This window comes from Ciceribacter sp. RN22 (assembly GCF_024054295.1).
GTDB lineage: Bacteria > Pseudomonadota > Alphaproteobacteria > Rhizobiales > Rhizobiaceae > Allorhizobium > Allorhizobium lividum.
In genome coordinates, this window is the sequence record NZ_JAMXLD010000002.1 from 707,386 (window position 1) to 750,653 (window position 43,268).

Annotated in this window: 38 protein-coding genes (1 of these 38 running past the window's edge); 19 read left to right on the forward strand and 19 right to left on the reverse strand. The window is 64.7% G+C overall.

What is annotated here, in order from left to right; genetic code table 11:
* Nucleotides 1–657 carry the 3' end of an arsenical pump-driving ATPase gene (gene arsA / locus NHF53_RS18360; protein ID WP_252835499.1) on the forward strand. Its footprint begins 1,098 nt before the window's first position, so only the last 657 of its 1,755 coding nucleotides appear in the window; the start codon falls outside the window, past its left edge; its stop codon occupies nucleotides 655–657.
* Between the two features lie 20 nt (nucleotides 658–677).
* Here arsA and NHF53_RS18365 read toward each other — a convergent pair whose 3' ends face one another.
* Nucleotides 678–1,577, reverse strand: coding sequence for a DMT family transporter (locus tag NHF53_RS18365; RefSeq protein WP_252835500.1), 900 nt, complete (start codon nucleotides 1,575–1,577; stop codon nucleotides 678–680).
* Nucleotides 1,578–1,767: 190 nt separating this feature from the next.
* Between NHF53_RS18365 and NHF53_RS18370 the strand changes: the two genes are divergently transcribed.
* The 8 genes from NHF53_RS18370 (at nucleotide 1,768) to NHF53_RS18405 (ending at nucleotide 9,932) form a co-directional block, all read left to right on the forward strand.
* Nucleotides 1,768–2,676 (forward strand): LysR substrate-binding domain-containing protein, encoded by a 909-nt coding sequence (locus NHF53_RS18370; RefSeq protein WP_114364328.1) that lies wholly within the window; start codon nucleotides 1,768–1,770, stop codon nucleotides 2,674–2,676.
* A gap of 282 nt (nucleotides 2,677–2,958) precedes the next feature.
* Entirely contained in the window at nucleotides 2,959–4,119 is a 1,161-nt protein-coding gene (locus tag NHF53_RS18375; RefSeq protein ID WP_252835501.1) for an ABC transporter substrate-binding protein, read from the forward strand.
* Between the two features lie 213 nt (nucleotides 4,120–4,332).
* Nucleotides 4,333–5,322, forward strand: a complete 990-nt coding sequence (locus NHF53_RS18380; RefSeq protein ID WP_252835502.1) for an ABC transporter ATP-binding protein — start codon at nucleotides 4,333–4,335, stop codon at nucleotides 5,320–5,322.
* Nucleotides 5,319–6,269 carry an ABC transporter permease gene (locus NHF53_RS18385; RefSeq protein ID WP_252835503.1) on the forward strand — a complete coding sequence of 317 codons (951 nt, stop codon included), beginning with the start codon at nucleotides 5,319–5,321 and terminating at the stop codon, nucleotides 6,267–6,269. The genes NHF53_RS18380 and NHF53_RS18385 overlap by 4 nt, the downstream gene beginning before the upstream one ends.
* Nucleotides 6,259–7,071, forward strand: a complete 813-nt coding sequence (locus NHF53_RS18390; protein WP_252835504.1) for an ABC transporter permease — start codon at nucleotides 6,259–6,261, stop codon at nucleotides 7,069–7,071. The genes NHF53_RS18385 and NHF53_RS18390 overlap by 11 nt, the downstream gene beginning before the upstream one ends.
* A 28-nt stretch (nucleotides 7,072–7,099) precedes the next feature.
* A complete protein-coding gene (locus NHF53_RS18395) occupies nucleotides 7,100–8,524 on the forward strand; it encodes a gamma-aminobutyraldehyde dehydrogenase (RefSeq protein ID WP_252835505.1) in 1,425 nt (474 codons plus the stop codon).
* Between the two features lie 243 nt (nucleotides 8,525–8,767).
* Nucleotides 8,768–9,085 (forward strand): antibiotic biosynthesis monooxygenase, encoded by a 318-nt coding sequence (locus NHF53_RS18400; RefSeq protein ID WP_252835506.1) that lies wholly within the window; start codon nucleotides 8,768–8,770, stop codon nucleotides 9,083–9,085.
* 139 nt (nucleotides 9,086–9,224) lie between these two features.
* On the forward strand, nucleotides 9,225–9,932 hold the full coding sequence (locus tag NHF53_RS18405; protein WP_252835507.1) for an SH3 domain-containing protein: 708 nt from the start codon (nucleotides 9,225–9,227) through the stop codon (nucleotides 9,930–9,932).
* 264 nt (nucleotides 9,933–10,196) lie between these two features.
* Here the strand turns inward: NHF53_RS18405 and tal are convergent, their stop codons facing one another.
* From tal to NHF53_RS18420, 3 genes are all read right to left on the reverse strand, one after another.
* Nucleotides 10,197–11,153, reverse strand: coding sequence for a transaldolase (gene tal / locus NHF53_RS18410; RefSeq protein WP_252835508.1), 957 nt, complete (start codon nucleotides 11,151–11,153; stop codon nucleotides 10,197–10,199).
* A gap of 124 nt (nucleotides 11,154–11,277) precedes the next feature.
* Nucleotides 11,278–12,180, reverse strand: coding sequence for a bifunctional helix-turn-helix domain-containing protein/methylated-DNA--[protein]-cysteine S-methyltransferase (locus NHF53_RS18415; protein ID WP_252835509.1), 903 nt, complete (start codon nucleotides 12,178–12,180; stop codon nucleotides 11,278–11,280).
* Between the two features lie 69 nt (nucleotides 12,181–12,249).
* On the reverse strand, nucleotides 12,250–12,723 hold the full coding sequence (locus NHF53_RS18420) for a DUF2244 domain-containing protein (protein WP_252835510.1): 474 nt from the start codon (nucleotides 12,721–12,723) through the stop codon (nucleotides 12,250–12,252).
* 19 nt (nucleotides 12,724–12,742) lie between these two features.
* Here NHF53_RS18420 and nth point away from each other — a divergent pair, with 19 nt between their 5' ends.
* Nucleotides 12,743–13,543, forward strand: coding sequence for an endonuclease III (nth, locus tag NHF53_RS18425; RefSeq protein WP_252836000.1), 801 nt, complete (start codon nucleotides 12,743–12,745; stop codon nucleotides 13,541–13,543).
* Nucleotides 13,544–13,592: 49 nt separating this feature from the next.
* On the opposite strand, the gene NHF53_RS18430 is transcribed toward nth, so the two are convergent.
* The 5 genes from NHF53_RS18430 to NHF53_RS18450 all read right to left on the reverse strand — a co-directional run bounded on the left by NHF53_RS18430 (nucleotide 13,593) and on the right by NHF53_RS18450 (nucleotide 19,105).
* Nucleotides 13,593–14,306 carry a sulfate transporter family protein gene (locus NHF53_RS18430; RefSeq protein ID WP_252835511.1) on the reverse strand — a complete coding sequence of 238 codons (714 nt, stop codon included), beginning with the start codon at nucleotides 14,304–14,306 and terminating at the stop codon, nucleotides 13,593–13,595.
* A gap of 77 nt (nucleotides 14,307–14,383) precedes the next feature.
* Entirely contained in the window at nucleotides 14,384–15,175 is a 792-nt protein-coding gene (locus NHF53_RS18435) for a carbon-nitrogen hydrolase family protein (protein ID WP_252835512.1), read from the reverse strand.
* 94 nt (nucleotides 15,176–15,269) lie between these two features.
* Complete coding sequence (locus NHF53_RS18440) at nucleotides 15,270–15,929, reverse strand: exopolysaccharide biosynthesis protein (protein WP_252835513.1); 660 nt, start codon at nucleotides 15,927–15,929, stop codon at nucleotides 15,270–15,272.
* A gap of 118 nt (nucleotides 15,930–16,047) precedes the next feature.
* Complete coding sequence (locus tag NHF53_RS18445) at nucleotides 16,048–17,889, reverse strand: ABC transporter ATP-binding protein (RefSeq protein WP_252835514.1); 1,842 nt, start codon at nucleotides 17,887–17,889, stop codon at nucleotides 16,048–16,050.
* 52 nt (nucleotides 17,890–17,941) lie between these two features.
* Nucleotides 17,942–19,105: a M20 aminoacylase family protein gene (locus NHF53_RS18450; RefSeq protein WP_252835515.1), complete on the reverse strand. Its 1,164-nt coding sequence runs from the start codon at nucleotides 19,103–19,105 to the stop codon at nucleotides 17,942–17,944.
* A 322-nt stretch (nucleotides 19,106–19,427) separates the two neighbouring features.
* Here NHF53_RS18450 and NHF53_RS18455 point away from each other — a divergent pair, with 322 nt between their 5' ends.
* The 3 genes from NHF53_RS18455 (at nucleotide 19,428) to NHF53_RS18465 (ending at nucleotide 23,128) form a co-directional block, all read left to right on the forward strand.
* Entirely contained in the window at nucleotides 19,428–21,134 is a 1,707-nt protein-coding gene (locus tag NHF53_RS18455; RefSeq protein WP_252835516.1) for a peptide ABC transporter substrate-binding protein, read from the forward strand.
* Nucleotides 21,135–21,213: 79 nt separating this feature from the next.
* The gene (locus NHF53_RS18460) at nucleotides 21,214–22,224 is read left to right on the forward strand and encodes an ABC transporter permease (RefSeq protein WP_114364344.1); all 1,011 of its coding nucleotides are present in this window, start codon (nucleotides 21,214–21,216) and stop codon (nucleotides 22,222–22,224) included.
* Complete coding sequence (locus NHF53_RS18465; RefSeq protein WP_252835517.1) at nucleotides 22,217–23,128, forward strand: ABC transporter permease; 912 nt, start codon at nucleotides 22,217–22,219, stop codon at nucleotides 23,126–23,128. Before NHF53_RS18460 ends, NHF53_RS18465 begins: the two co-directional genes overlap by 8 nt.
* A gap of 47 nt (nucleotides 23,129–23,175) precedes the next feature.
* Here NHF53_RS18465 and NHF53_RS18470 read toward each other — a convergent pair whose 3' ends face one another.
* The 4 genes from NHF53_RS18470 to NHF53_RS18485 form a co-directional block, all read right to left on the reverse strand.
* Nucleotides 23,176–24,507 carry an FAD-binding oxidoreductase gene (locus NHF53_RS18470; protein ID WP_252835518.1) on the reverse strand — a complete coding sequence of 444 codons (1,332 nt, stop codon included), beginning with the start codon at nucleotides 24,505–24,507 and terminating at the stop codon, nucleotides 23,176–23,178.
* Between the two features lie 134 nt (nucleotides 24,508–24,641).
* Nucleotides 24,642–25,769: an ABC transporter permease gene (locus NHF53_RS18475; RefSeq protein WP_252835519.1), complete on the reverse strand. Its 1,128-nt coding sequence runs from the start codon at nucleotides 25,767–25,769 to the stop codon at nucleotides 24,642–24,644.
* Between the two features lie 2 nt (nucleotides 25,770–25,771).
* Entirely contained in the window at nucleotides 25,772–28,513 is a 2,742-nt protein-coding gene (gene rbbA / locus NHF53_RS18480) for a ribosome-associated ATPase/putative transporter RbbA (protein ID WP_252835520.1), read from the reverse strand.
* A complete protein-coding gene (locus tag NHF53_RS18485) occupies nucleotides 28,500–29,513 on the reverse strand; it encodes an HlyD family secretion protein (RefSeq protein ID WP_252835521.1) in 1,014 nt (337 codons plus the stop codon). Before NHF53_RS18485 ends, rbbA begins: the two co-directional genes overlap by 14 nt.
* 219 nt (nucleotides 29,514–29,732) lie before the next feature.
* Between NHF53_RS18485 and NHF53_RS18490 the strand changes: the two genes are divergently transcribed.
* The 4 genes from NHF53_RS18490 (at nucleotide 29,733) to NHF53_RS18505 (ending at nucleotide 35,238) form a co-directional block, all read left to right on the forward strand.
* Nucleotides 29,733–30,731, forward strand: coding sequence for a P1 family peptidase (locus NHF53_RS18490; RefSeq protein ID WP_114364350.1), 999 nt, complete (start codon nucleotides 29,733–29,735; stop codon nucleotides 30,729–30,731).
* A gap of 127 nt (nucleotides 30,732–30,858) precedes the next feature.
* A complete protein-coding gene (locus NHF53_RS18495) occupies nucleotides 30,859–32,658 on the forward strand; it encodes a PHA/PHB synthase family protein (RefSeq protein ID WP_374591273.1) in 1,800 nt (599 codons plus the stop codon).
* A 7-nt stretch (nucleotides 32,659–32,665) separates the two neighbouring features.
* Nucleotides 32,666–34,039, forward strand: coding sequence for a bifunctional enoyl-CoA hydratase/phosphate acetyltransferase (locus NHF53_RS18500; protein ID WP_252835522.1), 1,374 nt, complete (start codon nucleotides 32,666–32,668; stop codon nucleotides 34,037–34,039).
* Nucleotides 34,036–35,238, forward strand: a complete 1,203-nt coding sequence (locus NHF53_RS18505) for an acetate/propionate family kinase (RefSeq protein ID WP_252835523.1) — start codon at nucleotides 34,036–34,038, stop codon at nucleotides 35,236–35,238. The genes NHF53_RS18500 and NHF53_RS18505 overlap by 4 nt, the downstream gene beginning before the upstream one ends.
* Before the next feature lie 12 nt (nucleotides 35,239–35,250).
* On the opposite strand, the gene NHF53_RS18510 is transcribed toward NHF53_RS18505, so the two are convergent.
* Genes NHF53_RS18510 through NHF53_RS18535 form a run of 6 tightly spaced genes read right to left on the reverse strand, consistent with a single transcriptional unit; the run spans nucleotide 35,251 to nucleotide 41,571 of the window.
* Nucleotides 35,251–36,003, reverse strand: coding sequence for an ABC transporter ATP-binding protein (locus NHF53_RS18510; protein WP_252835524.1), 753 nt, complete (start codon nucleotides 36,001–36,003; stop codon nucleotides 35,251–35,253).
* Nucleotides 36,000–36,833 (reverse strand): ABC transporter ATP-binding protein, encoded by an 834-nt coding sequence (locus NHF53_RS18515; protein WP_114364354.1) that lies wholly within the window; start codon nucleotides 36,831–36,833, stop codon nucleotides 36,000–36,002. Before NHF53_RS18515 ends, NHF53_RS18510 begins: the two co-directional genes overlap by 4 nt.
* Entirely contained in the window at nucleotides 36,830–37,762 is a 933-nt protein-coding gene (locus NHF53_RS18520; protein ID WP_252835525.1) for an ABC transporter permease, read from the reverse strand. The genes NHF53_RS18515 and NHF53_RS18520 overlap by 4 nt, the downstream gene beginning before the upstream one ends.
* Complete coding sequence (locus NHF53_RS18525; RefSeq protein ID WP_374591276.1) at nucleotides 37,759–38,817, reverse strand: ABC transporter permease; 1,059 nt, start codon at nucleotides 38,815–38,817, stop codon at nucleotides 37,759–37,761. The genes NHF53_RS18520 and NHF53_RS18525 overlap by 4 nt, the downstream gene beginning before the upstream one ends.
* A 15-nt stretch (nucleotides 38,818–38,832) precedes the next feature.
* Nucleotides 38,833–40,473, reverse strand: coding sequence for an ABC transporter substrate-binding protein (locus NHF53_RS18530; RefSeq protein ID WP_252835527.1), 1,641 nt, complete (start codon nucleotides 40,471–40,473; stop codon nucleotides 38,833–38,835).
* A 45-nt stretch (nucleotides 40,474–40,518) separates the two neighbouring features.
* Nucleotides 40,519–41,571, reverse strand: coding sequence for a dipeptidase (locus NHF53_RS18535; RefSeq protein ID WP_252835528.1), 1,053 nt, complete (start codon nucleotides 41,569–41,571; stop codon nucleotides 40,519–40,521).
* A 320-nt stretch (nucleotides 41,572–41,891) separates the two neighbouring features.
* Here NHF53_RS18535 and NHF53_RS18540 point away from each other — a divergent pair, with 320 nt between their 5' ends.
* Together NHF53_RS18540 and NHF53_RS18545 are read left to right on the forward strand one after the other, a co-directional pair.
* Entirely contained in the window at nucleotides 41,892–42,638 is a 747-nt protein-coding gene (locus tag NHF53_RS18540) for an SDR family oxidoreductase (RefSeq protein ID WP_252835529.1), read from the forward strand.
* 97 nt (nucleotides 42,639–42,735) lie between these two features.
* Nucleotides 42,736–43,268, forward strand: a 533-nt coding sequence (locus NHF53_RS18545; protein WP_252836002.1) for a fumarylacetoacetate hydrolase family protein, incomplete at its 3' end; no start/stop codon positions are given.

A 43,268-nucleotide genomic window follows, 5' to 3' on the forward strand; every position in this document is an offset into this window, starting at 1 on the left:
GCGCATCTCTCCTTCGTCGTCGCAGGCGAGATGCCGGGGCTCACGGTCGACCGCATCGATCCCGTCGTCGAGACGGAGCGCTACATCGAGAAGATCATGGCAACGCGCGGGCGTGATCTCGACGACGAGGGTAAGGCTCTCCTGCGCGAGGATCTCGCCTCTCCCTGCACCGAGGAAGTGGCCGTCTTTCACGCCTTTTCGCGCGTGGTCGCCGAGGCGCGCAGCGCCTTCGTCGTCATCGATACGGCACCGACCGGACACACGCTGCTGCTCCTCGATGCTACTGGCGCCTATCACAGGCAGATGACCCGCCATCTCGACCCCGACGCGCCCGGGCGAGTCGTGACGCCGCTGATGCGCCTGCAGGACGAGGGCTACACGCGGGTGGTCCTGGTGACGCTTCCGGAGACGACACCGGTGTCCGAAGCGGCCGCCTTGCAGGGCGACCTGAAGCGCGCCGGCATCGAACCGTATGGCTGGGTGATCAACAAGAGCATGGCCGCGAGCGGAACGCACGACCCCCTGCTGCGCTCGCGCCTGAAAGGCGAGCACGAACAGGTCGACCGCGTGCGGGAGAAGTATGCGAAGCGCGTCTATGCCCTGGAATTCCGCCCGGAACCGCCGGTCGGTCTGGACGAACTCCGCAGCCTGAGCTGACACGCCCGGGTTTCGAGGCCTCAAGCAGCCGGCGCATCCTGCGCCGCCTGCGCAGCCCTGCGGGCGAGCACATTCTCGCGCCAGACGGTGAAGAGGCCGGCGCCGACGACGATCAGCGACCCTATGATCATGTTCGGCCTCAGCGTCTCGCCGAAGACGCTGACGGCCAGGATCGAGCCGAGCACGAGCTGCAGATAGGAGATCGGCTGCACGGCGACGGCGGTGAGATTGTCATAGGCCCTGATGAGCAGGAAATGCGCGGTGATGCCGGTGAGGCAGAGAAGCAGCATCCATTTCCAGTCGCTGGCGGAGATTTCCGTCCAGAAGAAGGGGCCGGCGATCGTCAGCGCCACCGCGCCGACGGCACCAATATAGAAGAAGCTCGTCGTCGGCCCGTCCACCCGGCTGACGAGCCGCGTGCAGAGCCCGTAGAGCGCCCCGATCAGGGCGACGAGGAGCGGCAGGACAACCAGCGCGTTGAAGCCCGACGCGCTGGGTCCGAGGATCAGGAGGACACCGCAAAGCCCGACGATGATCGCCGTCCAGCGCCGCCAGCCGACCTTTTCGCCGAGGATCGGCACCGAGAGCATTGCGACAATCAGCGGGCCCGAGGCGAAGATCGCCTGCGACTGAGCAAGACCGACCCGCGTGAAGGCGGTGATCGCGATCGGGATCTGCACGGCGAGCAGAAGGCCGCGCAGGATCTGCAGCCATGGCCGTTGCGTCCGGATCGCCGCCGAAAGTCCGCCGCGGCCGCGCATGGCGAGAAGCACGGCAAAGAGCGCGAAGGCCCAGTAGCGGATCATCGCCACGAGCACCGGCGGATAGGCGCTACCGAGATGCTTGGAAACCCCGTCCTGCAGCGAGAAGATGGCAAAGGCGAGCAGCGCGAAGAGGTAGCCGAGAGGTGTGGATTTCATGAAGCGACTGACGGGACGGGCCCGCCGCGCGGCGCGAGGGCTTAGAGAAATGGAAGCATCGATAGTATACGTCTCTTGACGTTTGCAAAGAGCATCTCTGCGCAGGCCTGCCGTGCAGGACACGCGGGTCATCGCCCCGCGGAGGCGCGCCGCGCTTGCTCTCCAGCCCGCTGTCGTGCTCTAAACGGCCATGGCCTTCACCCTCCGCCAGTTGCAGTATTTCGTCGCCGTCGCCGAGCAGGGCTCGGTGACGCGGGCGGCGCAGAACCTCTCGATTTCGCAATCCTCGGTAACCGAAGCAATCAAGGAACTGGAAGGCGACCTCGGCGTGGAACTCTTCGATCGCCATCCGCGCGGACTTTCGATCACCCATAACGGCCACCAGTTCCTGCGCCACGCGACGAAGATTCTCGCGACCGTCTCGGACGCGCGCAACGCCTTTTCCGAGACCAAGGAAAACAGCGGTGGCACACTCAACATCGGCGTCACCTCGCTGGTCGCCGGCTACGTGCTCTCCGACCTCCTGGCGCGCTACCGCCGCGCCTGCCCCAATGTCGAGGTGAGTGCGATCGAGGACAACGGCTCTTATCTTGAGCATCTGCTGGTCGGCGGCGAGCTCGACGTCGCCGTCATGGTCATCTCGAACCTGCGCGACCGCATGGCGCTGCAGGCGGAAATCCTCGAAACCTCGCCCTACCGCCTCTGGCTTCCGATGGGCCACCCGCTGGTTTCCGCCGATATCATCTCGGCCGCGGACATCGCCCGCGAACCCCTTATCATGCTGACGGTGGACGAAATCGAGGAGAATACCGGCAAGCTGCTTTCTGCCCTCGGCGCCCGGCCTCAGGTCGCCTTCCGCACCCGCTCGGTCGAGGCGGTGCGAAGCCTGGTCGCGACCGGCGCCGGCGTGGCGCTGCTGCCCGATCTCGTCTACCGGCCGTGGTCGCTCGAAGGCGACCGCATCGAGAGCCGCGACGTCTCCGGCGCGCTTCCGGTCGTGCAGGTCGGCATGGTCTGGCGCAAGGGCTCCAGCCTGCCGCAGTCGGCCCGCGATTTCGTCGGCATCGCCGAGACACTCCGCAGCGGGCGTGGACGTTAAGGCTTCAATCCTTGGTGAACTCCCCCTCTGGCCTGCCGGCCATCTCTCCCACAAGGGGGAGAACACTTGCGGGAGCGCTTTGCCACAGACCTGCCGTAGCTTTCGAGGGAAAAACCCCTCCCCCTTGTGGCGAGGGGTTGGGGAGGGGCCTTGACCCACACGTCTCGGAAAAACCGATAACGACTTTCTGATAAATGAATTTGCGAATGCGGCCCTTTCGCGGCACGTTCTCAGGCGGGAACAAAGGCCGCGCGAGGCGCGCCGCGAACCGGGAGAAATCAGATGAAGCAAGTCCTGAAGTCCTGCACTGCTATCGCCGCCATTTTCAGTTTCGCCACCGCCACCCTCGCCCAGGAGCCCCTGAAGGAACTCGGCAAGGGTGAAGGCGCGCTTTCGATCGTCGCCTGGGCCGGCTACATCGAGCGCGGCGAGACCGACAAGAATTACGACTGGGTCACCAAGTTCGAGCAGGAGACGGGCTGCAAGGTCACGGTGAAGACCGCAGCTACCTCGGACGAAATGGTCGCGCTGATGAACGAGGGCGGCTTCGACCTCGTCACCGCCTCGGGCGACGCCTCGCTCCGCCTCGTCGCGGGAAAACGCGTACAGCCGATCAACACCGACCTCATCCCAAGCTGGAAAACTCTCGACGAGCGCCTGCAGAACGCACCCTGGCACACGGTCGGCGGCACCCATTACGGCACGCCCTATGTGTGGGGCCCGAACGTGCTGATGTACAACACGGAAGCCTTCAAGGACCAGCCGCCGAAGAGCTGGAACGTGGTCTTCGAGGAAATGACGCTTCCCGACGGCAAGTCCAACAAGGGCCGCGTCCAGGCCTATGACGGCCCGATCTACATCGCCGACGCCGCCCTTTACCTGATGGCTCACAAGCCGAAACTCGGCATCAAGGACCCCTATGAGCTGAACGAGGACCAGTACAAGGCTGCCCTCGACCTGCTTCGCGGACAGCGCCAGCTCGTCGGCCGCTACTGGCATGACGCAATGATCCAGATCGACGACTTCAAGAACGAAGGTGTCGTCGCGTCCGGTTCCTGGCCGTTCCAGGTGAACCTGATGAAGGCCGAGGGCGCCAAGATCGACTCGACCTTCCCCGAGGAAGGCACGACGGGCTGGGCCGATACCACCATGCTGCATGTCGACAGCGAGCATCCGAACTGCGCCTACATGTGGATGGAACATTCGCTTTCCGCCAAGGTCCAGGGTGATGTCGCCGCATGGTTCGGTGCCGTGCCCTCGGTTCCCGCCGCCTGCAAGGGCAACGAACTGCTGACCGACGAAGGCTGCGCCACCAACGGCTTCGACAACTTCGAAAAGATCAGCTTCTGGCGGACCCCGGTCAGCAAATGCGAGAGCCAGGGCGAATGCGTCCCCTATCACCGCTGGGTCTCCGACTATATCGGTGTCATCGGCGGGCGCTGACGATCCCTTTCTCCCCCTTGGTGGGGGAGAAAGCAAAATCAACGAATTAGCCGAGCGTAGCGAGTGCTAAACGTTAGATTTTTGCAAGTGAGGGGGTCCCCTCCGCACGCGACCCCCTCACTTGCGATTTCTAGCACTTAGCCAAGGCTAAGATGCTGAAATCGCTTTCTCTCCCACAAGGGGAGAGAAGTCCAGACCTCGACCGGAGTACCCATGACCGCAGCCGTTTCCTTCTCGCAGGTGTCGCGCCATTTCGGCCCGGTGAAAGCCGTCGACGCGGTCGACCTGAAGATCGCGCCGGGCGAGTTCTTCGCCATGCTCGGACCGTCCGGATCCGGCAAGACCACCTGCCTCAGGCTGATCGCCGGCTTCGAGCAGCCGACCTCCGGCCACATCGAGATCTTCGGCGAGACGGCCGAAGGCGTTCCGCCCTATCGCCGCCAGGTCAACACGGTCTTTCAGGACTACGCGCTCTTTCCGCACCTCAGCATTCTCGACAACGTGGCTTACGGCCTGATGGTCAAGGGCGTCGGCAAGGCGGAGCGCCACCGCCTCGCCGAGCAGGCGCTGGAGCTCGTGAAACTCCCCGGTTACGGCGCCCGCAAGCCCGGCCAGCTTTCCGGCGGCCAGCGCCAGCGCGTGGCCCTCGCCCGTGCGCTGGTCAACAAGCCGAAGGTGCTCCTGCTCGACGAGCCGCTCGGCGCGCTCGACCTCAAGCTCCGCGAACAGATGCAGGAGGAACTAAAGAGCCTGCAGCGCTCGCTCGGCATCACCTTCGTCTTCGTAACACACGATCAGGGCGAGGCCCTGTCGATGGCCGACCGCGTCGCCGTCTTCAACAATGGCGGCATCGTCCAGGCCGGAACGCCGCAGGAGATCTACAACCGTCCGCGGACCCGTTTCGTCGCCGATTTCGTCGGCTCCTCCAACGTCATCGCGCCGGCCGACATGCAACGCCTGGGCGGCGAGGCGCGCTGGGCGAGCCTGAGGCCCGAGGCGATCCGCCTCGTTTCCGAAGGCGGCATCGCCGCCACCGTGATATCCGAGAGCTTCCTCGGCAGTGCCACCCGGCTCCATCTGCGCACTGGAGAGACTGCCCTCAACGTCATGGTGCCGGCCGGCCAGGCCACGCCGAGGCCCGGCGAAGAGGCGAGAATCTCGTGGCTCGCCTCCGATCTCCACTACATGGACGGCGAGGCATGAGCGACGTATCGACCGCCTCCATCCTGCCCGGCAGGTCCGGCGCCTTCGGCCGCCTCTCCGACGTCTTCTGGCGCCGCCCGGCGCTGCTGCTCGCCGTGATGCTGATCCCGCCGCTTCTGTGGCTCGGCATCATCTATGTCGGGTCGCTCATGGCGCTGCTGCTGCAGAGCTTCTTCTCGATCGACGATTTCTCCGGACTCATCAACTACGAGCTGACGCTTTCCACCTATCGGCAACTGCTCATCCCGACCAATTTTGACATCATCCTGCGGACGGTCGTGATGGCCGCGGCGGTGACACTCACCTCGGCGGTGCTCGCCTTCCCGATCGCCTACTACGCCGCGCGCTATGCGACCGGCCGGTGGAAGGCCTTCTTCTATCTCGGCATCATGCTGCCGCTGTGGTCGAGCTATCTCGTCAAGGTCTATGCGTGGAAGCTGATCCTCGCCAAGGAGGGCATCCTCACCTGGACCTTCGACCGTCTCGGCCTTTCCTGGCTCCTCGACGGCATCCTTTCCCTGCCGGTGATCGGCGGCAACTCGCTGTCGATCAGCTATATCGGGACCTTCCTGGTCTTCGTCTATGTGTGGCTGCCCTTCATGATCCTGCCGGTTCAGGCCGCACTCGAGCGTGTTCCCGGCAACCTCATCGAGGCCTCTTCCGACCTCGGCGCGCATCCCGGCCAGACCTTCCGCAACGTGCTGCTTCCGCTTGCCATGCCCGGCATCGTCGCAGGCTCGATCTTCACCTTCTCGCTCACGCTCGGCGACTACATCATTCCGCAGATCGTCGGCTCCTCGCGGCTTTTCATCGGCCAGGCCGTCTACGCCCAGCAGGGAACGGCCGGCAACGTGCCGCTCGCCGCGGCCTTCTCCGTCGTGCCGATCGCCATCATGGGCGTCTATCTGTGGGCTGCCAAACGCATGGGGGCCTTCGATGCGCTCTGACCGCTCCTCGGCCGGATGGCCGCTCAAGATCGCTGCGGCCGGCGGGCTGCTTTTCCTGCACCTGCCGATCCTGTTGATCTTCGTCTACGCCTTCACGACGGAAGAAAAGAGCTTCCAGTGGCCGCCGCCGGGCTTCACCACCCAGTGGTTTGCCGTCGCCTGGAACCAGCCGGACGTATGGGAAGCGCTGACGCTCTCGGTCAGGGTGGCGAGCATCGCCACGCTGGTCGCCCTCGTGCTCGGCACGCTCGCCGCCGCCGCCGTCGCACGCTCGGCCTTCTTCGGCCGCGAGGCGATCTCGCTTCTCGTCATCCTGCCGATCGCGCTCCCGGGCATCGTCACCGGGATTGCGCTCCGCTCGGCCTTCTCACTGGCGGAGATCCCATACTCGATGTGGACGATCATCCTCGGCCACGGCACCTTCTGCATCGTCGTCGTCTACAACAACGCCGTCGCCCGCTTCCGCCGTACCTCGGGATCGCTGATCGAGGCGTCGATGGACCTCGGCGCCGACGGCTTCCAGACCTTCCGCTACGTGGTGCTGCCGAACATCGCGACCGCGCTGCTTGCCGGCGGCATGCTCGCCTTCGCGCTCTCTTTCGACGAGGTCATCGTCACCACCTTCACCGGCGGACAGCAGGCGACATTGCCGATCTGGATGCTGGAGGAACTCATTCGCCCGCGCCAGCGGCCGGTCACCAACGTCGTCGCCATGCTGGTGGTGATCGTGACCTTCCTGCCGATCCTGGCGGCCTATTATCTCACCCGCGACACCGACCGGATTTCGGGAAGCGGCAAATAACCCGACAAACCAGATGAGGGAGAACGACATGGACACCCAGATGCTGATCGACGGCCGCTTCGAAAAGGGCACCGAGATCGAGGAGAAGATCCTCAATCCGAAGACCGGCGAAACCATTCTGGAGCTTCCAGAGGCTTCGCTCGCGCAGGTCGACGCCGCCGTCGATGCCGCGGAAAAGGCATTTGACAGCTGGTCGGCGACAACGCCCTCGCAGCGTGCCGCCTACCTGCTGGCGATCGCAGACGCCATCGAAAAGGATGCGGCCGGCTTCGCCACGCTGGAATCATTGAACTGCGGCAAGCCGATCAACGCGGTCATCAATGATGAGATTCCGGCGATCGTCGATTGCTGGCGCTTCTTCGCCGGCGCCGTCCGCTCGCTGCACGCGCCCGTCGCCGGGGAATACCTGCCGGGCCACACCTCCATGGTCCGCCGCGATCCGATCGGCATCGTTGGCTCGATCGCGCCGTGGAACTATCCGCTGATGATGATGGCCTGGAAGCTGGCACCTGCGATCGCCGGCGGTAACACGGTCGTCTTCAAACCGTCGGAACAGACACCGCTCACAGCGCTCAAGATGGCGAAACTGCTTGCCGACATCCTGCCGGCGGGCGTCGTCAATGTCGTGCTCGGCCGCGGCGAAAGCGTCGGCAATTGCCTCATCAACAATCCGAAAATCGGCATGGTGTCGATCACCGGCGACATCGCCACCGGCAAGAAGGTGCTCGCCGCCGCCGCCAAGACCGTGAAGCGTACCCATCTCGAACTCGGCGGCAAGGCTCCGGTCATCGTTTATGACGACGCCGATCTCGAAGCGGTCGTCGCCGGCATCCGCACCTTCGGCTTCTACAATGCCGGTCAGGACTGCACCGCCGCCTGCCGCATCTATGCGAGCGACAAGGTCTACGACTGGTTCGTCGCCGACCTCGCCTCCGCCGTCTCGACGCTGAAGTTCAACCAGGCCGACGACACCGAAAACGAGATCGGCCCGCTGATCTCGAAGCGCCAGCGCGACCGGGTCGAAAGCTTCGTCACCCGCGCTTCCGAGCACAAGCACATGGAGATCGTCACCGGCGGCAAGGTCGCCGGCGAAAAGGGCTTCTTCTATACGCCGACCGTCGTTGCCGGCGCGCTGCAGGACGACGAGATCGTCCGCCGCGAGGTCTTCGGCCCCGTCGTCTCGGTCACGCGCTTCTCGGAAACCGACGACGCGATCGCATGGGCGAACGACAGCGACTACGGGCTTGCTTCCTCCGTTTGGACGAAGGACATCTCGCGCGCCATGAAGACGGCCGCACGGCTGCGCTACGGCTGCACCTGGATCAACACCCACTTCATGCTCTGCAACGAGATGCCCCATGGCGGCCTGAAGCAGTCGGGCTACGGCAAGGACATGTCGGTCTACGCGCTGGAGGACTACACCGCCGTCCGCCACGTGATGATCGCACACTGAGGTGCGCAGGGGCGTCGGCCGATGCTTGACGCCCTCTGCCTCGGCAGGCATGATCGCGTCGTCGAAAAGGACGTTGGCCGGCAGAGGTAACCCCGGCCACTTCTCCTCATGGGAAGCTCCGTATCGCTCTTCAGGCGAACCCGCGACAAGCAACCGGCCATGCCAGCCGGGAGGCTTGTCGTGACGCGTATGCGCACGCCTCGGCTCCCGTAGGGCATCGCCTCAAGTGTCGAGGAGAAACCAATGCCCATCATTCGCGCCAATTCAGGCATCGTCACCCAGATCAACGTCTTCACCGTACCCGATGGCAGACAGCAGCCGCTGATCGACCTGCTGACTGAATCTGCCGAGTTCGCCAGCCGAATTCCCGGATGGATATCCGCGAGCATCCATCGCAGTCTCGACGGCACCCGTGTCGTCAACTACGCCCAGAGCGAGAGCCTTGAGGCGGCGCAACGCATCATCGAACGGCTACGCCTCGAAGGCTTTCTCGAGCGCAACAAGCAGCTCGGGCAAGCCAGTCCGGGACTCTACGAGGTCGTATATGCGCTGGAGCGTTAGGCACAGCAGCCCGGCCGTCAGCGAACGGCAGAGTGCCGTGGCCGTTATGGCGCGGCCACAGACTTGCGTGTGAACCGCGCAATCCGGTGGCACGCCGCTGCGGCTCATACTATTGTCTGCCAAATCACGGAGACCATGTATGCGCCGTATCATCCCCGCCCTGGCCGCGATCACCTGCCTTGTCCTGCCGCCGCCCTCCTTCGCCCGGGATTCGTCTGTCACCCGTCCGCTGCCGCCCGGTCGCCACGATCCGCTCGTGGTCCCGGTGCAGCAGCCCGGCTACAACGATCCGGACGATCCTTATGTCTGGCACGTCTACGGCCTGCCGCCGGGCGGTCTCCTCGCGATCCGTTCGGGTGCCGGCCTGAATTTCCGGGTGATCGGCGAGCTGGCGGAGGGCATGCCGGTGAAGAACCTCGGCTGCCTCGAACAGGACACCGGCTACTGGTGCCGCATCGCCACCACCGACCGGCCGCGTGTGAGCGGCTGGGTGAACGGCCGCTTTCTCGTCGAGGATTGGGGCTCCAACCCGCCACCTTATCCGGATGACGGCTATCTGCTGCCGGGCAATCCCTACGACGCCACAGGGCGGATTCGCTGCCGACTGCCCGGCTTCGACGGCTTCACCTCCTGCGATTACGGCATCGTCCGCAACGGACCCATGGCGACGATCGAGATCACCGCGCCCGATGGTTCCCGCCGCCGTCTCGACTATCGCGCCGGCCGCTTTACCGGCAGCGAGGGGTCGGAGGTCCGCAGCCGCAAGCAGGGCGGCGACGCCGTGGTCACGGTGGATGGCGCCGAGACCTACTACGTCCCCGACACGGTCGTGATGGGGGACGACTGATCACCCACGCGGGAAGTGGCGGGCGCAAGGTACCCCCTCTGGCCTGCCGGCCATCTCCCCCACAAGGGGGGAGATCAGGTATCCGCAGCCGCTCGTCCAAACATCCAGCCTGGAAGATAAGCACAGCACCTCCGGTCAAGTCGGCTTAGGACGCACCACGAGTCGATCTCCCCCCTTGTGGGGGAGATGCCCGGCAGGGCAGAGGGGGTACCCTTCACACCTGCCTATGCCTCTTCGATGAGCGTGGACAGCCGGCTCCCCGCCTTACTCGGCCAGCGCCTTGGCGACTTTCTCGCGCAGCGCGACGAGGTCCTTGTAGAAGGCGCGAATGCCCTCGGCGAGCTTTTCCGTCGCCATGGCATCCTCGTTGAGCATCCAGCGGAAAGCCTTCTCGTCGAGCGAGATACGCGGCTCCGGAACGGTCGCCTCGGGGGCGAGCTTGCGTTCGAGGGTCCCCTTGTCGGCGTCGAGCTCGTCGAGCAGCGCGGGCGCGATCGTCAGCCGGTCGCAGCCGGCGAGCGCCTCGATTTCGCCTGCATTACGGAAGGAGGCGCCCATGACCACCGTCTTGATGCCGTTCGCCTTGTAATAGTTGTAGATCGAGCGGACCGAGAGAACGCCGGGATCGGTTTCGGCCGTGTAGGTATCGCCGGTCGATTTCTTGTACCAGTCGAGGATACGGCCGACGAAGGGCGAGATGAGAAAGGCATTGGCCTCGGCGCAGGCGATCGCCTGGGCCTTGGAGAAGAGCAGCGTCAGGTTGCAGTCGATGCCTTCGCTCTGCAGGACTTCTGCGGCGCGGATACCTTCCCAGGTGGAAGCGAGCTTGATCAGCACGCGCTCGCGCTCGATCCCGCGCTCCTTGTAGCCGGAGATGATTTCGTGCGCTTTGGCGATCGAGCCCTGCATGTCGAAGGAAAGATCGGCGTCGACTTCGGTCGAGACCCGGCCCGGCACGATCTTCGCCAGCGCCGCACCGACGGCGACGGCCAGCCGGTCCGCGACGGCGGCGGCCACGGCTTCGCTGGCGCCGCCCTTCGACCGACCCCAGGCGATCGCCTCCTTGAAGGTGTCGTCGAACATGTGCGTGCCGAGCGCCTTCAGGACGATGGTCGGGTTGGTCGTGCAGTCCACCGGTTTCAGACGGGCCACAGCCTCGATATCGCCGGTGTCGGCGACGACGGTGGTCATGGAACGAAGCTGTTCGAGTTTGGAAGTCATGATCCTATTCCCTGTTCTATCCGGCTTCCGGAAATGTGCCCGACTATCACCAGCCGAAGATGGCAAAGTCAAGAACGGGGCGGTCACGATTTCAATCGATTTACGGAATGAATTTCCGCCGGCCTCACCCGCTCAGTTGCCCGGCCTCCCAGCCGAGCATGGCCCGCTTGCGCGTCAGGCCCCAGTGATAGCCGGTGAGCGCTCCGCCCTTCCCGAGCGCGCGGTGGCAGGGCACCACGAAGGAGATCGGATTGCGTCCGACCGCCGCCCCGACGGCGCGGCTCGCCGACGGTTGGCCGATGTCGCGGGCGATGTCGGAATAGGTCACGGCCTTGCCGAGCGGGATACGCAACAGGCTCTGCCAGACACGGAGCTGGAAATCCGAACCGATCAGCACCACCCGCAGCGGCTGCTCGTCGCTCCAGCGACCTGGATCGAAGATCCGTGCGGCATAGGGCGCCGTCGCCGCCTGGTCGGCGACATAGCGCGCATTCGGCCAGCGCGATGCCATGTCCTCGAAACAGGCGGCCTCGTTGCCGCGCTCGGCAAAGGCGAGCCCGGAGAGACCTCTCTCCGTCGCCATCACCAGCGCCAACCCGAAGGGCGATGGGTGAAAGCCGTAGCGGATTGTCAGCCCCTCGCCCTTCTGTTTCCACTCGCCGGGCGACATCGCCTCGTGGGTCACGAAGAGATCATGCAGCCGTCCGGGACCGGAAAGCCCGAGTTCGAGCGAGGTCTCGAGGATCGGCATCTCCTCTTCGCGCAACAGGCGCTTGGCGTGGTCGAGCGTGACTGCCTGCAGGAAGGCCTTCGGCGACAGCCCCGCCCAGCGGCTGAATGTCTTCTGCAACTGCGTCGGCGACTGGTTCAGTCGGGCGGCGATCGTCTCCAGCGACGGCTGCTCACGATAGTCGAGCGTCAGCATCTCGATGACCCGGCGCACCGTTTCATAATCGCCGCCCTCGGGCGTGACATCGACGGGCGCAAGCTCACCGGCCGATCGGGAAATCATCTGTGCAATGGTCATGGCGAACTCCTTTTCGCATGACATCACCATATCGGACGGGTGCGAACCACCCGTTTCTTGCGCGATGGGTCAAAGCCTCTGCTTGACCGTCGCCAGCGCCGCATTGAACGCCTTGGCAAAGCTCTCCCGGTCCTCCGGGTTGAGGAAGGATCCGATGTCGGTCCGCCTGCCTTCGCCCGACACCTGCATCGAAACGATGCCGATCTCGCTGTGCCGGCGGACGAAGAAACGCGCCCAGAACGGATTGAAACGGTGCTCGGTCATGCGGCCCGACGGCGTGAACTTTCGGATCGCAAGCGCCGTGCGGGAGACGACGACCTCCTCGCGGGCGCGCCCCGAGCGATAGTTGAGCAGGAACGCGCCGTAAAGCAACAGGAAGTCGAGACCGAAGAAGAGACCAATCGGCCAGGCGCCGGTGGCGACGAAGAACACGGCGTGAACCGCGCAGACGGCACCGGTCAGCGCCAGAAGGACACGAAAGCCCCGCCGGCCCAGAGAACGGTACGGCGTCAGTTCCGCCGCGAAAACCGGGGGTTCCGTCATGCCCACATTGCCTTTCGTCATGGCGCCCGACTATAGATTGACAATGACCGATCCGAAGAAAAAATCCAGCACCCAAACTTCGCAAAAGTCAAACCGCGGCGGCGCGCGGCGCAAGGTTGCGCCGAGGTCTGCCTATACAAAGACGGAGCTTCTGGAGATGTTCCGTCGCTTCTCGGTGCAGCGGCCCGAACCGAGAGGCGAGCTCGAACATGTCAACGCCTTCACCCTTGTCGTCGCCGTCGCGCTCTCGGCGCAGGCGACGGATGTCGGCGTCAACAAGGCGACGCGGGCGCTGTTCAAGGTCGCCGACACGCCGCAGAAGATGCTCGATCTCGGCGAGGAGCGGCTGCGCGACTACATCAAGACGATCGGCCTCTATCGCAACAAGGCGAAGAACGTCATCGCTCTTTCCCGGAAGCTGATCGAGGATTTCGGTGGCGAAGTGCCGCGCACGCGCGAGGAACTGGTGACCTTGCCCGGCGTCGGGCGCAAGACCGCCAACGTCGTCATGTCGATGGCCTTCGGCATCCCGACCATCGCCGTCGACACCCACATCTTCCGCATCGCCAACCGGATCAGGCTGGCACCCGGCAAGACCCCGGACGAGGTCGAAGAGAAGCTGCTGCGGGTCATCCCGCCGGAATACCTCTACCACGCCCATCACTGGCTGATCCTGCACGGCCGCTATGTCTGCAAGGCGCGCCGGCCCGAATGCGAGCGCTGCGTCATCGCCGACCTCTGCAAGTCGCCGGAAAAGAGCTGCGACGTGCCCGCCCCGCTCGTCGAACTGCCGCCGCAGGTCATCGGGGCGGCCGAATAGCCATCGCTACGCGATATCCGCGTAACCAGCCCATGTCTGCCCGAAGCCGTCAGGCGCCGAACGCCGGATCGCGGGCGCTCAGCATCTTGTGCAGGTGGACCATCATACCGGCCGCAAACAGCGGCGTCAGCAGGTTCACGATCGGGACCGCCAGGAAGGCCGCGATCACCAGCCCGCCCATGAACACGGTCCCGCCGTGGCGCGAGCGGAACGCCCGTGCCTCGCTCGCGCTGCGGAAACGCATGGCCGCAAACTCGAAGAATTCGCGCCCGAGCAGATAACCGTTGACGAGGAAGAAGGCGGCGATGTTGACGCCCGGCACGAAGAGCAGCACCAGCGCCACGAGGTTACCGAGGACGACGACGCCGAAGAACTTCAACGAGGCGATAAGTGCTTCGCCGAGCGGCATGGGCGAGCCGGGCGTATCGGTCGGATAGTCGCGCCGTTCTATGACTTCCGCGACGTCGTCGAGGAAGAGACCAGCGATGATCGCCGTCACGGAGGACAACAGAAGCGCGAGCGCGAGTGCAAGGCCGATGCTGGCAAGCACGCCGAGCACGAATGTCAGCCAGCCGGCCCAATCCGGCATTCCGGGAAAGAGCGCATCGAACCACGGCAGCACATAGGCGATGAAGGCGCCGCGAAGCGCGAGCCACAGGGCGACGAGGACGAGGATAGTCAGCCCCAGCACTTTCCAGAACACCGAGCGGGTTTCGGGGGCGAAAAGGTTGCGAAGAGCAAGTCGCGCGGCGTCGAAGATCATCCGGGTCTCCATCAATATCGGAGCGGATGTAAGATGCCAGAGCCCAACGGACAAGATCGCCCGCGCGGCACTTCAGCCTAATCCAGCCGGTAGAGCCCCGGCCGCCTGTCGGCGAGATACGGATTTTGACGGCGGCAGTCGTCGTAGGCGGTCGGATCGAGTCTTGCGACCAGCAGTGCCTCGTGCATACCCGCACGGGCGATCTCGTCGCCGTCGGGACCGATGATCGCCGAGCGACCACCATAGGAAAACTTGCCCTCCTCGCCGCAGAGATCGGCATAGACCAGGAAGACGCCGTTCTCGAAGGCGCGAGTCGGCACCACCAGATCGGCGACCCGCCGGCTGATCTCGCCGCGCGGAAGCGCCGTCGGCACCAGCACCAGTTCGGCGCCGGCGAGCGCCAGCGTGCGCACATATTCCGGGAACTCGACATCGTAGCAGATCAGCATGCCGGTACGGATGCCGAAGAGATCGAAGACATGCGGCACATCTGCGCCGGGCGTGAACGATGCGCGTTCGCCGTCGCCGTAGAGATGGCCTTTACGGTAGAATTCGCAACTTCCGTCCGGCCGCGCCAGGACCGAGGAGTTGTAGACCACGGGACCGTCGCGTTCGGGAAACCCGGCGCAAACCGCCAGCTCGAATTCGGCCGCGATATCGCAGAGCGCACCGATGATCTCGCCGTCCCGTTCCGCGGCGATCTCGGAAAAGCGCTCCGGCGTCAGGCCGTAGCCGCTCACTCCGAGTTCCGGCGTGACGAGGAGTTCGGCGCCCATGCTGGATGCGGCTTCGGCGGCCTCGGCGATCTTCGCGAGATTGGCCGCGGCATCGCCCGAAACCGGCTGCATCTGGTAAAGCGAAATCAGCATGGCGTGTCCTGCGCTAACGATGAGGTGGGTGGACGATAGGACGACGCATGGGGCTTTGCAAAGCGCTTCGCGCGCCGGAAACAACTTTCGGACGTCAGAAAAGTGTCGCCTGGAGGAGCAGGAGGAAACCCTTGACGAGGGCGTAGACCACGCCCGCCACCACGACGCCGGCGATCCCCGCGACCGCCGTCCCGATCAGCACGCAGATGCCGTCGCGTTCGAGAATTCCGAAGGAAAAGAAGCAGATGGCGATCGCCGGCAGGATGTTGCCGAGCGGAACCGGAAGCGCGAGGATCACCGCAAGGACGAGACAGACGAAACCGATCAGATATTCCGCCGGGGGATAGACGAGGAAGCCGAGCCGCGGCCGCAGCATCCGCTCGGCCTTGGCGAGCCAGGGGGTCACGCGGGTCACGATACTCGCGAAATCCTGTCGCGTCATCGAACGGTCGGCGATGATCCTCGGCAACCACGGTTTCTGCCCGAGCATCAGTTGCGCCGCGAGAAAGACGAGCGGCGTGCCGGTGAGCGCCGACGTGCCGGGCGGTGTCGGTACGATGTTCGGCAGCGCGAAGATGAGGATCAGGGCGCCGAAGGCGCGGTCGCCCATCGCCTGGAAGATGTCGGCGACGGAAATCCGCGGCCGCCCTTCGTCCGTGGCAAGCCCGGAGAGTATCTCGGACAGCCTGCCGCCGTGCCGATGACGCCTCCCGGCTCCGTGCCGATCCCGATTGGCCTCCGCTTCGCCTGTCATCGTGACTCCTCGATTGATCGCGGCCCTGATGTAATGCCGATCGACCGCGGGACAATGACACGCCTCTGATTAAGTCGGCGTGACCATCGGTAGTGGTCACGCGGATCTGTCGACAGTCTCACACCTGTACGAGGTGGCCGGCCGAAATCTCCCTGTACTGGCGGCGGGGCGGCTCGTAGCCGACCGGCCGGACGGGGCTCTTGATTTCGTCGGTCGAGATCGCGCGCTTGATACTGCGGCGTGCCGGGTCCGGGATAGGCACCGCAGCCATCAGCTTCTTCGTATAGGGATGCTGGGGATTCTCGAACACCGCCTGGCGCGGGCCGATTTCGACGATCTCGCCGAGATACATGACCGCGACGCGATGGCTGACCCGCTCTACCACCGCCATGTCATGCGAAATGAAGAGATAGGCGAGATTGAAGCTCTGCTGCAGTTCCAGCAACAGGTTGCAGACCTGCGCCTTGATCGAGACGTCGAGGGCCGACACCGCCTCGTCGGCGACGATCACCCTCGGATCCAGCATCAGCGTGCGGGCGATGGCGATGCGCTGCCGCTGTCCGCCGGAAAACTCGTGCGGATAGCGCCGCATCATGTCGGCATCGAGCCCGACCCGCTTAAGGATATCGGCCGCCTTCTCGCGCGCCTGCGCCTTGGTGCCGAGCCCGTGTTCGATGAACGGCTCCATGACGGCATCGCCGATCTTCATGCGCGGATCGAGGCTGGCGAAGGGATCCTGGAAGACCATCTGGATGGTGCGTCGCATGTTGCGCAGCGCGCCGCGGTCGAGCCGGATCACGTCGCGCCCGTCGAGCGCGATCGAACCCGCCGTCGGCTCCACGAGACGGGTGATCGACCGCCCGGTGGTCGACTTGCCGCAACCCGATTCACCGACCAGCGACAGGGTCTCTCCCTCGCAGAGGTCGAAGGAAACGTTTTCGACCGCATGCACGGCCCCCGACTTGCGTCCGAGGAGGCCGCTGCGGATGTCGAAGCGGGTCGTCAGGTTCTTCACCTCGAGGATCGGAGGCCGCCGGGTCTCGATTGCACGGCCGACCTCCGTTTCGGGTGTCGTCATGACGCCGGACGCGATGTCGATGATCGGAAAGCGCATCGGCCGCCCATGCCCCGTCATCGAGCCGAGACGTGGTACCGCGGAAAGAAGCGCTCGCGTATAGGGGTGGCGACCGCGATGGAAGATGTCGTCGGTCGGGCCCGTCTCGACGGCATCGCCGCGAAACATGACGATGGTGCGGTCGGAGACCTCGGCGACCACCCCCATGTCGTGGGTGATGAAGAGGACGGACATCCCCTCCTCTTCCTGCAGCACCTTGATGAGATCGAGGATCTGACCCTGGATCGTAACGTCGAGCGCAGTCGTCGGTTCGTCGGCGATCAGCAGCCGCGGCTTCGAGGCGAGCGCCATGGCAATCATCACGCGCTGGCGCATACCGCCGGAAAACTGGTGCGGATAGTCGTTGAACCGGCCCTTGGCGTTCGGGATACGCACCTTTTCGAGAAGCTGGATCACCTCGGCTTTGGCTTCGGCCGCCGATACCTGCCTGTGGCAGGTGATCGCTTCGGCAATCTGCTTGCCGATCGGGAAGATCGGATTGAGGCTCGTCATCGGCTCCTGAAAGATCATCGAGATCTCGTTGCCGCGGACCTTGCGCATCTCCTCGCTGCCGAGCGCCAGCAGTTCGCGCCCGCCGAGCCTGATGCTGCCCTCGGTCTTGCTCGTGAACTTCGGCAGGAGACGCATGATCGAAAGCGACGTCACACTCTTGCCCGACCCCGACTCGCCGACGATCGCCACAGTCTCCCGAGGCGCGATGTCGAAGCTCACATTCTTGACGACCGGTCGCCAGTCGTCGCCGATCCGGAAAGAGGTCGTGAGCCCCTGGACGGAGAGGACCGGACCGTCTCCCATATTCTTGCTCGCCGCGTTCGGCAGTGTCATCTCAGGATTCCTTCCCACGCAAACTCTGGACAAACGGATGTCTCGGGAGCCCTCAGGCCGCGAGCGCCGTTTCGGCGAGCGTCACCCAGTAGCTGACGCCGTAGGGGATCGCCTCATCGTTGAAGTCGTAGGAGGAATGGTGAAGATTGGCGCTGTCGCCATTGCCGATGAAGACGAACGAACCCGGCCGGCTCTCCAGCATGTAGGAAAAATCCTCAGCCCCCATCAGCGGCGCGAGATCGGTCTCGACAGCCTTTGCCCCGGCCACCTTGCGCATGACGTCGATTGCAAAGTCCGTCTCGCCTTCGTGGTTGAAGGTGACGGGATAGCCACGGCGGTAGTTGACCTCCGCCCGCGCGCCGAAGGTGAGCGCGATGCCGTTGACGACTTCCGAAAGGCGCCGCTCGGCGTAGTCGCGGGTCTCCGGCAGCAGCGTGCGGATCGTGCCGGTGAGCTTCACCGTGTTCGGGATCACGTTCGAGGCGTCGCCGCCGTGAATCGTGGCGACCGTCACCACCACCGACTTCAACGGGTCGGTTTCGCGCGAGGCGATCGCCTGCAGCGCAATGATGGCATGCGCCGAGACCAGCACCGGGTCGATCGTCTTGTGCGGCTGGGCCGCATGCCCGCCGCGACCGTGGATCAGCACCTCGTATTCGTCCGCCGCCGCCATGATCGAACCCTTGCGGGTCGCGAAATAGCCGAGCGGCAGGCCGGGGGAGTTGTGCATGCCATAGACCTGGCTGATGCCGAAGCGCTCCATCATGCCGTCTTTGACCATCGCGAGGCCACCGCCGCCGCCTTCCTCCGCGGGCTGAAAGATCACCGCAACCGATCCCTTGAAGTTGCGCGTCTCGGCAAGGTGCTTTGCCGCACCGAGCAGCATGGCGGTGTGGCCGTCATGGCCGCAGGCATGCATCTTTCCGGGCGTCGTCGATGCCCATTCCTTGCCGCTGGTCTCCACAATCGGAAGTGCATCCATGTCGGCGCGAAGGCCGACCACGGGCCCCTCGCCGGCCCGACCCTTGATGATGCCGACGACACCCGTCCGGCCGATCCCGGTTTCGACGACGTCACAGCCGAAGGACATCAGTTTGTCGGCCACGAAAGCGGCCGTCTCGTGGACGTCGTAGAGGATCTCCGGATGCTGGTGAAGATGGCGGCGCCACGCGGCGACCTCCGCCTGCATTTCGCTTGCGCTGTTCAGGACGGGCATATTGCGACCTCTGTTTTTCTTGTCGGTTCCCACTCGTTGGCGACCATACTGCGACGGCTAAAAGCGCTTTTGCAAGCCGCAATTTTCCGCCTTGAACACAAAATAGCCCTATGCTTAGATAGCTCAAATTTTGATCAGGCTCGCACTTCCAGCACCGGATTTGCAGGCGGGCCGATTGTACTCGCGAGGGCCTATAAGTCAAAATTATCGAACAAGGCCAATCACATAAGTCTGATGGCTTTGCATCCGGGGCGCCGCTTGTTTCGCCCGTCGGATATCTTGCTCAGCAAAACTCAACGAAAATAAATAGGGGAACATTGCAATGCACAAAGCGCGTATTCTATTGGCAGCGTCAGTGGCCGCGACCGCCTTGTCCGGCACGCCTGCACTGGCGGAACGCGGCACCGACGGCGACCTGAAAATCATTTTCTGGCAAGCCGTATCCACGATGAATCCTTACCTCTCGGGCGGCACCAAGGAAGTGTACGGCTCCTCGATGGTAATCGAGCCGCTCGCCCGCTACGACGAAACCGGCAATCTCGTGCCGATGCTTGCCGCCGAAATACCGACCGTCGAAAACGGCGGCGTCGCCGCCGACCTCAAGAGCATCACGTGGAAGCTGAAGTCCGACCTCAAGTGGTCCGACGGCACACCGGTCACGGCCGACGACGCAATCTTTACCTGGAAATATTGCACGGCTCCGGACGGTGGTTGCGCCCAGGCGGCGTATTACGAAGGCGTCAGCAATGTCGAGGCCGTCGACGCCTCCACGATCAAGGTTTCCTTCGCTGAACCGAAGCCCTATCCCTACAGCGCCTTCGTAGGCGCCCAGTCGCCGATCATCCAGGCAGCGCAGTTCAAGGATTGCCTTGGTATCAAGGCTCCGGAATGCACCTCGGCCAACTTCGGCCCGATCGGTACCGGCCCGTTCGTCGTGAAAGAATTCAAGCCGAACGATGTCGTCACCTTTGTCGCCAATCCGAACTATCGCGACCCGGCGAAGCCGGCTTTCGCCTCGGTCACGCTGAAGGGTGGCGGCGACGCGGCATCTGCAGCCCGTTCGGTTCTGGAAACCGGCGAATTCGACTATGCGTGGAACATGCAGGTCGAACCGGAAGTGCTCGCCGCCATGATGCAGGCCGGCAAGGGCAAGATCGAGGTTGCCTTCGGCACGCAGGTCGAACGTATCGACCTCAACCCCTATGCCGTCGATCCCTCTCTCGGCGACAAGCGCTCCACCAAGGAGGCAGGTCCGCATCCGGCTCTCTCCGACCCGGCAGTGCGCAAGGCTCTCTCGCTCGCCATCGATCGCGACATCATCGATGAAGCCGGCTACGGCGACAACGGCAAGCCGACCTGCAACATTCTGCCGGCCCCGGATATCTACGTTTCGACGGCCGTCGACTGGTGCCTGAAGCAGGACCTCGACGCAGCCAACAAGCTGCTCGAAGACGCCGGCTGGAAGATGGGCCCGGACGGTATCCGTGAGAAGGACGGCGTCAAACTCTCCTTCCTCTATCAGACCTCGACCAACTCCGTCCGCCAGGGCACGCAGGCGCTGGTCAAGGACATGTGGGCCCAGATCGGCGTCTCCGTCGAACTGCGCAACATCTCCGCCAACGTCTTCTTCGGCGGCGACCCGGCCTCCCCGGACACCTTCCAGAAGTTCTATGCCGACATTCAGATGTACACCAACAACTTCGACGGCACCGACCCCGAGAAGTACATGGCTGGCTGGATGTGCGACAAGATCCCGAGCCCGGCGAATGGCTGGCAGGGCGAAAACATCGTCCGCTACTGCAATCCGGAATATGACGCCCTCGTCAAGGAACTGGGCAAGACCGGCAAGCTCGAGGACCGTGCGACCATCGCCAAGAAGCTCAACGACATGCTCTCCAACGACGTCGCCCAGATCCCGCTCATCCATCGCGGCCAGCCCTCGGCTGTTTCCGCCACGCTCGAAGGCGTCAAGATGAACGCCTGGGACAGCGAACTCTGGAACGTCGCAGACTGGTCCCGCAAGAAGTAAGTGCCGTTGCACCGGGTCCGCGCTACCCGCGCGGACCCGGTCGTCGCATTTCGCTTCGTGACAGTCTGGAGAGCCTCCGATGTTCACCTTCACGCTGCGGCGATTGCTCTTCGCAATCCCGACACTGTTGGCTATTAGCTTCATCATCTTCGCCCTGCTCGACCTCGCGCCGAGTGACCCCTTGAGCGACCTGCCGCTGACCATTCCTCCCGAGGTTCGCGAACAGATCCGCGCCGCCATGGGCGCCGACCAGCCCTTCATCATCCGCTACCTGCGCTGGCTGCAGCAATTCTTCGTCAATGAACCGCTCAATATCTTCGAACAGATGACCGGCCTCACCGTGGGCACGGGCGAGCGCATGCGCGTGCTGTCCTGGGCGACCCGCAGTCCGGTCGTCGATCTCATCGTGCAGAGATTGCCCCAGACCCTCTGGGTCGTCGGCTTGTCCTATCTCTTCGGCGTGCTGCTGGCGATCCCGATCGGGGTGATCTCGGCCTACAAGCAGTATTCGATCTTCGACCAGATCGGCACCTTCATCTCGATGGTCGGCTATTCCGTGCCGACCTTCTTCACCGGCGTGCTGCTGATCGTGATCTTCAGCTCCTACCTGCAGTGGTTTCCGTCGATCTACGACACCAATCTGAGCATCACCGACTGGTCGAGCTTCGTCGCGCAGGTGAAGCAGATGGTGCTGCCCGTCACCGTTCTCACCCTCTACAACACCTCGCAGATCAGCCGCTTCGTGCGCGCCTCTATGCTCGACAACCTGCACCAGGACTATGTCCGCACCGCCCGCGCGAAAGGGGTGAAGGAGAAGGTCGTGCTGCTCGTCCACGTGCTGCGCAACAGCCTGATCCCGGTGGTGACCGTCATCGCCCTCGGCGTTCCGACGATCTTTTCCGGCGCCATCATCACCGAACAGATCTTCCGGGTGAACGGGCTCGGGCAATTGCTGATCACCGCGATCCAGGGCGCCGACATGCCGCTCGTACAGACGCTGACCTTCATCTTCGCCTTTCTCATCGTGCTGTTCAACCTGATCGCCGATGTGCTCTACGGCCTCCTTGATCCGAGGATCCGCTATGACTGATGCCACCGCCGCCGCACCGGCAGTCTCCTCCGACGTCCAGAAAGGTGGCCTCTGGCGCCAGTTCAAGGCCCATCCCGGCGGTGTCGCCGGGCTGGCGGTCTTCCTGTTCATCGTGCTTGCCGTCTATGCCGGCCCGCTCATCCACACCGTCGAGCCGAACAAGATCGACATCCGGGCGAAGAACCAGGGACCTTCGCTGGCCCACCCCTTCGGCACCGACAACCTCGGCCACGACATGCTGGCCCAGGTTCTCGCCGGCGGGCAGATCTCGCTTGCCGTCGGCATCACGGCCATGCTGCTCGCCCTTTTTCTCGGCACGCTCGTCGGCGTTCTTTCGGGCTATATCCGGCGGATCGACGGCTTGTTGATGCGCCTGACCGATCTTTTCCTCGCGCTGCCGCTGCTGCCGCTGCTGCTCGTCATCATCATGCTGTTCCGCGACACGCTCCGCGCCGCCTTCGGTCCGGAGACGGGCATCTTCATCCTGATCGTCTTCGTGATCGGCATAACGAGCTGGATGCACACCGCCCGCATCGTCCGCGGCGATGTGCTGGCGGTCAAAAGCCAGGAATTCATCCTGGCGGCCAAGTCGAGCGGCATGCGCGAGCACAGGGTGATCCTGAAGCACATCCTTCCGAACGTCATGAGCTCGATCATGGTGTCCGCGACGCTCGGCATCGCCTCGGCGATCATCACGGAATCGGCGCTCTCCTTCCTCGGGCTCGGCTTCCCGTCGGACTTCCCGACCTGGGGACGCCTGCTCTACGACGGAGCCAACTTCCTGCAGATAACGCCCTCGCGGGTGCTCTGGCCGGGGCTCGCGATCTCGCTCACGGTCCTCAGCGTCAACTTCATCGGCGATGCGATCCGCGATGCACTCGATCCCCGGACGCTCAAGCGCTGACGCATAAAACCTGATGGCAAAGGGCGCCCCGGCGCCCTTTGCCTTTCTCAGACCCCGCTGATGATCTCGATCTTCGATCCGTCGAAGAAACGCGAAAGCCTGAAGGCCGTCGGATCGACGCAAGGCGTATGACCGGTGACGAGATCGGCCATCAATCGCCCGGCGCCCGGACCGATGCCGAACCCGTGGCCGGAGAAGCCGGTGGCGATGAAGAAGCCGGGAACCTTCTCGACCGGCGAGATGATCGGCACGGCGTCCGGCGACACGTCGATATAGCCGGCCCAACGCTGCGCGATCTCGGCCTTGGCGAAGACCGGATAGTCCTTCTTCAGCTCTGCCAGCGCGTGGTTGGTCCACTTGTCCGACGGTTTCGGGTCGAGCACGCGGCAACGTTCGAACGGCGTCTCCTCGTCCATCCGCCAGCGTTGCGCCATGCGACCCTCCTCGAGGAAGCGGCCGGAGACGCGGAAGCGCAGCGAACGCCACTCGCTCTTCAGTGCAGGGAGGAATTTCAGCATGAAGCGGAAGCTGTCGGGCACGATCTCGACGATGTTGTCGTACCGCGAAGCGATCGTATAGCCGCCGTCCTGACGCTTGCGGAAAGCGAAGTCGCGACCGTAGAGCGTCTGTTCCGGCCCACCCTCGATCGGCTTGGTGCGGATGACGGTGTTCATCACCTTCAGTTGTGGCAAGTCGACCCCGGCATTGCGGGCAAAGAGGCTCGACCAGGCGCCGCCGGCAAGCACGACCGAGGAGCAGGCGATCGTGCCGCGTTCGGTGACCACGCCGGAAATCTTCCCTCCCGAGGTTTCGATCCCACGCACCGCGCACGTCGTCAGGATATGCGCGCCCTTGTCGCGCGCCGCCTCGGCAATCGCCGGTGCCGCCTTCTGCGGCTCGGCGCGGCCGTCTGCGGGCGTGTAGAGCGCGCTCCTGAAATCATGCTTCATGCCCGGATAAAGCCCGCTGAGCTCCGGTCCGTCGATCATCCGTGACTTCATCTGGTATTTGGTCAGGATATCGGGCCATTCGGCGTTCTTGGCTTCGTACTTTTCATCGAACGAGGCGAAGACGATGCCGCATTGTTTGTAGCCGGTGTCGCGGCCGGTCCGGGCGTCGAGCCCCTGCCAGATGCGGATGGCCTCGGCCATCAGCGGGACTTCGCGTGGATCGCGCCAGGAAATGCGCACCCAGCCCCAGTTGCGGCTCGACTGTTCCTCCCCGATGCCACCCTTTTCGCAGAGCGCGACCGAAACGCCGCGCTCTGCGAGTTCGAGCGCCGTCGAAGCACCGATGATCCCGCCGCCAATGACGACCACGTCAACGTGTTTCGGCAGTTGCAGATCCCCCTCGACGGGGACCACCTGAGGACCGGGCATGCGAATAACTCCAGGCTTGAGAGAACGTCTCGCCCGCGCGAACGGCGGACCGGAAAGGAAGCATCCCGCTCTTACCAGATCGCGGCCGCACCGTCATCGCAGATGTCGGATTGCATCGGCACGAGAGTGCCCCGCTACCCCTGCTGTGCCGCGATGAAGCTGCGGAACCGCGCCATGCTGAACAGGAAGAAGAACAGACCGATCACCGCGGTTGCGAGGAACTGCGGCCAGATCACAGCGAAACCCGCGCCGCGGAAAAGGATTGCCTGCGCGAAGGAGACGAAGTGCGTCGTCGGCGAAACCTGCACGCCGATCTGCAGCCAGTCCGGCATGCTTTCGAGCGGCGTCATGCCGCCCGAGAGGATCGTCATCGGAAGGACCGTCAGGATGAAGAGCAGCGCCATCTGCGGCATCGACCGGGAGATCGTCCCGAGGAACAGGCCGAAGGAGGTGGCGAAGAAGAGATAGAGCAAGACGCCTGCGGCAAACAGCCAGAGCGAGCCCGAAATACGCATGCCGATCCAGAGGTCGAGCACGAAGACGACCGACAGCAGTGTCAGCACCAGCGTCACCAGGCCGTTCGCGAGAAGCTTGCTCAGCATGATCTCCGTCGCCCGCACCGGCATGACGAGCAAATGTTCGAGCGTGCCGTGCTCGCGTTCCCGCACCAGTGCCGCCCCGGCGAGCAGGACGGCGAGCATGGTGACGTTGTTGATGAGCCCGGACGTTCCGGTGAACCAGGCCGTGGTCAGCGTCTGATTGAAGGCCATGCGCACCTCGATCGCCACCGGCAGGCTGGTCGTCTTTTCGGTCCGGGTCACGAAGCGTGAGACCTCCTGACTGACAACCGACTGGATGTGACCCGCACCGATACCCGCCTGCATCAGCGCCGTCGCGTCGATCAGCAGCTGGACCGACGGGCTGCGGCCGGCAAGCACGTCGGCCTCGAAATTCGGCGGGATGTCGAGCACGAAGGTAAAGCGCGCCTGGTCCATGACGCGATCGACCTCGCCCGGCGAGAGCGATACGGGCGTCTGGAACTGCGGGGGACGCAGGGCGTCCAGGATCGCCGAGGAGAGTTGCGAGACATCCTGGTCGACGACCCCGACGGTGGCGCGGTTGAGCTCGTGGGTGATGCCCGTCGCCTGCATGTAGATCGCAAGCGTGAAGGCATAGATCACAAAGCCCATCAGCACCGTGTCCCGGCGGATACCGATCAGTTCCTTGACGAAGAGCGCGGCGATGTTGCGGAAATCGAGCATGGTCATACCTCCTGCTTGCGCAAGAGCAGCCAGGCCATGGCGATCAGGACCGGCCAGAACAGCACGAGCGGCAAGATGAAGGGCACGAGATCGGAAAAGCCGAGCGCCTTCGTGAACGCGCCGACGCTCGCTCGCAGGAAATAGGTGGTCGGGAACAGCGTTCCGATGATCCTGCCTGCCCCTTCGAGGGTCGCGACCGGCTGCAGCAGTCCGGCAAACTGCGTCGCCGGCATCATCGTGCCGATCGCCGTCGCGAACATCGCGGCGACCTGGGTCCGGGTCATGGTCGAGCTCAGGATGCCGATCGCCGTGGTGGCGAGGAGATAGAGAAAGGCCGCAAGCGAAAGACCAAGGAAGCTGCCCCTGATCGGCACGCCGAAGAGGGCGACCGCCATCACGACGAGAACGACATAGTTGACGCAGCCGACAAGGACATAGGGCGCCTGCTTGCCGAGCAGGAATTCGAGCTTGGTCACCGGCGTCACGTAGAGATTGCTGATCGAACCGAGTTCCTTTTCGGAAACCACGCCGAGCGCGGTCAGGATCGACGGGATGAAGAGCAGCAGGATGGCGACCACCGCCGGCACCATCGCATCGAGACTGCGGAACGCCTGATTGTAGCGATAGCGCATCTCGACGCTTGCCGCCGGGCTCGCCGAGATGCCGGCCGCCTGTGCCGCTTCGGTGAGGAAATGCGCATGCGCGCCCGAAATGTAGCCGAGCATCGTCTCCGCACGGAAGGGCATCGCCCCGTCCAGTGTCGCAAGGACCGTGGTCGTGTGCCCGGATCGCAGATCCGCGCCGAAGCGCTCCGGGATTTCGAGCGCGATCGCAATGTCGTTGGCCTTGAGCTTCTGCTCGAGTTCCCGCTGATCGGCCAGGGGACCTTCATAACGGAACGCCGTCGAGGCCGCGAAGCTGTCGATATAGGCCCTGCTTTCGGCCGTCTGGTCGCGGTCGAGCACGCCGAGTCGCAGATCGTCGACGTCGAGGGTGATCCCGTAGCCGAGGATCAGCATCAGGATGGCCGTCCCGAGAAGCGAGAAGGCGAGACGGATCGGGTCCCGCACGAGCTCCATCATCTCGCGCCGGGCATAAGCCACGGCCCGCCGCAGCGAGAAGATCTGTTTCACGGCGGTCGTCGCCCCGGTTGCGGCCGGCAGGGCCGCGTCGAAGGATGCCATCTCCTCGCGCCCGCCCTGCTTCATGTAGGCGATGAAGGCCTCGTCGAGCGTGGCTGATTGCGTCTCCGCCTTGAGTTTCTCCGGGGCACCACTCGCAATCACCTTGCCCGCATGCATGAAGGCAATGCGGTCGCACCGCTCCGCCTCGGACATGAAGTGGGTGGAGATGAAGATCGTCACGCCGTCCTCGCGTGAAACGCGCTGCAGGTCGTCCCAGAAGGCGTCGCGGGCGATCGGATCGACGCCGGAGGTCGGCTCGTCGAGAATGAGGACTTCCGGCCGGTGCAGAAGCGCGACCGCGAGCTGGAGACGCTGGCGCACGCCGAGCGGCAGGCGTTCCGACACCGTGTCGTGATACTCCGACAGTCCGAATGTTTCCGAAAGCTCGCGCACTCTCGCCGATGCGTCTGCGCCCTTGTAGTCGAAGATCGCCGCATGCAGCCGGAGGTTCTGGAGCACGGTGAGCTCCCCGTAGAGCGAAAAGCCCTGCGACATGTAGCCGACCCGCCGGCGCCCGGGGATGTCCGTGGCATCCACCGGCTCGCCGAACAGGAAAGCTTCCCCTTCGCTTGCCGGCAGAAGCCCGGTCAGCATCTTCATCGTCGTCGACTTGCCGCAGCCGTTCGAGCCGAGGAAGCCGAAGATCTCCCCGCGCGGGATGCGGAAGCTGACATGATCGACGGCAGTGAACGAACCGAAGCGCCGTGTCAGCCCCTTGGCCTCGATCGCGATGCTCTCGCTCTCGACCGGCCGCGTCGCCGGGACCTTGCCGTTGTCCGCCACGGCACCGTGTCCGCTCTCGTTGAGCAGGCTCACGAACGCCCGCTCCAGCGTGCTCGCACCTGTGCGGGCAAGGAGTTCCGCCGGCGTTCCGTCGGCCAGAATGCGGCCGTCGTTCTGCATCGCAACCCGGTCGAAGCGCATCGCCTCGTCGATGTCGGAGGTGGCCGTCAGGATCGTGAGGCGCGGACGCGCCCTGCGGATGCTCTCCACGAGGTCCCAGAACTGTTGCCGCGACAAGGGATCGACCCCCGTCGTCGGCTCGTCGAGCAGCAGGAGATCCGGGTCGTGCACAAGCGCGCAGCAGAGCCCGAGCTTCTGTTTCATCCCGCCGGAGAGCTTGCCCATCAGGCGGTCGCCGAACGGATCGAGGCCCGTCGCTTTCAGAAGCTCGGCGATGCGTCGCCGGCGCTCGTCCTCGCCGTGGCCGAAAAGCCGGGCGAAGAAGTCGACGTTCTCGCTGACGGAAAGGCTCGGGTAGAGGTTACGCCCGAGGCCCTGCGGCATATAGGCGATCCGCGGCAGCACGCCGGCCCGGGAGCGTTGCCCGCCCATGTCGCTTCCGAGCGAACGGACGCTGCCGGTCTGGATGCGCTTGGCGCCGGCGACGAGCCCGAGCAGGGTCGACTTGCCGACACCGTCGGGGCCGACGATCGCCATCTTCGACCCGGCGGTGACGGTGAGGTCGATGCCGTCGAGCGCGACGACACGGCCATAGCGATGGGAGACACCACGCAGCTCGACGCCCGGCTCCTGACGATCGGTATCAGGGTTTGGCATCGGTCGCGGCACCTGTTGTCAGGTCGGACTCCAGCCAGCTCGGCCAGACGACCGCGGGATCGAGCTTCACGTATCCGACGCCGGTGACACCCGTCTTCACCTGCTGCAGGTACTGCGCCACCAGCGGCTTGGGCGCGCTGATCTTGACGCGGAACATCAGGCGGTCGCGCTCGCTGCGGGTCTCGACCTGCTTCGGCGTGTACTGGGCTTGCGGCGATACGAAGGACACTGTGCCCGGCACCGCCCGATCCGGGAGGACGTCGAGCAGGATGCGCCCCTCGGCCCCGATCGCCGTACGAGCGGCGTCCGCCGACGGCAAGAAGATCGTCATGTAGACGTCGGAGAGATCGAGCAGCGTCAGCACCTTGCCGCCCGCTCCCAGAACCTCGCCCGGTTCTGCGAGCCGGTAAAGCACCCGACCGTCTTTCGGCGCGACGAGGGTCGCGTTGCTCAGCATGTCGGTGATCTGGTCACGCGCGGCGGTAGCGCTCTCGATCGCCGCCTCGGCGCTGCGGAGGCCGCTTTCGGCCGCCGAAAGGGCGGCCCGGGCGCTGTCCCTGACGAGGCGTTGCGAATCCACCCGCTGGTCGGAGACGAATCCCTTGCCGAGCAGCACGAGCTGGCGTTCGAGGTCTTTCTCGGCAAGGCTAAGCTCGCTCTGGCGCTGCGACAGGCCGAAGTTGGCGGAATCGCGTGCCTGTTCGGCCTCCTTGATCTGCGCCTCGGCGGCGCGCAGCTGTGCCTCGACCTGGGCGGTGTCGATGCGCGCAAGCACCTGTCCCTTCGTGACGTAATCGCCTTCCGCGACCTCGACCGAGGCCAGTTTTCCGGCGAACTTCGTCGCGATGTCGATTTCCGTCGCCTCGATGCGGCCGTTACCCGCGGCGATCCCCGCCGGCAGGGCATCGCGCTGAGCCCACTGGAGATAGGCATAACCCGCGGCACCGGCGACGACCAGCAGAGCGGCGAGAGCCGCGACAAACTTTGCAGTCTTCTTCATTGGACGCTCTTCTGCAGAAAAACGGAAAGACGAGAGATCGAAACCTGTCGAGATGCTCGACCGGAGGCGGAACGCTCCGGAAGCCATGCCGGCCAATCTGGAGTTGAAATTCACGCCCGCCCTTGATCCATGTCAAGAACGCCGGCACATTCCGGCGGCAGATTTGACGCTGGATCAGGCCGTTGCACGAAGGCCACGGCGACCGAACAGGAGAGACGCATGGCAGGCGCCCTCGAAAACCTGCTCACCGACATCGAAGGCGTATCCGTCGGCCATTCGACCGACCTCGAGCTCGGCTCCGGCGTCACCGTAATCGTCTTCGACGAGCCGGCAGTGGCCTCCGGCAGCGTACTCGGCGGTGCGCCAGGCGGACGCGAGACGGGCCTCCTCGACCCCTCTATGACGGTGGAGGTGGTCGATGCCCTGGTTCTCTCCGGCGGCTCGGCCTTCGGTCTCGACGCGGCAGGCGGCGTGCAGGCAGGCCTGCGCGAAATCGGTCGCGGTTTTCCCGTCGGCGACGTGCGCGTGCCGATCGTGCCGCAGGCGATCCTCATGGATCTCCTGAACGGCGGCAACAAGGACTGGGGTATCCAGTCACCCTATCGCGACATGGGCTATACCGCCTTCAAGACGGCAGCCAAGGGCGCCTTCGCGCTCGGCAGCGTCGGCGCCGGCACCGGCGCGACGACGGCGACCGTCAAGGGAGGGCTGGGCTCGGCGAGCGCCATGACCACCGGCGGCCACAAGGTGGCGGCGATCGTCGCCGTCAACGCCATGGGGTCCGCCACCATCGGCGACGGCCCCTTTTTCTGGTCGGCCCCCTTCGAACTCGATGACGAATTCGGCGGCATCGGATTGCCGGCCAATTTCTCCGCGCCCGACACCATCCTTCGGGCGAAGGGGATCAATCTCACCGCCACGACGATCGGCGCGGTCGTCACCGATGCGGCGCTCACCAAGGCGCAGGCGCACCGGCTGTCGATCATGGGCCAGAACGGCATCGGCCGGGCCGTCCTGCCGGCGCATCTGCCCGCCGACGGCGATACTGTCTTTGCGGCAGCGACCAATGCGCGGCGGCTCGCAAGCTCGGCGGACTTCATGGAACTCTGCCATCTCGCGGCGCTGGTGATGGCCCGGGCGGTCGCCCGCGGCGTCTATGAAGCGACCACCCTGCCGGTCGAAGGGGCACAGCTCTGCTGGCGCGATCGCTTCGGCTGAGGGAGTGCGGGATGTTGGTTTGCGGACGCTGGGCTATACTGCCGATGCGATATCAGGCCCGGCTTCCCGCACCGGAGCGACAATGACTGCCGTGCAGAGCGAGGAGTTTCGCGTGCCGAAAGAAAGCATGATCAAGACGCCCGAGCCTTTCCCGGTCGATCTCGATGCGACGCTCTCGGCGCTCGGCGCCGACGAGGCCTCGGAAGCCGAAGCCTTTGCCGCGCTCAACCGGATGACCGAGGCGCTGATGGCGCCGATGACCGGCGGGCTCTCGCCGGCGGCGCTCTCGCTCGCCGTTTTCGACTGGGCAACGCATCTCGCCATGGCACCGGGAAAGCGGCTGGAGCTTCTGGACAAGGCGCTGCGCAAGTCGAATCGGCTCGCCGTCCATCTCGCCGCCTGCGCCACCGACCCGCAGACGCCTCCCTGCATAGAGCCACTGCCCGGCGACGACCGTTTCGCGAGCGAAGGCTGGAAACACTTCCCCTTCAATATCCTCTCCCAGACCTTCCTGCTGAACCAGCAATGGTGGCACAACGTCACCAACGACGTCCCCGGTGTGACGCCCCACCATGAGGATGTGATCTCCTTCGCCGCCCGCCAGATGCTCGACGTCTTCTCTCCCTCGAATTTCGCCTGGAGCAATCCCGACGTCCTGAAGAGAACCGCCGAGACGGGAGGGATGAACGTCGTCGACGGTCTCAGCAATCTTGTCGATGACACCAACCGGCGGCTTACCGGCCGACCGACCGCCGGTACGGAGGAGTTCGTACCGGGCGAGACGGTTGCCGTGACCCCTGGGCGGGTGGTCTATCGCAACCGGCTGATCGAACTCATCCAGTACGCGCCCACGACGGAGACGGTCCATGCCGAGCCGATCCTCATCGTGCCGGCCTGGATCATGAAATACTACATCCTCGATCTTTCGCCGCAGAACTCACTCATCCGCTACCTGGTCGACCGCGGCCACACCGTCTTCTGCATCTCCTGGCACAATCCGACCGCCGCCGACCGGGATCTCGGGCTCGACGATTATCGCGAGCATGGCGTGATGGCGGCCCTCGACGCGATCGAGGCGATCCTCCCCGACCGCAAGATCCACGCGACCGGCTATTGCCTGGGCGGCACGCTGCTCTCGATTGCGGCATCCGCCATGGCGCGCGCGGGCGACGACCGCCTCGCCTCCGTGACCCTGCTCGCCGCCCAGATCGATTTCACCGAGCCCGGAGAGCTCGCGCTCTTCATCGACCACAGCCAGTTGCACTTCCTCGAAAGCATGATGTGGAACCGCGGCTATCTTTCCGCCGACCAGATGGCCGGCGCCTTCCAGCTCTTGAAGTCGAACGACCTCGTCTGGTCACGGGTGGTGCGCGACTACATGATGGGCGAACGCCAGCCGCTGAACGACCTCATGGCGTGGAACGCCGATTCGACCCGCATGCCCTTCCGCATGCATTCGGAATACCTGCAGCGCCTCTACCTCGACAACGACTTCGCCGCCGGGCGTTACATGGTCGGCGATCATCCGGCCGCTCCGCAGAACATTCGCGTGCCGATCTTCGCGGTCGGAACCGAGCGCGACCACGTGGCGCCATGGCGATCGGTCTACAAGATCCATGCGCTCGCCGACACCGAAGTCACCTTCGTCCTGACAAGCGGCGGCCACAATGCCGGGATCGTCAGCGAGCCAGGTCACCCGCACCGCCACTTCCGCATGACGACGAAAGCCGCAGCAGACCCCTGCATCGGGACCGGGGAATGGTTGCGCGACACGGCGTCCGAGGACGGATCATGGTGGCCGCGCTGGTCGGACTGGCTTGCCGCCCGCTCTTCCCCGTCCAGGGTCGCGCCACCGGCTATCGGGGCTCCGGAGCGCGGCTATCCGCCGCTCGAAGCGGCCCCCGGAACCTATGTCTTCGAACGATGAGGCCGCGATGAACAGCCCGCTCCTGACGAACCGGACCTTCGACGAAATCGCGGTCGGCGACAGCGCCATCGTCGAGCGCACGGTTGAATCCGACGTTACATCAGAAGGCGACCGCGCCTTTTCGGCGAGGGACTTCGTCCGCGAGGTCATCGCCCGGGCGATCTGGTCCGCGGCCTCTGCGGCGGATGGCGGCCGCCCGCCGGCCGGCGCCACCATCTATCTCGGACAGGAATTGAAGTTCCACAAACCCGTCGCGCCCGGCGACACGATCACCGCGACGGTAAGCGTGATCGAGAAGCGGACAGACAAGCAGATCGTCGTCCTCGACACCCGTTGCATGAACCAGAGGGGCGAGGAGGTGCTTTCCGGGCTCGCGACCGTCATCACCCGATTCGAGCGGGTCGAGTGGCCGCACGCCGTGCTGCCCTCGCTGATCGCTGCAGCGGCCCAGCATCAGGACCAGTTCGACACGATCGTCGCCGATGCGAAGCGATCGCCACCGTTGAAGGTCGCGGTCATCCATCCCTGCTCGCCGGAAACGATCCGCGCCGCCGCCGAAATCCGCGACGAAGGGCTGCTCGATCCGGTGCTGGTCGGACCGGAGGCGAAAATCCGCGCCGCCGCGGCGGAAGGCGGCGTCGCGCTCGACGGCTTCGAGATCGTGTGCGCGGAACACAGCCATGCTGCGGCCGAACTGGGCGTCGGGCTGGCGGTCGCGGGCAAGGTCGCCATCCTGATGAAGGGGAGCCTTCACAGCGACGAATTGATGGGGGCCGTCGTCGCGCTGAACTCCGGGCTGCGCACCGAGCGGCGGATCAGCCATGCCTATGTGATGGACGTGCCGGCCTATCCGAAGCTGCTCGTCGTCACGGATGCGGCGATCAACATCGCGCCGACGCTCGAACAAAAGCGCGACATCTGCCAGAACGCCGTCGATCTCCTGCACCTCCTCGGCAATCTCGAACCGAGGGTGGCCGTGCTCGCCGCGGTCGAGACCGTCAACGGCAAAATGCCGGCGACATTGGATGCAGCCGCCCTGACGGTGATGGCGGCGCGCGGCCAGATCACCGGCGCCCGCGTCGACGGGCCGCTCGCCTTCGACAACGCGATCAGCCTCGACGCTGCCCGAACCAAGGGCATCGTCTCCCCCGTCGCCGGGCAGGCCGACATCCTGCTGGTGCCAGACCTCGAAGCCGGCAACATGCTCGCCAAGCAGCTTCTCTATTTCGCCGGCGCGGATGCCGCCGGCCTCGTCCTCGGCGCCCGCGTGCCGATCATCCTGACCAGCCGCTCGGACAGCCTGAAGGTGCGGATCGCCTCGGCGGCTCTCGCCAAGCTGATGGCGGCCCGCCGGTCGGCGCAGGGGCTGCCCTGCCAATGACGGGCAAGCTGCTGCTCACCTTCAACGCCGGCTCCTCTACGGTGAAGATCGGCCTCTTCCTGCGCGAGAACGGCAAGGCCCGCCGCATCGGCAAGGGCATGATCGACTTCCGCCACAAGCCGCTGACCTTCCATCTCGTCGAAGGACCGGAGACCTTCGACGTTCCGCTGGAGGCCGAAGGTGGCGATGTCCTGCACGAGGTGCTCGACGAAACCTTCGGCTGGCTCGCAAACCATTTCGACCTGAATGCGGTATCGGCGGTCGGCCACCGCGTCGTCCACGGCGGCGACAGCTTCCACGGACCCGTCTTGCTCGATGATGCCACGATCGAGGCAATCGACGCGCTCTCTCCGCTCGCCCCCCTGCACCAGCCGCAGAACGTAAGGCTGATCCGCGCGGTGGCAGACCTCAGACCGGACCTTCCGCAGACGGCCTCCTTCGACACCGCCTTCCATGCCGGCCAGGAACCGGTGGTCCGTCGCTTCGCCATTCCCCGGCGCTTCTACGAGGATGGCATCAAGCGCTACGGTTTCCACGGCCTCTCCTACGCCTTCATCTCCGCCGAGCTTGCCCGCCGCCGGCCCGACCTCGCCGGTGCCCGCACGGTGATTGCCCATCTCGGCAGCGGCGCGAGCCTCTGCGCCGTCAGCGGGGGCAAGAGCCGCGACAGCTCGATGAGCTTCTCGACGATCGACGGCATCCCGATGGCGACCCGCAGCGGCGCGATCGATCCCGGTGTCCTCTTCCACCTGATGCGGACGAAGGGCATGAACCGCGAAGAGGTCGAAGACTTGCTCTACCACAAGTCCGGCCTGCTCGGCCTCTCCGGGATCAGCGCCGACAGCCGGGTCCTGCTCGAAAGCGACCGGCCGGAAGCCCGCGAGGCGCTCGACGTCTTCACCTTCCGCATCGCCGGCGAAGTCGCTAGGCTTTCGGCCTCGATCGGTGGCCTCGACGCGCTCGTCTTCACCGCCGGGATCGGCGAGCACCAGCCGGCGATCCGGCATGCGGTCTGCGACCGGCTCGCCTTCCTCGGCGTCGCGCTCGATGACGGGGCCAACGCCATCAATGCGGAAACGGTCAGCGCGCCGGAGAGCCGCACGAAGGTCTTCGTCATCGCGACCGACGAGGAACAGGTGATCGCCGACGAGGCGCTTGCGGTTCTCGCGGGTCGGCAGACAGGTCCAGTATTGTCGTAAGGTGGCACTACGCTACGCCTCGCGCCGAAAGCCCTCGCTCGCCGTCAAGAGCTGGCGGGTGTAATCCGCGCCGATAGCGCGCTGCCTCAGGTCTTCGACCGAAAGCTCTTCGACCACGCCGCCGTCGCGCATCACGACCAGCCGCTCGCACATGTGGCTGATGACGGCAAGGTCGTGGCTCACCATCACGAAGGTCAGGTTCCGGTCCCGTCGGGTCTGTTCGAGGAGGTTGAGAATTTCCGCCTGGATCGAGGCGTCGAGCGCCGAGGTCGGCTCGTCGAGCAATAGCACCTTCGGCTCGACGATCAGCGCGCGGGCGATCGCGACACGCTGCCGCTGGCCGCCGGAAAGCTGGTGCGAGAAACGGAAGCGAAAGCCGGAACCGAGACCGACCTCGTCGAGCGCCCGGGCGATCCGCGCTTCCGTGTCGGCAAAGTCGTGGATCGCTAGCGGCTCGAGCAGCAGCCGGTCGACCGTCTGGCGCGGATGCAGCGAGCCGTAAGGGTCCTGGAAGACCATCTGGACGGTGCGGTAGAATTCCGGGTCGCGGCGCTGGCCGGTATAGCGACGACCGTCGACGTCGAGCGAGCCGCCGTCGAAATGGTTGAGGCCGGCGATCGCCCGCAGGAGCGTCGATTTCCCCGAGCCGGACTCGCCGACGATGCCGAAGGATTCGCCCGGAGCGACGTCAATACTGACGCCGGCGAGCGCCCGATAGCCGTCGAAGGTGACGGTCATGTCCTTGATCGACAGTGCAGCGGTCATAGTGCCCACTCCGCCTTGCGTTCGAGGATCGGCAGCGGATGCCGGTCGCGGTCGAGCTGCGGCAGGCAGTTGAGCAACCCCCGCGTATAGGGATGCTGCGCCTCGGAGAGCCGCGAGGCCTGCAGCTCCTCGACCACCCGCCCCGCATACATGACGACCACGCGGTCGCAGAAGGACGAGACGAGGCGTAGGTCGTGCGAGATGAAGATCAGCCCCATGCCGCGCTCGGAGACCAGCTTGTCGAGGATTTCCAGCACGTCGAGCTGCACCGTCACGTCGAGCGCCGAGGTGGGCTCGTCGGCGATCAAGAGTTCCGGGCCACAGACGAGCATCATGGCGATCATCGCCCGCTGGCCCATGCCGCCGGAAATCTCGTGCGGGTAGAGATCGAAGACGCGACTCGGATCGTGGATCTGCACAGCCTCCAGCATCGCGAGCGCCCGATCGCGTGCCTCGGCCTTCGAAACCGGTTCGTGGGTCCGCAAGGTCTCGACGATCTGGCGGCCGATCGTCATCACGGGGTTCAGCGAATATTTCGGATCCTGCAGGATCATCGCGATCTTCTTGCCGCGAAGCGCCCGCCGCTGCCGCGACGGCACCGAAAGAAGGTCCATGTCGCCGAAGCGCAGCCGCTCGGCCGAGAGCCGAGCATGCCGGGGCGTCAGGCCCATGATCGCGCGACCGGTCTGCGATTTGCCCGACCCGGATTCGCCGACGATGCCGAGACGCTCTTTGCCGAGCGAGAAGCTTACGCCACGCACTGCCTCCACGAGGCCGTTGCGCGTCGGATAGCCGACCTTCAGGTCGCGGATTTCGAGAAGCGGCGTCATTGGCCGGCCTCTCTCGGGTCGAGCGCATCGCGCAGCCCGTCACCGAGCAGGTTGAAGCCGAGGCTGACGATGAGGATCGCGGCACCCGGCATGGCCGCGACCCACCACTGGTCGAGGATGAAGCGCCGCCCGGAGGCGATCATCGCCCCCCATTCGGGAAGCGGCGGCTGCGCTCCGAGGCCGAGGAAGCCGAGGCCCGCGGCCGTCAGGATGATCCCGGCCATGTCGAGCGTCACGCGCACGATGAGCGATGAGAGACAGAGCGGCATGATGTGCAGGGTGACGATGCGCGCCGGGGAGGCCCCCATAAGCCGCACTGCGGAAATATAGTCGGAATTCCGGAACGTCATGGTTTCCGCCCGCGCGATGCGCGCATAAGGCGGCCAGGAGGTGACGGCGATCGCCAGAACCGCATTCTCGATCCCCGGCCCGAGGGCCGAAACCAGCGCCAGCGCCAGGACGAGCTTCGGGAAGGCGAGGAAGATGTCGGTGATCCGCATCAGCACCCCGTCGACGAAGCCGCCCGCATAGCCGGAGATGGTGCCGACGAGAAGGCCGACCGGCGCGGCGATGACCGCCACGAGCACGACGACGAAGAGCGTGAGCCGCGAGCCGTAGATGAGACGCGAGAGAATGTCTCGCCCCTGGTCGTCGGTACCGAGCAGATAGCCGGCCGAGCCCGGAGGTAGAAGACGCGCGCCGCGCAAATCGCCCTGCACCGGCGAATGCGGTGCGAGCACGGCCGCAAAAGCCGCGACGAACAACAGGCCGAAGAGGATCAGGAGCCCCGCCACCGCAAGACGGTTCTCGGCGAAGCGGCTCCAGATCACGTAAAGGCGTCCGAGCCGTGCCTGTCGGCGCGATTGCGGCCTGTCGGAAAGCAGCCATTCACGGAGCGTCGGCTTGATGATCGTGTCGTTGGTATTCATCGGCTGCGGGTCCTCGGATCGAGCACGTGGTAGAGAACGTCCGACAGGACGTTGATCCCGATGAAGACGGAACCGATGACGATCGTGCCGCCCAGCACCGCGTTCATGTCGGCGTTCTGCAGCGAGTTGGTGATGTAGAGGCCGAGCCCCGGCCAGGAGAAGATCGTCTCCGTGAGCACGGAGCCTTCGAGCAGCCCCGCATAGGAAAGCGCGATCACGGTGATCAGCGGCACGGCGGCATTGCGCAGCGCATGGAACCAGATGATCCGGGTCTCGGAGAGGCCCTTCGCCCGCGCCGCGACGACATATTCCTGGGAGAGCTCGTTCAGCATGAAGCTGCGGGTCATGCGGCTGATGTAGGCGAGGGAGAAATAGCCGAGCAGCGCAGCGGGCAGGATGATGTGGCGGAAGAGGTCCCACAGCACGTCCCATTGCCGCTGCATGGCCGCATCGAGGAGGAAGAAGCCGGTGACCGGCGTGAAGCTGTATTCGTAGACAATGTCGACCCGGCCCGGATACGCCACCCAGCCGAGCTTCGCGTAGAAGAGAACGAGCGCCAGCAGCCCCAGCCAGAAGATCGGCACGGAATAGCCAACAAGGCCGATGACGCGGACGATCTGGTCGGCGATCGATCCGCGCCGGACGGCGGCGAGCACGCCGAGCGGCACACCGAGCACGGCGCCGATGATGGTGCCGACGGTCGCAAGCTCGATCGTCGCAGGAAAGACGCGGGCGATGTCGGTCATCACCGGATTGGTGGTGAGCACGGACGTTCCGAAATCGCCCGTCACGGCCTGCCGGACATAGATGACGAACTGCTGGTAGAGCGGCAGGTTGAGCCCGAGCTCCTCGCGCACACGCTCCACCACATGGGCCGGCGCCCGATCACCGACGATGGCGAGCGCCGGATCGATCGGCACGACGCGGCCGATGAAGAAGGTGACGGCGAGAAGACCGAGGAAAGTCGTCGCGACCGTCAGCACGAACTTCATGAACGACAGGGCAAAGTCCGAGGCGCCTGCCCTTGCACGCCGCGCCTCGGTTCTGTTCTCCATTGCGGCCAAGGCCGTCTATTCCTTGGAGATCGTGTAGACGAAGTTGGTGTCGAAGCTCGGGCCGAGCTTGAAACCCTTCAGCTTGTCGGAATAGCCGGCGACCTCGATCTGCTGGAAGAGCATCACGAACGGACCGCGGGCGAGAACTTCCTTCTGCAACTCCTCATAGACGGCGGCACGCTTGGCGGAATCCTTCTCGAGGAGAGCGGCCTGCGTCTTGGTCGACAGGTCCTTCGGATCCCACGCATTGCGCCAGGCAAGCGTCTTGTTCGTGCCGGCGTCGGAGTTGTCCGGGTTGAAGGTGAAGGTTTCGGCGTTCGAGTTCGGGTCGAAATAGTCCGAACCCCACTGGCCGATATAGATGTCGTGCTGGCGCGCACGATACTTGGTCAGCGTCTGCTTGCCGTCGCCGGGAATGATCTCGAGCTTGATGCCGGCTTGCGCCAGCGTCTGCTGGACGTTTTCGGCAATCCCGGTCACCGGCTGCGTGTTGCGGACATCCATGGTGACAGTGAAGCCATTCGGCACTCCGGCCTTGGCGAGCAGTTCCTTGGCCTTCGCGACGTCGAGCGTGTAGGGCTTGTCGTCCAGCGCGCCGAGCTGGCCGGCAGGCAGGAAGGTCTGGTGGATCTGGCCGATCCCCTTGATGAGGGTCTCGCCGATCGCATCGTAGTCGACGAGGTACTTGAAGGCCTCGACAACCTCGGGCTTCGCCAGCGTCTCGTTCTTCTGGTTGAGGCTGAAGTAATAGAGCGTCCCCTTCGGCGCCGACGTGGTGGCAATGCCTCCCTTCTTCGACACCGCCTCGAAGTCACCCGGTTCGAGGTTTCGGGCAATGTCGATGTCGCCGTTCTCGAGCGCCAGGCGCTGACCGGCGCTTTCCTTCATGTGGCGATAGATGACGCGGGCAAGCGGCGGCTTCTCACCGAAATAGTTGTCGTTGCGCTCCAGAACGACGGCTTCGTTGGCACGCCATTCGCGGATCTTGAACGCGCCGGAGCCGGCGTAGCCGGTCTTCAGGAACTCGTTGCCGAAATCGGTATCGTACTTGTACTCGTCCGTCGGCGTCATCGCCTTGGCGTGTTCCATGACCACCTTCTTGTCGACGACGGATGCGACGGTGGAGGTCAGCACGTTGAGGACGAAGCTCGGCGCATAGGCCTTGTCGACGGTCAGCACGAAGGTGGTTTCGTCGGCAGCCTTCGCCTTTTCCGTGACGTTGTCGCCGGTAAGCCCGAACTGGGTCAGCAGGAAGGCCGGCGACTTGTCGAGCTTGACGGCCCGCTCGAAGGAGAAGGCGACGTCTTCCGCGGTGACCGGGTTGCCAGAGGCGAACTTCAGTCCCGGCTTCAGCTTGAACGTATAGATGAGGCCGTCGTCTGAAATCGTCCAGCTGTCGGCGAGTTCGCCCACGACCTTGGAGGTGTCATTGAGATCGAGGCTGACCAGCTTGCTGTAGCTGTTGGCGGTGACTTCCGCGGTCGAAATCTCGAAGGCTTCGCCCGGATCGAGCGTGATGATGTCGTCGATGGCCCAGCCCTCGACCAGCGTATCCGCCGGGGTCGCAGCGAAAGCCTGCGGCACACCTGCCAGAAGTAGCGCGAGAGCGGCAGTGGTCGTCATTATATGCATGCGCTTGTTCAGCATTCCGGACATGTCTGTTCCCCTGTTTTCTGTGCTTTGCCTATCAGGGCTTCCCACCTATTCGTGCCAGGCGGAAGCCAATACTCTCAACCAGTTCTCCCGGCATATCTTCGCCAATTCCTCGTCACCGTAACCGGCGCCTTTCAGAGCCGCAACGAGTTTCTGGGTGCCGCCCGCATCGCCGATTTCAGCCGGAATCGTCGCACCGTCGTAATCCGATCCGAGAGCGACACAGTCGATGCCCATTCGCTCGACGAGATAGTCGACGTGCCGCACCATATCGGAAAGCGGCGTCTCCGCATCGTCCCGCCCGTCGGACCGCAACATCGTGACGGCGTAGTTCAGCCCGACGAGGCCTCGGCTCTCCTTGATCGCATCGAGCTGGCGGTCGGTGAGATTGCGGGCGACCGGCGTCAGCGCATGGGCGTTGGAATGGCTGGCGACGAGCGGCTGGTCGGTCGTCTTCGCGACGTCCCAGAAACCTTGCTCGGTGATATGGGCAAGGTCGATCAGGATGCCGAGGCGATTGCAGGTGCGCACGAGCTCGAAACCGGCGTCTGTAAGACCCGGGCCGGTGTCCGGCGACATCGGATAGGCGAAGGGCACACCATGGCCGAAGATATTGTTCCGGCTCCAAACGGGCCCGAGCGAGCGCAGCCCCGCCGCGTAGAAGACGTCGAGCGCGGAGAGATCCTCGCCGATCGCCTCGCAACCCTCCATGTGCATGACGGCGGCGAAGACGCCGGCCTCGAGGGTAGCACGGATCTCCGCCGTCGAGCGACAGAGCCGCCAGGCGCCGGCCCGATCGAGATTGACGGCAATCGAGGCCATGGCGAGCGCCACGTCAAGCGAGGGTGCCCGCTCCAGCGGTTCTGCGAGCGGCGTCGCATAATGCCCGTTCGCGTCCGGCGCCTTCAGCGCGAAATCGGCCGTGTTCGGAATGTAGATCGCGCACAGACCGCCAGCGAGACCGCCGACTTTCGCGCGCGGCCCGTCGATATGCCCGTGGCTGGTCCCGTCGACGAATTCCGCAATCGGGTCTGCTCCGGCCGCCTTAGCCCTCCAGAGCCGCAGGAGGACATCGTTGTGACCGTCGAACACCAGTTCCATGAAGCGAAATTCCCATTGGAAAGCAAAGCGATGGATTAACGGTCGCGCGGATGACAACCGCCTGTCGCCGGAGCACGACAGCACTCTCCGGCGCGGTGGCTCGGATCGTAGGGCCAAATCCGGCGACGGTTCAAGCCCCAAAATCACTATCAGAACAGATGGGTTCTTCACCGCATCGTTCGGCTTTGAACTTTGCGGCACGGGTGTCTCCCGCAAAGCCCAGCGAGCCCCATGAAACGTACCGCAGGGACCCTTCCCGATCTTGACGGACGAAGCATCAGGTGGTCTGACAATGCCGCACCAACCATGGGGATCTCGACATGACGCTTCTCGACGGCAAACGCACCCTTGTGACGGCGTCTGGCCAGGGGATTGGCCGTGCGAGTGCGCTGGCCTTTGCGCGGGCGGGCGCGAGCGTGGTCGCAACCGACATCAATGAGGGGGCGCTCGAGAGCCTCGCCGGAGAGGCGAAGGCGGAAGGGCTCGCCGTCGAGACCCGCGTGCTCGACGTCCTGAAGGACGCCGCCGTGACAGAGGTTGTCGCCGGGACCGGGCCCTTCGACGTCCTCTTCAACTGCGCCGGCTTCGTCCATTCCGGCACCGTGCTGGACATGGCCGACAAGGACCTCGACTTCGCCTTCGATCTCAACGTCCGCGCCATGATCCGCACCATCCGCGCCGTGCTGCCCGGCATGATCGAGAAGGGTGACGGTTCGATCATCAACATGGCCTCCGTCGCCTCTAGCGTGAAGGGCGTGCCCAACCGCTGCGCCTACACCGTGACCAAGGCCGCCGTCATCGGGCTCACCAAGTCGGTCGCCGCCGACTTCGTCGCGCAAGGCATCCGCTGCAATGCCATCTGCCCCGGCACGGTCGAAAGCCCCTCGCTGCAGGAGCGCATGAAGGCGCAGGGCGACTACGAGACGGCGCGCGCCGCCTTCATCGCCCGCCAGCCGATGGGACGGCTCGGAACCCCGGAAGAAATCGCCGACCTCGCCGTCTATCTCGCGACCGCCACCTATACATCCGGCCAGGCCTACGCCATCGACGGCGGCTGGACGATCTGAGCAATGCCAGGAAAAGTGTGAAGCGGTTTTCCGTCCGGCATTGCGAACAACAAAGAACCAAGGAGCGGCCCGGCCGCGAATTCGAAAGGAAACTCCCATGAAACTGATGCGCGTCGGCCCGCCCGGCCAGGAAAAGCCGGCCCTCCTCGACAAGGACGGCAAGGTCCGCGATCTCTCCGCCCATGTCGCCGATATCGGCGGTGCGGCCATCTCCCCCGAAGGCCTTCAAGAGATCGCGACGATCGACCCGGCGAGCCTTCCGGAACTTGCCGTGGACCGCATCGGTGCTTGCGTTGCCGGCACCGGCAAGTTCATCTGCATCGGGCTCAACTATTCCGACCATGCCGCCGAGAGCGGCATGGCCGTGCCACCCGAGCCGGTGATCTTCATGAAGGCGACGTCCGCCATCTGCGGCCCCAATGACGATGTCCAGATCCCCCGCGGCTCGGAAAAGACCGACTGGGAGGTCGAGCTCGGCGTCGTCATCGGCAAGACCGCAAAATACGTCTCCGAGGCCGACGCCCTCGACTACGTCGCCGGCTACTGCGTCTCCCACGACGTCTCCGAGCGCGCCTTCCAGACCGAGCGCGCCGGCCAGTGGACCAAGGGCAAGTCCTGCGACACCTTCGG

Coding starts and splice junctions, on each gene's coding strand:
- NHF53_RS18365 (WP_252835500.1), bottom strand. CDS start 1,577: ATGAAATCCACACCTCTCGGCTACCTCTTCGCGCTGCTCGCCTTTGCC.
- NHF53_RS18370 (WP_114364328.1), top strand. CDS start 1,768: ATGGCCTTCACCCTCCGCCAGTTGCAGTATTTCGTCGCCGTCGCCGAG.
- NHF53_RS18375 (WP_252835501.1), top strand. CDS start 2,959: ATGAAGCAAGTCCTGAAGTCCTGCACTGCTATCGCCGCCATTTTCAGT.
- NHF53_RS18380 (WP_252835502.1), top strand. CDS start 4,333: ATGACCGCAGCCGTTTCCTTCTCGCAGGTGTCGCGCCATTTCGGCCCG.
- NHF53_RS18385 (WP_252835503.1), top strand. CDS start 5,319: ATGAGCGACGTATCGACCGCCTCCATCCTGCCCGGCAGGTCCGGCGCC.
- NHF53_RS18390 (WP_252835504.1), top strand. CDS start 6,259: ATGCGCTCTGACCGCTCCTCGGCCGGATGGCCGCTCAAGATCGCTGCG.
- NHF53_RS18395 (WP_252835505.1), top strand. CDS start 7,100: ATGGACACCCAGATGCTGATCGACGGCCGCTTCGAAAAGGGCACCGAG.
- NHF53_RS18400 (WP_252835506.1), top strand. CDS start 8,768: ATGCCCATCATTCGCGCCAATTCAGGCATCGTCACCCAGATCAACGTC.
- NHF53_RS18405 (WP_252835507.1), top strand. CDS start 9,225: ATGCGCCGTATCATCCCCGCCCTGGCCGCGATCACCTGCCTTGTCCTG.
- tal (WP_252835508.1), bottom strand. CDS start 11,153: ATGACTTCCAAACTCGAACAGCTTCGTTCCATGACCACCGTCGTCGCC.
- NHF53_RS18415 (WP_252835509.1), bottom strand. CDS start 12,180: ATGACCATTGCACAGATGATTTCCCGATCGGCCGGTGAGCTTGCGCCC.
- NHF53_RS18420 (WP_252835510.1), bottom strand. CDS start 12,723: ATGACGGAACCCCCGGTTTTCGCGGCGGAACTGACGCCGTACCGTTCT.
- nth (WP_252836000.1), top strand. CDS start 12,743: ATGGCGCCCGACTATAGATTGACAATGACCGATCCGAAGAAAAAATCC.
- NHF53_RS18430 (WP_252835511.1), bottom strand. CDS start 14,306: ATGATCTTCGACGCCGCGCGACTTGCTCTTCGCAACCTTTTCGCCCCC.
- NHF53_RS18435 (WP_252835512.1), bottom strand. CDS start 15,175: ATGCTGATTTCGCTTTACCAGATGCAGCCGGTTTCGGGCGATGCCGCG.
- NHF53_RS18440 (WP_252835513.1), bottom strand. CDS start 15,929: ATGACAGGCGAAGCGGAGGCCAATCGGGATCGGCACGGAGCCGGGAGG.
- NHF53_RS18445 (WP_252835514.1), bottom strand. CDS start 17,889: ATGACACTGCCGAACGCGGCGAGCAAGAATATGGGAGACGGTCCGGTC.
- NHF53_RS18450 (WP_252835515.1), bottom strand. CDS start 19,105: ATGCCCGTCCTGAACAGCGCAAGCGAAATGCAGGCGGAGGTCGCCGCG.
- NHF53_RS18455 (WP_252835516.1), top strand. CDS start 19,428: ATGCACAAAGCGCGTATTCTATTGGCAGCGTCAGTGGCCGCGACCGCC.
- NHF53_RS18460 (WP_114364344.1), top strand. CDS start 21,214: ATGTTCACCTTCACGCTGCGGCGATTGCTCTTCGCAATCCCGACACTG.
- NHF53_RS18465 (WP_252835517.1), top strand. CDS start 22,217: ATGACTGATGCCACCGCCGCCGCACCGGCAGTCTCCTCCGACGTCCAG.
- NHF53_RS18470 (WP_252835518.1), bottom strand. CDS start 24,507: ATGCCCGGTCCTCAGGTGGTCCCCGTCGAGGGGGATCTGCAACTGCCG.
- NHF53_RS18475 (WP_252835519.1), bottom strand. CDS start 25,769: ATGCTCGATTTCCGCAACATCGCCGCGCTCTTCGTCAAGGAACTGATC.
- rbbA (WP_252835520.1), bottom strand. CDS start 28,513: ATGCCAAACCCTGATACCGATCGTCAGGAGCCGGGCGTCGAGCTGCGT.
- NHF53_RS18485 (WP_252835521.1), bottom strand. CDS start 29,513: ATGAAGAAGACTGCAAAGTTTGTCGCGGCTCTCGCCGCTCTGCTGGTC.
- NHF53_RS18490 (WP_114364350.1), top strand. CDS start 29,733: ATGGCAGGCGCCCTCGAAAACCTGCTCACCGACATCGAAGGCGTATCC.
- NHF53_RS18495 (WP_374591273.1), top strand. CDS start 30,859: ATGATCAAGACGCCCGAGCCTTTCCCGGTCGATCTCGATGCGACGCTC.
- NHF53_RS18500 (WP_252835522.1), top strand. CDS start 32,666: ATGAACAGCCCGCTCCTGACGAACCGGACCTTCGACGAAATCGCGGTC.
- NHF53_RS18505 (WP_252835523.1), top strand. CDS start 34,036: ATGACGGGCAAGCTGCTGCTCACCTTCAACGCCGGCTCCTCTACGGTG.
- NHF53_RS18510 (WP_252835524.1), bottom strand. CDS start 36,003: ATGACCGCTGCACTGTCGATCAAGGACATGACCGTCACCTTCGACGGC.
- NHF53_RS18515 (WP_114364354.1), bottom strand. CDS start 36,833: ATGACGCCGCTTCTCGAAATCCGCGACCTGAAGGTCGGCTATCCGACG.
- NHF53_RS18520 (WP_252835525.1), bottom strand. CDS start 37,762: ATGAATACCAACGACACGATCATCAAGCCGACGCTCCGTGAATGGCTG.
- NHF53_RS18525 (WP_374591276.1), bottom strand. CDS start 38,817: ATGGAGAACAGAACCGAGGCGCGGCGTGCAAGGGCAGGCGCCTCGGAC.
- NHF53_RS18530 (WP_252835527.1), bottom strand. CDS start 40,473: ATGTCCGGAATGCTGAACAAGCGCATGCATATAATGACGACCACTGCC.
- NHF53_RS18535 (WP_252835528.1), bottom strand. CDS start 41,571: ATGGAACTGGTGTTCGACGGTCACAACGATGTCCTCCTGCGGCTCTGG.
- NHF53_RS18540 (WP_252835529.1), top strand. CDS start 41,892: ATGACGCTTCTCGACGGCAAACGCACCCTTGTGACGGCGTCTGGCCAG.